The 57,671-nt window shown below is 71.9% G+C and carries 44 protein-coding genes and 6 pseudogenes (1 of these 50 running past the window's edge); 18 read left to right on the top strand and 32 right to left on the bottom strand.

What is annotated here, in order from left to right; genetic code table 11:
• The 8 genes from ACWDD7_RS18420 to ACWDD7_RS18385 form a co-directional block, all read right to left on the bottom strand.
• A protein-coding gene (locus ACWDD7_RS18420) for a sulfite exporter TauE/SafE family protein (protein ID WP_450458073.1) crosses the window boundary here: on the bottom strand, positions 1-171 show its start. The gene continues 780 nt to the left of window position 1, outside the view; 171 of the gene's 951 nt are visible here — the first part of the coding sequence; the start codon lies at positions 169-171; the stop codon falls past the left edge of the window.
• Entirely contained in the window at positions 168-1,595 is a 1,428-nt protein-coding gene (locus tag ACWDD7_RS18415) for an MBL fold metallo-hydrolase (RefSeq protein ID WP_450458072.1), read from the bottom strand. Before ACWDD7_RS18415 ends, ACWDD7_RS18420 begins: the two co-directional genes overlap by 4 nt.
• 207 nt (positions 1,596-1,802) lie before the next feature.
• Positions 1,803-3,005 (bottom strand): FAD-dependent oxidoreductase, encoded by a 1,203-nt coding sequence (locus tag ACWDD7_RS18410; protein ID WP_450458071.1) that lies wholly within the window; start codon positions 3,003-3,005, stop codon positions 1,803-1,805.
• A 598-nt stretch (positions 3,006-3,603) separates the two neighbouring features.
• Entirely contained in the window at positions 3,604-5,247 is a 1,644-nt protein-coding gene (locus ACWDD7_RS18405; protein WP_450458070.1) for a hypothetical protein, read from the bottom strand.
• 70 nt (positions 5,248-5,317) lie between these two features.
• Positions 5,318-6,478, bottom strand: coding sequence for a hypothetical protein (locus tag ACWDD7_RS18400; RefSeq protein WP_450458069.1), 1,161 nt, complete (start codon positions 6,476-6,478; stop codon positions 5,318-5,320).
• An 842-nt stretch (positions 6,479-7,320) separates the two neighbouring features.
• On the bottom strand, positions 7,321-10,326 hold the full coding sequence (locus ACWDD7_RS18395) for an ATP-binding protein (RefSeq protein ID WP_450458068.1): 3,006 nt from the start codon (positions 10,324-10,326) through the stop codon (positions 7,321-7,323).
• The gene (locus ACWDD7_RS18390) at positions 10,323-12,251 is read right to left on the bottom strand and encodes a hypothetical protein (RefSeq protein ID WP_450458067.1); all 1,929 of its coding nucleotides are present in this window, start codon (positions 12,249-12,251) and stop codon (positions 10,323-10,325) included. The genes ACWDD7_RS18395 and ACWDD7_RS18390 overlap by 4 nt, the downstream gene beginning before the upstream one ends.
• 498 nt (positions 12,252-12,749) lie before the next feature.
• Complete coding sequence (locus tag ACWDD7_RS18385) at positions 12,750-13,715, bottom strand: LysR family transcriptional regulator (protein ID WP_450458066.1); 966 nt, start codon at positions 13,713-13,715, stop codon at positions 12,750-12,752.
• A gap of 227 nt (positions 13,716-13,942) precedes the next feature.
• On the opposite strand from ACWDD7_RS18385, the gene ACWDD7_RS18380 reads away from it, so the two are divergent.
• The 3 genes from ACWDD7_RS18380 to ACWDD7_RS18370 all read left to right on the top strand — a co-directional run bounded on the left by ACWDD7_RS18380 (position 13,943) and on the right by ACWDD7_RS18370 (position 16,734).
• Positions 13,943-14,638 (top strand): type 1 glutamine amidotransferase domain-containing protein, encoded by a 696-nt coding sequence (locus ACWDD7_RS18380; RefSeq protein ID WP_450458065.1) that lies wholly within the window; start codon positions 13,943-13,945, stop codon positions 14,636-14,638.
• Positions 14,639-14,644: 6 nt separating this feature from the next.
• A complete protein-coding gene (locus ACWDD7_RS18375; protein WP_450458064.1) occupies positions 14,645-15,253 on the top strand; it encodes a TetR/AcrR family transcriptional regulator in 609 nt (202 codons plus the stop codon).
• A 116-nt stretch (positions 15,254-15,369) separates the two neighbouring features.
• Positions 15,370-16,734: an aldehyde dehydrogenase family protein gene (locus tag ACWDD7_RS18370; RefSeq protein ID WP_450458062.1), complete on the top strand. Its 1,365-nt coding sequence runs from the start codon at positions 15,370-15,372 to the stop codon at positions 16,732-16,734.
• 186 nt (positions 16,735-16,920) lie between these two features.
• Here ACWDD7_RS18370 and ACWDD7_RS18365 read toward each other — a convergent pair.
• A pseudogene (locus ACWDD7_RS18365) lies at positions 16,921-17,184 on the bottom strand (carotenoid oxygenase family protein); the annotation flags it as partial.
• A gap of 197 nt (positions 17,185-17,381) precedes the next feature.
• Between ACWDD7_RS18365 and murJ the strand changes: the two are divergent.
• The gene (gene murJ / locus ACWDD7_RS18360) at positions 17,382-19,061 is read left to right on the top strand and encodes a murein biosynthesis integral membrane protein MurJ (RefSeq protein ID WP_450458061.1); all 1,680 of its coding nucleotides are present in this window, start codon (positions 17,382-17,384) and stop codon (positions 19,059-19,061) included.
• 221 nt (positions 19,062-19,282) lie between these two features.
• Here the strand turns inward: murJ and ACWDD7_RS18355 are convergent, their stop codons facing one another.
• Together ACWDD7_RS18355 and ACWDD7_RS18350 are read right to left on the bottom strand one after the other, a co-directional pair.
• On the bottom strand, positions 19,283-20,755 hold the full coding sequence (locus ACWDD7_RS18355) for an APC family permease (RefSeq protein ID WP_450458060.1): 1,473 nt from the start codon (positions 20,753-20,755) through the stop codon (positions 19,283-19,285).
• 76 nt (positions 20,756-20,831) lie between these two features.
• Positions 20,832-21,566, bottom strand: a complete 735-nt coding sequence (locus tag ACWDD7_RS18350) for a FadR/GntR family transcriptional regulator (protein ID WP_351880101.1) — start codon at positions 21,564-21,566, stop codon at positions 20,832-20,834.
• Positions 21,567-22,287: 721 nt separating this feature from the next.
• On the opposite strand from ACWDD7_RS18350, the gene ACWDD7_RS18345 reads away from it, so the two are divergent.
• Complete coding sequence (locus ACWDD7_RS18345) at positions 22,288-23,736, top strand: amino acid permease (protein WP_450458059.1); 1,449 nt, start codon at positions 22,288-22,290, stop codon at positions 23,734-23,736.
• Positions 23,737-24,286: 550 nt separating this feature from the next.
• Here ACWDD7_RS18345 and ACWDD7_RS18340 read toward each other — a convergent pair.
• Positions 24,287-24,514 (bottom strand): hypothetical protein, encoded by a 228-nt coding sequence (locus ACWDD7_RS18340; protein WP_450458057.1) that lies wholly within the window; start codon positions 24,512-24,514, stop codon positions 24,287-24,289.
• Between the two features lie 313 nt (positions 24,515-24,827).
• On the bottom strand, positions 24,828-25,820 hold the full coding sequence (locus ACWDD7_RS18335; protein WP_450458056.1) for a LysR family transcriptional regulator: 993 nt from the start codon (positions 25,818-25,820) through the stop codon (positions 24,828-24,830).
• Between the two features lie 313 nt (positions 25,821-26,133).
• On the opposite strand from ACWDD7_RS18335, the gene ACWDD7_RS18330 reads away from it, so the two are divergent.
• From ACWDD7_RS18330 to ACWDD7_RS18305, 6 genes and pseudogenes are all read left to right on the top strand, one after another.
• Positions 26,134-26,655 carry an ATP-binding protein gene (locus ACWDD7_RS18330; protein ID WP_450458055.1) on the top strand — a complete coding sequence of 174 codons (522 nt, stop codon included), beginning with the start codon at positions 26,134-26,136 and terminating at the stop codon, positions 26,653-26,655.
• Positions 26,656-26,698: 43 nt separating this feature from the next.
• Entirely contained in the window at positions 26,699-28,162 is a 1,464-nt protein-coding gene (locus tag ACWDD7_RS18325) for an aminopeptidase P family protein (RefSeq protein WP_450458054.1), read from the top strand.
• Positions 28,163-28,286: 124 nt separating this feature from the next.
• Entirely contained in the window at positions 28,287-29,732 is a 1,446-nt protein-coding gene (locus ACWDD7_RS18320) for an aminopeptidase P family protein (RefSeq protein WP_351877101.1), read from the top strand.
• Between the two features lie 109 nt (positions 29,733-29,841).
• Positions 29,842-30,549: a GntR family transcriptional regulator gene (locus ACWDD7_RS18315; protein ID WP_450458053.1), complete on the top strand. Its 708-nt coding sequence runs from the start codon at positions 29,842-29,844 to the stop codon at positions 30,547-30,549.
• A 204-nt stretch (positions 30,550-30,753) separates the two neighbouring features.
• A pseudogene (locus ACWDD7_RS18310) lies at positions 30,754-31,315 on the top strand (AAA family ATPase).
• Positions 31,316-31,795: 480 nt separating this feature from the next.
• Complete coding sequence (locus ACWDD7_RS18305; RefSeq protein ID WP_450458051.1) at positions 31,796-34,390, top strand: collagenase; 2,595 nt, start codon at positions 31,796-31,798, stop codon at positions 34,388-34,390.
• Positions 34,391-34,924: 534 nt separating this feature from the next.
• Here ACWDD7_RS18305 and ACWDD7_RS18300 read toward each other — a convergent pair.
• The 7 genes and pseudogenes from ACWDD7_RS18300 to ACWDD7_RS18270 all read right to left on the bottom strand — a co-directional run.
• Positions 34,925-35,833 (bottom strand): annotated as a pseudogene (locus ACWDD7_RS18300) (ornithine cyclodeaminase family protein); the annotation flags it as partial.
• Between the two features lie 5 nt (positions 35,834-35,838).
• Positions 35,839-36,882, bottom strand: coding sequence for a proline racemase family protein (locus tag ACWDD7_RS18295; RefSeq protein ID WP_450458050.1), 1,044 nt, complete (start codon positions 36,880-36,882; stop codon positions 35,839-35,841).
• Positions 36,883-37,102: 220 nt separating this feature from the next.
• A complete protein-coding gene (locus ACWDD7_RS18290; protein WP_450458049.1) occupies positions 37,103-38,104 on the bottom strand; it encodes a proline racemase family protein in 1,002 nt (333 codons plus the stop codon).
• 2 nt (positions 38,105-38,106) lie between these two features.
• The gene (locus ACWDD7_RS18285) at positions 38,107-39,003 is read right to left on the bottom strand and encodes a dihydrodipicolinate synthase family protein (RefSeq protein ID WP_450458048.1); all 897 of its coding nucleotides are present in this window, start codon (positions 39,001-39,003) and stop codon (positions 38,107-38,109) included.
• Positions 39,004-39,058: 55 nt separating this feature from the next.
• Entirely contained in the window at positions 39,059-40,477 is a 1,419-nt protein-coding gene (locus ACWDD7_RS18280) for an FAD/NAD(P)-dependent oxidoreductase (RefSeq protein WP_450458047.1), read from the bottom strand.
• On the bottom strand, positions 40,470-40,724 hold the full coding sequence (locus ACWDD7_RS18275) for a (2Fe-2S)-binding protein (protein ID WP_450458046.1): 255 nt from the start codon (positions 40,722-40,724) through the stop codon (positions 40,470-40,472). Before ACWDD7_RS18275 ends, ACWDD7_RS18280 begins: the two co-directional genes overlap by 8 nt.
• Positions 40,721-41,887 (bottom strand): NAD(P)/FAD-dependent oxidoreductase, encoded by a 1,167-nt coding sequence (locus tag ACWDD7_RS18270; RefSeq protein ID WP_450458045.1) that lies wholly within the window; start codon positions 41,885-41,887, stop codon positions 40,721-40,723. The genes ACWDD7_RS18275 and ACWDD7_RS18270 overlap by 4 nt, the downstream gene beginning before the upstream one ends.
• An 18-nt stretch (positions 41,888-41,905) precedes the next feature.
• Here ACWDD7_RS18270 and ACWDD7_RS18265 point away from each other — a divergent pair.
• A pseudogene (locus ACWDD7_RS18265) lies at positions 41,906-42,142 on the top strand (aldehyde dehydrogenase (NADP(+))); the annotation flags it as partial.
• 112 nt (positions 42,143-42,254) lie between these two features.
• Positions 42,255-42,833 (top strand): hypothetical protein, encoded by a 579-nt coding sequence (locus tag ACWDD7_RS18260; protein ID WP_450458044.1) that lies wholly within the window; start codon positions 42,255-42,257, stop codon positions 42,831-42,833.
• A 590-nt stretch (positions 42,834-43,423) separates the two neighbouring features.
• Here ACWDD7_RS18260 and ACWDD7_RS18255 read toward each other — a convergent pair.
• The 3 genes from ACWDD7_RS18255 to ACWDD7_RS18245 form a co-directional block, all read right to left on the bottom strand.
• Positions 43,424-44,320 carry an ATP-grasp domain-containing protein gene (locus tag ACWDD7_RS18255; RefSeq protein WP_450458043.1) on the bottom strand — a complete coding sequence of 299 codons (897 nt, stop codon included), beginning with the start codon at positions 44,318-44,320 and terminating at the stop codon, positions 43,424-43,426.
• Positions 44,317-45,204: an ATP-grasp domain-containing protein gene (locus ACWDD7_RS18250; protein WP_450458042.1), complete on the bottom strand. Its 888-nt coding sequence runs from the start codon at positions 45,202-45,204 to the stop codon at positions 44,317-44,319. The genes ACWDD7_RS18255 and ACWDD7_RS18250 overlap by 4 nt, the downstream gene beginning before the upstream one ends.
• A gap of 758 nt (positions 45,205-45,962) precedes the next feature.
• Positions 45,963-46,373 carry a RidA family protein gene (locus tag ACWDD7_RS18245; protein ID WP_450458041.1) on the bottom strand — a complete coding sequence of 137 codons (411 nt, stop codon included), beginning with the start codon at positions 46,371-46,373 and terminating at the stop codon, positions 45,963-45,965.
• A 77-nt stretch (positions 46,374-46,450) separates the two neighbouring features.
• On the opposite strand from ACWDD7_RS18245, the gene ACWDD7_RS18240 reads away from it, so the two are divergent.
• On the top strand, positions 46,451-46,822 hold the full coding sequence (locus tag ACWDD7_RS18240) for a winged helix-turn-helix transcriptional regulator (protein WP_450458040.1): 372 nt from the start codon (positions 46,451-46,453) through the stop codon (positions 46,820-46,822).
• A 322-nt stretch (positions 46,823-47,144) separates the two neighbouring features.
• On the opposite strand, the gene ACWDD7_RS18235 is transcribed toward ACWDD7_RS18240, so the two are convergent.
• From ACWDD7_RS18235 to ACWDD7_RS18225, 3 genes and pseudogenes are all read right to left on the bottom strand, one after another.
• Positions 47,145-47,684, bottom strand: a complete 540-nt coding sequence (locus ACWDD7_RS18235; RefSeq protein WP_450458039.1) for a GNAT family N-acetyltransferase — start codon at positions 47,682-47,684, stop codon at positions 47,145-47,147.
• A 223-nt stretch (positions 47,685-47,907) separates the two neighbouring features.
• Positions 47,908-48,006: pseudogene (locus ACWDD7_RS18230) on the bottom strand.
• Positions 48,007-48,361: 355 nt separating this feature from the next.
• Complete coding sequence (locus ACWDD7_RS18225) at positions 48,362-48,931, bottom strand: TetR-like C-terminal domain-containing protein (RefSeq protein ID WP_450458038.1); 570 nt, start codon at positions 48,929-48,931, stop codon at positions 48,362-48,364.
• Positions 48,932-48,970: 39 nt separating this feature from the next.
• On the opposite strand from ACWDD7_RS18225, the gene ACWDD7_RS18220 reads away from it, so the two are divergent.
• Positions 48,971-49,357: a nuclear transport factor 2 family protein gene (locus ACWDD7_RS18220; protein ID WP_450458037.1), complete on the top strand. Its 387-nt coding sequence runs from the start codon at positions 48,971-48,973 to the stop codon at positions 49,355-49,357.
• Positions 49,358-49,412: 55 nt separating this feature from the next.
• Here the strand turns inward: ACWDD7_RS18220 and ACWDD7_RS18215 are convergent.
• From ACWDD7_RS18215 to ACWDD7_RS18190, 6 genes and pseudogenes are all read right to left on the bottom strand, one after another.
• Positions 49,413-49,637: pseudogene (locus ACWDD7_RS18215) on the bottom strand (FAD-dependent monooxygenase); the annotation flags it as partial.
• A gap of 65 nt (positions 49,638-49,702) precedes the next feature.
• A complete protein-coding gene (locus tag ACWDD7_RS18210) occupies positions 49,703-49,990 on the bottom strand; it encodes a hypothetical protein (protein ID WP_351879650.1) in 288 nt (95 codons plus the stop codon).
• A 305-nt stretch (positions 49,991-50,295) separates the two neighbouring features.
• Positions 50,296-50,823: an RICIN domain-containing protein gene (locus ACWDD7_RS18205; RefSeq protein ID WP_450458036.1), complete on the bottom strand. Its 528-nt coding sequence runs from the start codon at positions 50,821-50,823 to the stop codon at positions 50,296-50,298.
• Between the two features lie 52 nt (positions 50,824-50,875).
• The gene (locus ACWDD7_RS18200) at positions 50,876-51,289 is read right to left on the bottom strand and encodes a hypothetical protein (RefSeq protein ID WP_450458035.1); all 414 of its coding nucleotides are present in this window, start codon (positions 51,287-51,289) and stop codon (positions 50,876-50,878) included.
• Positions 51,290-51,370: 81 nt separating this feature from the next.
• Positions 51,371-51,799 carry a hypothetical protein gene (locus tag ACWDD7_RS18195; RefSeq protein WP_450458034.1) on the bottom strand — a complete coding sequence of 143 codons (429 nt, stop codon included), beginning with the start codon at positions 51,797-51,799 and terminating at the stop codon, positions 51,371-51,373.
• Positions 51,800-51,879: 80 nt separating this feature from the next.
• Positions 51,880-52,281 carry a peptidase M23 gene (locus tag ACWDD7_RS18190; RefSeq protein ID WP_450458033.1) on the bottom strand — a complete coding sequence of 134 codons (402 nt, stop codon included), beginning with the start codon at positions 52,279-52,281 and terminating at the stop codon, positions 51,880-51,882.
• A gap of 382 nt (positions 52,282-52,663) precedes the next feature.
• Between ACWDD7_RS18190 and ACWDD7_RS18185 the strand changes: the two genes are divergently transcribed.
• The 3 genes from ACWDD7_RS18185 to ACWDD7_RS18175 all read left to right on the top strand — a co-directional run bounded on the left by ACWDD7_RS18185 (position 52,664) and on the right by ACWDD7_RS18175 (position 57,546).
• The gene (locus ACWDD7_RS18185) at positions 52,664-55,963 is read left to right on the top strand and encodes an AfsR/SARP family transcriptional regulator (protein ID WP_450458032.1); all 3,300 of its coding nucleotides are present in this window, start codon (positions 52,664-52,666) and stop codon (positions 55,961-55,963) included.
• A 132-nt stretch (positions 55,964-56,095) separates the two neighbouring features.
• Positions 56,096-56,803, top strand: a complete 708-nt coding sequence (locus ACWDD7_RS18180; protein WP_450458031.1) for a M15 family metallopeptidase — start codon at positions 56,096-56,098, stop codon at positions 56,801-56,803.
• Positions 56,804-57,063: 260 nt separating this feature from the next.
• Entirely contained in the window at positions 57,064-57,546 is a 483-nt protein-coding gene (locus ACWDD7_RS18175; RefSeq protein ID WP_450458158.1) for an RNA polymerase sigma factor, read from the top strand.
• Positions 57,547-57,671 lie beyond the last annotated feature (125 nt).

The raw sequence follows: 57,671 nt of genomic DNA, 5'->3' as shown, positions 1-57,671 counted from the left end.
GACGGAGGTGATGGTGACGACGACCAGACTCATGGTCCCGGCGTCGGCGGGTGCGACGCCCAGGAGGTAGACCAGGGCCGGGACCGCGAGCACACCCCCGCCACCGCCGAGCGCACCGAGCGCCAGGCCGACCACGGCTCCGCAGAGCAGGGCGAGGATCAGCACGCTCACGCCGAGACGCCGCCCGGCATGGTGTCGGCGGGGTGCGCGACCGCACCTCGCCATGCGGAGAAGCCACCACGCAGGTCGGTGGTCTCGAAGCCGCGGGCCCGCAGGACGGACGCGGCCACCGACGAGCGGTTGCCGCTCGCGCAGAACACGGTCAGCGGCCGGTCGGTCGGCAGCTCGCCGAGGCGGCCGACCAGTTCGGGCAGCGGGATGAGGAGGGCGCCGGGGATGGTGCCGTTCTCACGGACCTCCCCCGGGCCGCGCACGTCCACCAGCGCGAAGCCGTCCGCGTCCGCGGCGAGCCGGGCGTCGAGATCGGCGGCCTCCACGCGCACGCCGACGGTCAGGTATTCCGCGCCGACGGCCTCGACCGGAGTCGCCAGGGCTCCGAGGACACGGTCGAAGCCGATGCGGGCGAGGCGGTTGCGGGCCTCGCGCGCGGTGTCCACATCACCGCACAGGATGATGCCGTCCCGGGCGTCGAGCACCTCGCCGGCGAGTTCGGCGAAACGTCCGCCGAGGGGGACGTTGACGGCGCCGGGCAGGTGGGCGGAGGCGAACGACTCCGGGTCCCGCGTGTCCAGGACGACGGCGCCGCCCGCCCGTGCGTCGAGGAAGGCGTCGGGGGCGAGGGAGGGAACGGGAGTGTCCTCGTCCAGGACCGGACGGGCCTCGCGGTTGCGCACGGACGTGAACGCGAAGTAGGCGGGCGCGGCGGGCTGGCCTTCGGTCACGACGGAGACGAACTCGTCCTCGGTCATGTCGGCCAGGGCGTAGTTGCCTCGGCGCTGGTTCCCGATGGTGCAGCTCAGCTCGGTCGAGAGGTTCTTGCCGCAGGCCGAGCCGGCCCCGTGCGCCGGGTAGACGCGTGTGTCGTCGGGGAGGGTGAGCAGGCGCTCGCGGGTGGAGTGGTACAGGGCGCGGGCCATCTCCTCGGCGGACCGGCCGCGGGAGCTGAGCAGGTCGGGACGGCCGACGTCGCCGATGAACAGCGTGTCGCCGGTGAGGACGCCGTAGGGGACGGCGTCGCCGGCGTGCTCGCGTACGACGACGCAGATCGACTCGGGGGTGTGGCCGGGGGTGTGCAGGATCTCCAGGTCGACCTCGCCGAGGCTGAGGTGCTCGCCGTCCTCCAGGGGGTCGGTGTCGAAGTCGAGGGAGCCGACGGACCCGTAGGAGATGCGGGCGCCGGTGCGCTCGGCCAGCTCCAGGTGACCGGAGAGGAAGTCGGCGTGGATGTGGGTCTCGATGACCCTCTCGATGGTCAGGCCGTGATGTTCGGCGGTGGAGATGTAGTCGTTGACGTCACGCTGGGGGTCGACCACGACGGCTCGGCCGGTGGTGCGGTCGCCGACGAGGTACGAGGCGTGGGAGAGGCACTCAAGGTAGAACTGCACGAAGACCAGCGGCTTGGTGTCGTTCGTCATGACAGGCTCCTGATGGATGAGCGGTTGACGGTGCGCCGGGGCGTCGGGCCGGGGCGCGGGTGGCGGGCCGGTGGGGCCGCGCGGATGCGACGCGGCGACGGCGAGGTGGCCAGGGGTGGCGATGTACGCCGGGGCCCGGAGGGCGGGTGCGCCGCGCCGGGCCCCCGGCCGGTGCGGGGGCAGAACCGTTCCGGCCCTCGGGGTGGGTCAGGCGAGCCCGCGAAGCATGAGGTTCCAGTAGAGGAACGGCAGGCCGCGCCGCTTGAGGTACCACATGTCGGTGCGCTCGCGGATGGTGTCGATCACCGGGATCGACGGGGTGGGCCGACCGCTGTAGTCGAACTCGGCGAGCAGCATCTTGTTGCGGGCCGTGGTCAGCGGGCACGAGGAGTAGCCGTGGTACGCGGCCGTGGGTTCCCGGCCGTTCATGGTGGCGAGGAGGTTCTCGACGACCACGGGCGCCTGCTTGCGCACGGCGGCGCCGGTCTTGGAGTTCGGGGACGAACCGGCGTCTCCGAGGGCCCAGATGTTGGGGTATCTGACATGCCGCATGGTGTGCTTGTCGATCTCGACGTAGCCGGCCGGGTCGTCGGCTCCGGCGAGCGGGCTGCGCTTGATCCAGTCCGGGGCGCTCTGCGGCGGTACGAGGTGGGCCATGTCGTACGGCAGGGTCTTCTTGGCGCCGGTGCCCAGGTCGGTGACGACCACCTCGCGGGCCTCGGGGCGCACCTCGGTGACCTCGCTGCTGTAGTGGACGTTGATGCCGTACCGGCGGACCACCTCGTCGAGCACGCGCGCGAACTCCGGAACGCCGAAGATGGCGGCACCGGGTATCACGAGGTGGACGTCGATCTTCCCGAGGAGGCCCTGCTCACGCCAGTAGTCGGAGGCGAGGTAGGCGATCTTCTGGGGGGCGCCGCCGCACTTGATGGCGCCGGTCGGCATGCTGAACACCGCGCTGCCCGAGCGCAACCCGCTGATGAAGCGCCAGGTCGCGGGAGCGGTCTGCGGCAGGTAGTTGCTCGACAGACCGTCCTTGCCCAGCCCGGCCTCCAGGCCCGGCACGCGGTCCCAGTCCAGCTGGATGCCGGGGCAGACCACCAGGTGGTCGTAGGAGACGGCGCCGCCGTCGTCCAGCGTCACCTCCTGGGCCTCGGGGTCGATGGCGACCGCGGCGTGTCGTATCCACCGCACGCCCTTGGGCATGACGGTCTTCTGCGGCCGGATGCTCTCCTGCAGCGGCGCTCGCCCGCCGCCTACCAGCGTCCACAGCGGTTGGTAGTAGTGGTCGAGACTCGGATCGAGAATCGCGACGTCCTTCTCACCGGCTCGGCGGAGCCGAGCCGCGACCGAGATACCCGCGGTCCCACCGCCGATGATCACAGTCCGGTGGTGCTGATTGGTCACCAAGGGAACCCCTCCGCTCAAATGTACGTACATTTAAGCTAGGCGGCGTCGTCCCGATGCGCAAGTCACCTGCGGAAATCTCACATCAGTTGTACGTACATTTCTTCCTGCCCTGCGGCTGAGCACCTGTCCCGCCTCGCCCACGACCGGAGCGGAAGCGTGCCCGCGGAGGCGCGGTGCGGCCTGTGGGGCACGCACGGTCGGCGATCGCCGCGAAGGGAGGGCACGGGTGCGCTTCCTGTCCCGTCGGCGGGGACAGAGGCCGGGCGGCGATGACGTGCCACAGTCGCTCGCGGCTCGGGCCGGCCTCCGGCATCACGACCTCGTCCGCCGTGGGCGCGACCGACGGTGCGGTGGGGTTTCAGGCCGTTCGGTACGTCCCGGAGGGCGTGCGGCTTCGTCGCGGCGGCGCGGAGGGACGGGGCCGGCGTCCTCCTTCTCCCGCGCGGCGGTCGACGGCCCCCGCATCCACGCCTTGCCGTCCCGCTCGCCGCCACCCTGACCGGCGGCCACCGCCTGATCGCCCGCCGCGGCACCGAACACTGCGCCGGCCTGAACAAAGCCGAATGTCCGGCAGAGCCCTACGAGAGTCTCCCGCCGCTCACGCCTGCCCCTTCGACCCCGTCTCCTTTCCTGCCTCCGTTTCCCCGACGCGGTGGATGAATATCGGTGTGTTCATTTCGATGTTTTCGTTGTCCGGATCCTTGGCACGCTTCAACAGTTCCTCGGCCCTGTGGTTTCCTTGCCCGATCACGCCCGGATTCCCGACATAGGTCGATATGTACTGTCCATCGCGAGGGGCAAAGACAGAATTGATCAGATCGTCGTCCGACCGGCGCTTCGCGTTGACGTCCTTGTACCCGATGGTGCCGTTTCCTCGCCCGAGTTCCTCCAGGTCGGCGACCACCGCGTTTTCCGGCGGGCGCGCACCGTTCAGACTCCGGTGCAGGGCGCGGTTGCTCTTCCAGGGCTCCATGGGCCGTCCTGTCAACCGGCGCCCGAGATAAGTGTCGTTCGCCCAGTTCCTTCCGGCTCCGACCGCCTGGCGTATTCTTTCCTGAACAGTCAGAGGTGGCCGCTGCCCCGAATCTCCCTGAGAGATACCGTCTTGGGGTTCCTGAAGCCGGGCGTCATCGCCGACCCGTCCCGTTGCGGCGTTCTCACTTTTTTCTTCCAGCCGGGAGTCCCCCGTGGCGCCCGTCGCCGCGCCGGACTCCGCGCCGTCGGCGACTTGACCGGAGTTCCCGGCCTCCGACGACTCGCCGACTTCTCCACCGAGTCGGGCTTCCGCCGGTCGATCCGATTCCTCGGCAGGCTCTGCCTCGTCGGCGGGCCCTGCGTCGGGCTCGTCCGACACGGGAACGGTGTCGGCGCCGCGGGCCTCGTCGGTTTCACCCGCCTCCGCACGGTCCGGGTCCGGGAGCATATCCGTACTCGCTTCCGGGGCGGCAGGCCGCTGTGTGTCGGCCTGTTCGAGGGGCGTCGGCTCTTCCTCGGGGCCAACCGGCCGTTCGGGACTCGCCGTTCCGGCGGACGGCTCATCCGCGCCGCCCTGCACCTCGTCCGCTGCCTCTATCCGCTCGGGGCGTTCGGCCGCCTCCCGAGCCGGGAACGGGCCGCCCACCGGGTCGGCGGGGGTAGTCCCGGGCTCGGGACTCGACTCCGACTCCAGACTCGGCACCGGGTCGCTCGACTCCGACTCCAGACTCGGCACCGGGTCGCTCGACTCCGACTCCAGACTCGGCTCCGGGTCACCTGACTCCGACTTCAGGAGCGGGTCCAAGTGGTCCGCCGGCGCTGGGGAGTTCTCGGCAGCCGTCGTTTCCGACGCGGCCTGGTTGTCAGGAAGCCCTGGTTCTTCCCGCTGCTCCTCGGCCACCACCGGGTCCGGCTTGTCGGGCGGTTCCGCGGCGGCCACCGGTCGTAGCGGCTCGCTGTCGTCCGGAGGCTGCCGACCAGCCGACGCCGGTTCGGCCGCGGACCGTTCCGCACTCGCCTCGCGCACGTCGACGTCGCCGTCCGTCAGTTCGTCCGCACCAGTGGCCGGTACGTCTGTCGTGCGCTCGGGCTCCGGGACGTCGCCGTCATCCGCGTCGTCCGTTCCCGCCTGTCCAACGTCCTGCGTACCGGCGCCCGCGTCGTCCTCCTCCGGCACGTCCCCGTCGCCGACCGCCCCCGAGTCGAACGAAGGAGGCGGCGGCGGCGTAGGCGGCGGCACGTCGGAGACGTCGCTGATTTCACTCATGAACGTTCCCTCTCGCGTCGGCGCATGCCGCCACCTCGGGCAACCGCGGCCCTTCCGAAAGCCCCCGCGTTCACCCCAGCCCCATGTCCTTCCCGAGACCCGGTCCCCGTCGCTGTTCCAGGTTCCGTTGCAGGGCCTGCACGACCTCCGGCGTCACGTCGGGCACGCCGCGTACCCGGTTCACAGCGGCCCGATTCACGTCGCGAACGTTCGAAAGACCCTGCGCGGCGATCTCCGCAGCGCGCGCCACCTCCGGATCCCCCGCACGCGGTTCCCGCGGTGCGTCGCGCTCCTGATCCGTTCCCGACCGGCCTCCCCGTTCCCGGCCGGTTCCCTCCCGGTCCCGGCCCTCCCGCGCGGCCTCGTCCGCCTGTTGGGTTTCCATGGCTCGGGCCGCGGCGGCCCCGCGCATGCGCTCGACATCCGGTTCGAGTTCAAGCCCGCCGATCTCGACTTCCCTCCTCTCGACGTCGGTCCGATCCTCGTCATCCCCGTCCCTGTCGTCGCGGGGCGGTGCACCGGGGTCGGCAGGGGTGCCGCCGACGTCGGGCCCGCCGGATCCGGCGGACTCGGGACGGAAGAACCGGCGCCACGGGTGGCCGCCCGACGCACCTCCGTCGTCGGAGTCGTCCGGATCACCGGGGTCGTCCGGATGGTTCGCTTCACCCGGGTCGTCAGGGGCGCCGGGACCGCTCGGACCGTCCGGAGGCCCCTCGGCGTTCCCACCGCCCGCCGCCGCTTCCGTCGGCGGACGACCAGGGTTGAGCCACGGATTGGGGCGCTCCTGCGCGACCACCCCCGCCTGCTCGTACTCCTCCGTGCGTGCCGCCGGAGGGTCCCCGTCCTCCCACTCGCCGTCCGGCGTGGCGCCCTTCGCGGGCGGCACGGCGTCCGCTCGCGTGTCCGGCCGCCCATCACCGGGGGCCCCTGCGCGGACGGCATCGGCCTGGGCCTCGAAGGCCAGTCGTCCGGCAGCCTCGTCGAAGGCGTTCGTGGCCTGCCCCACAAGATCCGCGGCGGCCCCGGCCACGGCTGAAACGACCCTGACCCCGGCCTCGGCCGCCGACCCCATGGCCTCGCCGGCCTCGTCGACCGGACTCGCAGACGTGCGGCCGTCCGAGGCGTCGGTCCCGGACGGTTCCTGGCGGTCCGGATCCGGGCCCCGGTCCGTGGTTTGCCCCGGCTCCTCCGTTGCCGTGTCCCGCTGCCGCGGGTCGTCCTGGTCGGGCACGTCCGACGGTTCAGGCCGGGCGGGCCCGACGGACGGGTGATCCGGACTGTCACCCTCCTCGTCCGTGGTCCCGGCCTGGTCGGGCGACCCGGAGCGGGCATCCGCCGAGTCGCCCGGTCGAGTGCTGTCGGGCGCGTCCTCCACTGCCTGGCTGCCGGCTTCGGGCCCCCGTCCCGCTTCCTCTTCGGTCTCGGACTCGGCCTTGGGCTGTGGCTCCGGGGCGGCTTCGGCCTGCGGGTCGGGTTCGTGCCCCGTGTCCAGCTTCGCCTCCCGCTCGGGCTCAGGTCCAGATTCCCCCTCCGGCTCGGGCTCAGGTCCAGATTCCCCCTCCGGCTCGGGCTCAGGTCCAGATTCCCCCTCCGGCTCCGCCTCCCGCTCGGGCTCAGGTCCAGGTTCCCCCTCCGGCTCCGCCTCCCGCTCGGGCTCAGGTTCGGGCTCCGGCTCCGGTTCCGGTTTTTGCTCAGATTCGGGGGCCGTGTCAGATTCGGGCTCGGTCTCCGGGTCCGGTGCCTGCTCAGGCTCCGGGCCCGGCTCGGGGCGGTCCGGGCCCGGCGGGGTCTCCTCCGGCGGCCCCGTGGGATCAGGCTCGTCCCCCGGGGGGTCGCCGTCCTGCGGGGTTTCCCGGGCGGGCGGCAGCGGCTCGTCGGACTCGGGGCCGAGCCCCGGGGCGTCGCCGTCCCGGGCGTCGTCCGCCCCCTCCTGGCCGGCCTCCTGCGGCGCCCCGGTGTTCTCGTCGGGCCCGTCCGGTGCGTCTCCGTCCCCGGGTGCCCGCGCGTCCGTCGGAGGTGGGGGCGGCGGAGGGGGTGGTGGGGCGTCGGGGACCACGCCGCCGAGTTCGCTCATCAGCGGGCCCTCGCTTCCCCGGCGCATGTCCGCGCCACTCGTGCCGCCGTCTCCGCCACCACCGCGCGCAGACGCGGTCCCTCCCCGCAGGCCAGGGCGAAGGCCCGTCGCACGTGTTCCTCCGTCGTGCCGCCCGTCACCGCCGTGACCGCGTCACGCAACCCGCTGCGCTCCACGTCGCCGATCCGGGCGTGGACCTTCTCCGGACCGTAACCCGGCAGGGCGCGGACCTGGAGGCGGTGGTCGGCGCCGGAGGTTCCGGTCAGGACGAGGCCGCGGGACGCCCATTCCGCCTCGTGTTCCGGATAGCTGTGAGGCCCGTCCGGGGCGGCCTTCCGGGCCCGTTGGATGGCTTCCAGCACGTCCCTGAAGCGGTAGTTGGCGTACGTGTGGCGGCGCCGGTCCGCGGCGGGCGGCGGCTCCGTGCCCAGGAGTTCGGCGGACAGTAGGGCGTGCAGGCGCTCCGCGAAGTCCGCAGGGTCGACCTCGTCGCGCATCAGGGCGGCCCGCGCGGAGACGGCGCGCTCCGCCGCGTACACGAGGGTGCACTCCAGATCACGTGCTTCGAGCGCCGTCAGTGCCGCCCGGACGCTCGCGGCCGGACCGGGCGCGGCCATGCCCATCGCCTGGGCGCAGGCGGCCGCTTCCACCCAGATCAGGTGGAGCGGCTCCATGGAGCGGTGGTGGGAGTCGTTCATGGTGCGCAGAGTGCAGGGTTTGCTGCGGCAGGAGGCCCCGCAGAGGCGGCTGCGGCTGCCGAGCAACGGCGGTTCTCCGGACGCCCCCTCCGTGCTCTCGTCGTGTTCGCCGTGCGGGATCGCCGTCAGGACGGGCCGGTCCATGCCGTCGGAGGCCACGGCCGCGTGCCCCGGCGGCAGCGCGACGACGTTCTCGCTCTGCTCCTGCTGGAGGTTCATCGTGGCGCCCACGGACCGGCGGTCGTCCTCCGCCGGAAGCCTGTGCATCATCTTCAGCGCGCTGTTCTTGACGACGTCCGGGAGGATCTTGCTGGGGATCTGTTCGACGATGACGACGCCTTCGCCGTACGCCCGGATCTCCGCGAGGAGCGACGCGAACAGTTCGACGGCGGCGGCAGCCGGGCCGTCCTCGACGTTCTTGAGCAGCCGGTGCGCCTCCTCCACGACGAGCACGTGGCGCAGCGGGACCCCTCCCCCACCGTGGTGGACCCGCAGGTGTTCGACGAGGCGGATGAGCACGGCCCCGATGAGGAAGGCCTTGTCCTGGTCGTTCGTGATCGTTTCGAGTTCGAGGACCACGTTCCCGGAGAGCAGGCCGACGATGTCCAGCGGGTGGCCACCCTCGAAGAACCGGCCCGGTGTGCCTTCCCGCAGCGAGCCCATGCGGACGTCGACGAAGCCCCGTACGTCGGCGGTGACCTCCTTGCCGTACCCGATCATCTCGACGACCTGGCGGGCGGTCGCCTGGAGTTCGCCGAGGGTGGGGTAGGCGGCGGTCCGGGGCACGTCGGGCTCGTCCAGTACGTATTTCGGCTTGTGGGCGGGGCGCGGCTCGCCGGTCACGAGGTCCCAACCGGCGTCCGTATAGCACTGGGAGAGTGCCCTGGCCAGGACCTGCGGGAAGGGCTCGTGTCCCTCGAAGGCCGCCAGGAAGAGGGCCCGTACGAGGTCCACATGGCTCTGCAACGGGAAACCGGGCTCCGGCTCCAGCGGGTTGAGGGAGGCGGGCGGGACGTCCACGTCTCCCGGCCGGATCACGGTGACCCGTCGGGCACCCTCCGGTCCGCCCGCCGCGCCGAGCCGCCCGGCCATGCGGGCATACTCGGCCTTGGCCGGTTCGAGGACCAGCCAGGGGACGGGCCGCTCGTGCGTGGACAGGGCGCTGAGCAGGCTCCGTACGGTCTGGGACTTGCCCGAACCGGTGGCTCCGCAGACGAAGGCGTGCCGGTTGAGGGTCGAGCGTGACACGTGGAGCCGGCCCGCGGCCGACAGCGACACGTCCAGGATGTCACCGATCAGGAAGCCGTCGGTGGCCGTGGCCTGCGCCGTGTCGTCGGAGGTGACGTCGAAACGGTTCGGCGCCACCGTGCGGATGCCCGGGAGTTCCCGCCCCGGCGGCCGGGCGAGCGCCGCCACGAGTTCCGCGGGGGCGATGAAGGGGGTTGCTCCCGGCGGTCCGGATCCGGCGGCGGCCGGGGTGACCGCGGTCAGCGCCTCGACGAGCGGCACGGTGCGCCGGGTCGGCACGAGGACGTACGGCAGATCGTCCAGGTCCCCCGAACCGCACAGCAGTGCCGCCGAGGCGAGCGCCGACTCGGGCCGCTCGGCGCCGACCAGCAGGCGTACGCTCCACACCCCGGTGGCGAGCGCCCTCGTCAGCTCCCGGTAGCGGGCCTCGGCCCGTTCGGCGGCCACCCGGTCGGCCGCGGAGTTCTCCCGCTGGCGCAGCCGGGGCAGTTGTACGGACAGCGTGGACCGCTCCTGTTCCAGCCGCTCGTGCGGGAGGGGTTCGGCCAGGAGCAGCCACGCGAAGGCGTCCGGGAGGTGGGCGACGGCGTCATCGAACGATCCGCGGCGTTCCGTGGGCAGGGCGCGCTCGTCGTCGCCCATGCGCAGGGCGTCGTGGGCGCCGAGGCAGGGCAGCCAGTACGGCATACGCTCCAGCAGCGCGGCGGCCTCGCCGGGCGGGAGGTCCCGGGCCGTCGCGCCGGGCGGGTAGCGCAGCGGGCGCTCGGCCACGCCGTGGCGCTGCTCCCCGGCGGGCGGGAAGAACGGGGTCCCGCCCACGAGGAAGTGCATCGGCCGGTGCGGGCCGGGGCGTACCCACGCGGCGGCGAGGCCCGTCGGCCGGCCTGCGCCGTGGTGGCCGAGCACGGCATGGGCCGCCGTCACCGCCGCGGTCAGCTGGGCGGCCGTGCGGTCCTCGGTGCGGGGGTCCTCCGGACGGCGGGGCACGGTGAGCAGCCGGTGGAAGCGGTACGCCGCGAGTTCCGCGGGCCCGGCCTGGGAACCGGCGGCCGGTGTCACGGCAGGCTCGGGCGCGGTCGCGCGGACAGCCGCGGCAGGAAGTTGATCCCCGGGTTGCAGTCCCCGAAGACCACGCGGCGGCCGCCCGGACCCGCCTCGACGAGGACCAGTCCGGTCACGGGCAGGGCCTGCAACTGGGTGGGCTCGACCGTGAACTCGTAGACACGGCTGAGGTTCTCGCCGGTCGTCGTCGACCGGGCGGTCGAGGTGTTGGTGGAGTCCTGCCAGCTGCGCGAGAGCGAGGTGGAGAAGGAGCTGGAAGTCCCCCAGCTGCTGCCCGACCCGATACCGCCGCCCCGGTTGGAGCCCGAGGTGTCGGACACGCCTCGCTGGTAGCCGTAGCTGGTGCCGCGCCCCTCGGTAAGGGTTTCTCCGACCTGCCGGGTCAGCTGGTTCACCAGGAACTTGTGTTCCTGCCCGATGAACTGCGCGGCGGCCTTGGCCTCCTCGCCGTTGCCCAGGCGCATGAACACCGTCGCGCTGTCGGACCCGCCGGCGACCTGGACCGCGGCCTCCCGCAGGTGTTCCAGGAGGAAGACGAGCCGCACTCCCGCGGTCCGTGCCTGGCGTGCCATCGTTTCGAGGGCCTCGCGGCCCAGGTGGTCGGCGCCCGCCACGACGAGCGTGCCCGAGCCGGGGGTGACCGCGCGCTTGCGCAGTGTGTGGAGCAGCCGGAAGAAGACGAAGCGGTCGGTAAGGTCCTTGCGCCGCTGGACGGGGTCCTCGGTCGTGACGACAGTGAGGCAGCCGGGCTTCCACCAGGCCGACGCGGAGGTGTCGGGCGCGTCGGCCGCCTCCGCCTTCGTCAGCAGTTCCGTCTGAGCCCGTACGTAGCGGAGCTCGTTCTGTACGCGCTCGCCCTGACCGATGAGGTCGATGGCCTGGGTGATGGACTCGATCTCGGAGCGGCTCAGCGCGCCCGGTGCCTGCGGGTCGACGTCGTACACGCGGAGCAGGACGCGGAGTCCGGCGGCGAGGCGGGAGAAGGTCACCGGTCCTTCGAGGAGGTCGGTGACGGTCTGGATCACGTCCACGTCGATGGTGTGGAGGTCGATGTCCGCGCCGGGCGGGCGCATCGTCCCCAGGGCTTCGGCCAGTGTCTCCGCCAGTTCCTCCGAGGTGAACTCCGCGCGCAGGTCCATGCCGAGAAGGGCACCGGGCATGGGTACGTGGCCGACGGTGACGCCGCGCTGGGCGGCGAGCCCGGCCAGCTCCAGGGCCACGGCCTGCTGGGTGAGGTCGAGGACGACGAGCGACCGACCGCCGGAGAGGAGTGGTCCGCCCAGTGTGGCGAGGAGGCTGGCCCAGCCGTTTCCCGTGCCGCCGAAGACGTCGATCCGGCTGGGCCCGGAGGTGAGGGAGATCGGGTACCAGGTGTCCAGTGTCTCGTTGTGGCGCAGGTGCTCGGCGCGGTGGGCGGCGAGCCGGTCCTGCCAGGACTTCCGGCGGGCCTCGTAGTCGCGCTTGGCGCGTTCCCGTTCCGCCTTGAGGCGGCGTTCGGCGGCCCGCAGCCTGGCGTTGGGCGAGGTCGCGGCGCTCGCGGCGAGGACGAGGACCACGACGACGATCGCTGCGGCGGCGCCCGCGGCCACGAACGCCACGCCGGCCGCGATCAGGGTCAGGCAGCCGAAGCCGGAGGTCTTGCGGCCGCTCATGGCCCGCTCCTGCATGGAACGCACCTCGGCGTCGGAGGGCTCTCTGTACACGGGCGGGTTTTGCGCGTCGCGGTGGACGGGCGGCTCCGGCGGCTGGACGAACTCCCAGCCCCAGCGCTCCTCCCCGCTGAAGACGCGCAGTGCCAGTTCCCCCGCGGCCTTGTCCCCCGGGTCCCCCGGCCCTCCCGAGCCCTGCGGGTCCGCCTGGCCGCTCCGGCCGTCCCGGTCGTCCCGGCCCGCGCGTTCGGTCCCGTCTTCGGCAGCACTCATGACGCCCCCCGTCCCGTGTCGGAGCATTGTCCCCGTACAGGTGGCGGCTGTCTCCTCCAGCCGCCGAGAGGAGCCACCTTGGCCTGAACCTCACCACAAATGACCAAAGTTGATACATCACCATATGATCAAAAAGGTCGGTCCTCCGAAGACCGTGCCCGCCCGCTGACCCGCGGGCCGCCTGGCGATCACGCCTTCCTGCGAGTCGGCCGAGTTCCCGTCGACAGGGGCAGTCGATCGCCATGGCGGACAAGGCCGTTCGCGTCCGACGGGACGTGCGTCCCGGACCGGCTTGCCCCGGTCCACGGGACTCGGAGCCTGGCGCGGCGGCTTATGGCGGGCTGTGCCTCCGCCTCCCTGCCTCGGAATCTCGAAGTCGGCCGCCCACCGCCGGTTCCGGGTCTGGTCCAGGGCTCACGGGTCAGAGGGCCGTACGGCTTCCCGCGGCCGACGCCAAGCCACGGGGTGCGCCGCGCATCGCGGTGCGCCGCTGCCCGGTCACCACGTGCGTGCCTCCCGCAGCAGATGGTCGCGGACCAGCGCCACATGCGGGTTGTCCGCGGTACCGGGGCGCTCCACCAGGTAGGCCGTGTTGATCGGTGGGTCCTCGGGGGTGAGCAGCGGGACCAGCGCCCCCGAGGCCAGCTCCGCCCGGCAGAGATAACCGGGCAGCACGGTGACGCCCGCGCCCGCGCTCACCGCGGAGAGGACCCCGCGCAGATCCGGCATGGTGAGCGCGGCCTGCGTGGTCAGTCGCCGCCCGAAGACATGCCGCCAGTAGCGGCGGGCGATGGGCAGGTCCTCCGCGTACGTCACCAGCGGCACCCCGCACAGGGCCGCCGGGCCCTCGGCGGCAACCCGGTCCGGGCCGATCTGCTCGGCCCACTCCGGTGACGCGACGAGGACGAACTCCTCGTCCGCCAACGGCACGGCGGTCAGGGCACGCCCACGCGGCCGACGGGCGGAGATCACCAGATCGTGGCGGCCCGCGCGCAGTCCCTCCAGCAGATCCTCGGAGAGCCCGGTGGTGACCCGCAGCCGTACGCCGTCCGCGACAAGCGGGGCCAGGACGCGCAGGGCGCAGGAGCCGAGGAAGTCGGCCGGCCCGGCCAGATGCACCGGCGGAGCCGGTACGCCTTCCCGCAGCGGTGTGCGCTCGGCGACGGCCGCCAGGGCGTCGATGGGGCCCGCCACCTGCTCGGCCAACTCGTCGGCGTAGGGGGTGGCCGTCACCCCGCGTGGCTCACGCTCGAAGAGCTGCCGGCCGAGGTGGTGCTCCAGCGAGCGGATCTGGGTGGTCACGGTGGGCTGGGAGAGGCCGAGCAGCGGTGCGGCGGCCGTGTAGGAACCGGTCCGGTGCACGGCCAGGAAGGTGCGCAAGAGGGAGAGGTTCAGGGGCGCTGGGGCGGGTTGCCGAGACTCCGCCCGCGGCCCCGGCAGGCCGTCGGATTCCCTATCTGCCATCGGATTCCCTATCGCTCATGTTGCCGATCCTATTGGTAATGGTGAGCGGGGGCGGCCTACGGTCGAAGACGTCGTCGCTCTGACGTTCTCGGTCCGGAACGTCAGAACGTCAGAACGTCAGAGCTCCGACGCCCGGAGCCGGGGACTGCCCGGCCATCCGGGACCGGGAGCCCCGGCGTCCCCGGGCGCCGGAGCACCGGACCGTCTACCCGAAAGAGAGCACCACCATGGCGAAGATCCTGTTCGTGATGACCGGCGTCGACCACTGGACCCTGGCCGACGGCACCCGGCACCCGACCGGCTTCTGGGCCGAGGAGGCCGTGGCCCCTTACGAGGTGTTCACCGCGGCCGGGCACGAGATCACCGTCGCCACCCCGGGCGGCGTCGTACCCGTCGTCGACCGGGCGAGCCTCGCGCCCGAGACGAATGGCGGCCAGGAGGGCGCCGAGAGGGTCGCGAAGGCGCTGGAATCGCTCAGCGAGCTGCGGCGGCCCGTGAAGCTGGAGGAGGTGGACCCGGACGGCTACGACGCGGTCTTCTACCCGGGCGGCCACGGCCCGATGGAGGATCTGGCCGTCAACGCCGACTCCGCCGCCGTGCTGAGCCGCACCCTGGAGTCCGGCCGGCCGCTGGGCGTGGTCTGCCACGCGCCGGCCGCGCTGCTGGCCACCGCCGGCGAGGACGGTACCTCGCCGTTCGCGGGCTACCGGCTGACCGGCTTCAGCAACGAGGAGGAGCGGCAGGCGGGCTTCGCCGAGAAGGCCAAGTGGCTGCTCCAGGACCGGCTGACCGAGCTGGGCGTCGACTACGTGGAGGCGGAGCCCTGGACCCCGAACGTCGTGGTCGACCGCAACCTCTACACCGGCCAGAACCCGGCCTCCTCCGGCCCGCTCGCGGCGGAGCTGGCCAAGGCCCTGGGCTGAACAGGCATGGCCCCTGACCGGCTCACGGAGGTACTGGACGCCACGTACGACTGCCTCACCCGGTACGGCGTGCGGCGCACCACGGTGGACGACATCGCCGGCGCCATGAGCGTGTCCCGGTCAGCGGTCTACCAGTACGTCCGGGGCAAGGACGACGCGTTCCGCCGGCTCGCCGAGCGCCTGCACGACCGGGCGCTGGAGCGGGCCCGGCGGGCCGCGGCCGCCGACGCCCCGCCCGCGACCCGGGTACGCGGCGTGCTGGAGGCCAAGCTCGCCCTGGTGCTGGAGCTGGCCGGGGACTCGCCGCACACCGCCGAACTCCTCGACGAGAAGGCCCGGTTGTTCGGCGACATCTGCCACCGCTTCACCGCCGATCTGCGCGCGCTGCTGATCGGCGTCTTCACCGAGTCGGGGCTCCGGGACCCGGGAACCGCGGCGGCGGGCGCCGTCGGCGAGGATGCCTCTGCCGTCGATGCCGCCGAAGCGGCCGACATCGGCATCGCCCTCGTACTCGGCCTGGAGTCCGTACCCGGCGGCGAACACCTCCTCCCCCCGGCGGTGGACGCGCTGGTCGCCGGTCTGCTCGGCGGAGCCGCCGAGCAGACCGACCGCTGATCCGCGTCCGTAGACCACCTCGCGGCCGTACGGCGCACCGGCTCGAAGCCGCAACCCGGGCGTCCCCTCGTCGCACACCTCCTCTCACCCCACTTCTCAGAAGAACAGGACCGACCGTGACCACCACCGCTACCGCCGCGACCGCCGCCCCCCGGAGCACCGGCTTCACCGCGGAACACGCCGCCGCCCTCGTCGGCCGTCTGCGCGCCACCTTCCGCACCGGGCGCACCAAGCCCCTCGCCTGGCGCAGGGAGCAGCTCTCCCGGCTGCGCGCGCTGCTGACCGAGAACGGCGAGGACATCGCCGCCGCCCTCCACGCCGATCTGCGCAAGAGCCGCGCCGAGGCCGACGCCATGGAGATCGGCAGCACCGTCGCCGAGATCGACCACTGCCTGGAACACCTGGCGGACTGGCTGCGCCCGCGGCCCGCGGCCGTCCCCGCGGGCCGCTTCCCCGAGGGCACCACGGCCCATACCCAGTACGAGCCGTTGGGCGTCGCCCTGGTGATCTCCGCCTGGAACTACCCCGTCAACCTGCTGCTGGTGCCCGTCGTCGGCGCGCTGGCCGCGGGCAACGCGGTGGTCGCCAAACCGAGCGAGCTGTCCCCCGCCACCTCGGCGCTGATGGCACGGCTGCTGCCGCGGTACCTGGACGACGACGCCGTGGCCGTCGTGGAGGGCGGCGTCCCGGAGACCACCGCCCTGCTGGCCCAGAGCTTCGACCACGTCTTCTACACCGGCAACGGCACGGTCGGCCGCATCGTGATGAAGGCAGCCGCCGAGCACCTCACGCCGGTCACCCTCGAACTGGGCGGCAAGTCCCCGGTGTTCGTCGACCGGGACGCCGATGTGGCGGTGACCGCCGCCCGGCTGGCGCAGACCAAGTTCGCCAACGCCGGGCAGACCTGCGTCGCCCCCGACTACGTCCTCACCGACCCGGACACCGCCCGCGCCCTGGAGGCGGCCCTCCCCGCCGCGATCGGGCGGCTCTTCGGCGACGACCCACAGTCGTCGGAGCTGTACGGGCGCATCGTCAACGAGCGCCACTTCGACCGCCTGGCAGCGCTCCTGGACTCGGGGCGCACGGTCGTCGGCGGCACGCACGACCGCGCCGACCGGTACATCGCGCCCACCGTGCTCGCCGACGTGGAGCCGAGCGCGCCGGTGATGCGGGAGGAGATCTTCGGCCCCGTCCTGCCCATCCTGACCGTGGACGGCCTGGACGAGGCCATAGCCTTCATCAACGAGCGCGACAAGCCCCTCGCCCTGTACGCGTTCACGGAGAACGGCACCACGCGCGAGCGGCTGGCCGCCGAGACGTCCTCCGGGGCGCTCAACTTCGGCCTGCCCATCTCCCATCTCGCCGTCCCCGAGTTGCCGTTCGGCGGCGTCGGCCCGAGCGGCATGGGCAACTACCACGGCCGCCACTCCATCGCCACCTTCAGCCACCACAGGGCCGTCCTGGACGTGCCGCTCGTCTGACACCGGGAGTCGCGCCCCCCGTAGTGGCGGGCTCCCGGGCCAGACCTCACGGGAAAGATCCCGTCGACCACGGTGCCCGAGCCGTCCCGGAGGGACTCCTTCTCCGGGACGAGCCCATGTCAGACCGGCAAGCTGATCGTCGCGCTGCGGCGCGAGGGCACGGACCCGGTCCGGGCTCCCGGGCGGTCAGGCGTCCGCGATCCAGCTCCCGTGGAACCCCAGCGGTACCCGGCCCGGCAGGTGAACGCGGGCCGGCGGGTGGCCGCCGAAGTCCTGGGCCGAGAGGATCACCAGGTCGGTCGCGCCGCGGTCGGGGTCGTTCACGTACGACAGAACGTAACCGTCGTCCTCGTCCCGTGCCCCGCGCCGCGGGACGAACACCGGCTCGCCGACCGCCGCGCCCTCGGGAAAGCGGTGGAGCCGCCCGCTGTCCCGCAGCATGTCGTGCTCCCTCCTCCTCGGTCGCCGGTGAGGCAGTGGGCCCAGGCCCCGGACCGGGGGTGGTGCCAAGCACCTGGAAGAGCGCTGGAACGGTGCGTCCGCCGCCTGCCGGTCTCTCCTCCGGTGACCACGACGTCGTTGGGCCGACTTCCCTGACGCTTACGGGCCCTGCGAACCGGCGGGGTCTCGGACCGTAGATTGTGCCCATGATCGAGGAGACGTCGCCCGAGAAGTTAGAGCGCGCGAGCGTGAGGCACAGGAAGCACGCCGCCCCCAGGAGGGCCGAGGCCGGTGGTGTGCTGAGGTCGTCCGCGCTGATGGCCGCGGGAACGGTGGTCTCGCGCGCCACCGGACTGGTCCGGCAGGTGTTGCAGGCCGCGGCATTGGGCACCGGGCTGCTGGCCACCACCTACAACCAGGCCAACACGGTGCCGACCAGCTTGTACTTCCTGCTGATCGGCGGCGCGCTGAACTCCGTCCTGGTTCCCCAACTGGTCCGTGCCCGGGCGGAGGATCCCGATGGCGGGGCCGCGTTCGAACAGCGCCTGGTCACCCTCGTACTGTGTGTCCTGGGCGTCGGCAGCGCGCTGGCCACCTGGGCCGCTCCCGAGATCATCAGCGTCTACCAGCACGACACGCCCGCCACCCACGACGCGTTCGAGCTGACCGTGGTCTTCGCCCGCTTTCTGCTCCCGCAGATCTTCTTCTACGGCGTGTTCAGCATCTTCGGGCAGGTCCTCAACGCGCGGGACCGGTTCGGGGCGATGATGTGGACCCCGGTCCTGAACAACATCGTGCTGATCACGATGTTCGGCCTGTACCTCGGCATGATGACTGTCCCGGAGAAGGTCTCGGACATCACCGGGGCCCAGGTCAGGCTGCTCGGAATCGGAACCACCCTCGCCCTGGCCCTCCAGGCACTCGCCCTGCTTCCGTACGCCCACGCCGCCGGCTTCCGGCTGCGACCGCGTTTCGACTGGCGGGGCGCCGGCCTGCGCGAGAGCGTGAGCGCAGCGCGCTGGACCTTGCTGTTCGTCCTCGCCAACCTGGTGGCGAGCACCGTGGTCACCCGCTTGGCCTCCGCCGCGGACGCCGACCTGCCCAACGGCGGGGTCGGCTACACCGCCTACAGCTACGCCCAGCAGATATGGACGCTTCCCCAGTCGATCGTCACGGTCTCCCTCGTCACCGCGCTCCTCCCGCGCATGAGCCGGGCAGTGACCGAGCACCGTCTCGACGACCTGCGCACCGATCTTTCCCGCGCGCTCCGCGTCAGCGGCGTCGTCATCGTCCCGGCGGCGTTCTTCTTCGTCGCCTTCGGCCCGCGGATCGCGCAGCTGCTGTTCGCCCACGGAGCCACCGACGCCGCGGGAACCGTCCCGCTGGGCCACATGCTTCAGGCCTTCGGCCTGGGGCTGATCCCGTTCTCCGCGCAGTACCTCCTGCTGCGAGGCTTCTACGCCTTCGCGGACACCCGCACACCGTTCCGCATGGCGCTGTGGATCAGCGGCATCGACATCGCTCTGGCCGTGGCCTGCCATCTGCTGCTGTCCCCCCGGTGGGCGGTCACCGGGATGGCCGCCGCCTATGCCCTGTCCTACGCCATCGGACTGCTGCTCACGGCACTGCGGCTCAGGCGGCGCACCGAAGGACTCCTCGACGGCAGGCGAATCTGCCGCACCTACGCCAAGTTGACTGCGGCCGCCACCGGCGCCGGGGCCGCCGGCTGGCTCATCGCCCGTTCCTGCGGTCACGGCCTGGCGTCCGCCTCCTGGACGCCGGCCGTCTCACTGACCGCAGGCGGTATCGCGATGGCGCTGCTGTACCTCCTCCTCGCTCGGCTTCTGCGAATCGGTGAACTACGCAGCCTGCCGGGGCTGGGCTGACCCGGCCCCTCAATACCCTGCCCGGACCCGATGACGGGTGATCACCGGATCCCAGCCGGCGCCCCTGGTCCGCACGGGCGCCAGGTTCGAGAACGGCATCCTGGACGGGCTGGACGACGAGGGTGATGAGCAGCCGCTGGATTTCGCCGCAGCTGTGGTAGGCGCGCTCGCCGGTGGCGCGGCTGCGGAGCCGGCAACCCCCTCCCGCCGGGGGGGAGGACTCAATCCGCGTCGGCGACGACGGAGCCGACGCGTTCGGCCAGGCTCGGGTCGCGGCGGACCAGCAGCGTGGCGTAGCCGATGGCGCCGAGCAGGGCGGCCAGCGCCGCGATGGGGAACCAGCTGTACGGCGCGGGTTGTCCGGGCTTGGCGAGGTAGTAGAGCGGAACCAGGATGGCCAGGGCCCCGATCCCGGGCAGCACCAGGTGCCGGACCGTCCGGAACTCCTGCGGGCGGTACCTGCGGTAGTACAGCGGCAGGGCGATGTTGGACGCGAGGTAGACCATCAGGATCAGGATGGAGCCCAGGCTGGAGGACTCGGTGAAGAAGACCACGGGGTTCATCGGGCCGCCCTCGGCACTGAGCAGATGGCCCAGGCCCCAGCCTCCGATGATGAGCAGCGAGGTGGCCGCGAAGGTGACGATCGCGTTGGTCGGGGTACGCCGCGTGGGGTGCACGTAGCCGAAGAAGGACGGGAGCAGCCCCTCGCGTCCGGCGTTGAACACCAGGCGCGCCTGGGAGTTGATGCCGGCGATCAGTGCGCCGAGGGTGGAGGTCAGGCCCCCGATGTAGGCGACGAAGGCCAGCGCTCCGAGCGTGTCGTGGGCGACGTCGATGAAGGGGATACGAGCGTGGCCGAGTCTGGCCAGGTCGTAGTCGAAGCCGGTCACCGTGGCGTAGGAGAAGAGGATGTAGCTCACGGTCATGATCGCGATGGAGAAGAACACGGCGCGGCCGACGTTGCGCCGCGGGTTCTCCGTCTCCTCGGCCAGCGCCGCCGAGTTCTCCCAGCCGATGAACAGGTACACCGCCAGCGGGAAGCCCGCGGCGAGACCGCTGAGACCGTGGCTGATGTGGCCGGGCAGGAACGGGTCGGCGGAGAGGTTGCCGCGGTGTTCGACGATCGCCGCGACCGAGACGACGACCAGCACCAGCATCTCCACGACGAAGAAGTAGCCGGCCCACTTCGTGGAGACCACCACCCCGCGCAGCATCAGCACCACCGACAGCCCCGTCAGCAGCAGCGTCCAGATGATCCACGGCAGGTCGATGCCGGTGTAGTGGTGCAGGGTGATCTGCACGAACCCACCCGAGATCGCGATGACGGAGGCCATCGCGATGATGTAGCCCAGCCCGGCCAGCAGGGCCGTGGTCACCGCGCTGACCGGCCCGAAGGACTTGCCGACGAAGGTGATGAAGCTGCCCGCGGAGGGGTGCGCCCGGGAGAACTCGGCGAGCGTGTTGCCCAGCAGCGCGACCGCGATGCCCGCGGCGACGATGGTCAGCGGGGAGGCGACACCCGCGGTGGTGGCGAGGAACGCGAAGCCGAAGAAGAAGCTCATGGCCGGGCCGACGTTGGCCATCGTGGCGGCGGCGATGTCCGCCATGCCGAGAACGCCGCCGCGCAGGCGCTGGGGCGTGCCACCGACGGGGCCCGACGTCGGCGGCGGCCCGACGGCTCCGGGGTCAGTCATGGCGGCAGCTCCTTCTCCAGTGTGGCGGCGCAAGGGATGCGCGGGGTCGTCGGCATTCGGGCCGACGCGAGGGGCGTCAGCTCGGGCGGGCATGCTGATGTGCTTTCACCGCCCGCACGGCCGGGTCCATCGCGCCGCGGCCGAGCTCGGTGAGCAGGTCGGCGTGGCAGCGGTTCCGGGCCCGTACCACCGCGGGTTCCGGAGCGGGCAGCACCAGGCACAGCCGCCCCAGCAGGTCGGCGGCGAACTCGCGGATACCGGCGCCGCCGAGCACCTCCGCGAGGTCGAGGTGGAAGCGCGTCTCCAGTTCGAGGAGGCGTGCCGGGTCCTCGGCCAGGGCCATCTCGTCGACCAGCGCCTGCAACCCGTCGAGTCGACCTGCCTGGACCTCGCCCGCGCCGCGCGCCACGAGACCGCATTCGAGCAGCAGATGGAAGGCGTCCAGTGACGCCGCCTCGTCGGGGTCGTGCATCAGGGCGACGACCGTGTCCCAGCCCGGCGCGACGAAGGTGCCGCCCGCCCGCCCTCGCCGGCGGTCGAGCAGACCGTCCTGGCACATCCCCTCCAGCGCGCGGCGCACGGTGATCTCACCGATCCCCAACTCCTCGGCGAGGACGCCGGCATCCGGCAACCGGTCCCCCGGTGACACGGACTTCAGGCGCACCCGCAGCGCAATCCGTGAGCGGACGAGTTCCGATCCGGTCTGGCCCCTGCCGGGCAGGGCACGGGTGTCCCGTACCCCGGCGACCGGCGCCGGGCTGGCCGGGCCCGGCTGGTTGTAGGGTCCGAACTTGCCCGCTGCATTCACCACGACGCCACCCTAACGGCCCGCTGAGCGGGGTCAGGGCCCGCGGCGCCGTCCGGCCAGGGCCCCGGGATTCAGGGGTCGCTCTCACTCCGGCGGGCGGCCCGGACCGGTTTTCCGACGCCCACCCCGTCTCGGACGAGCAGGTAGGCGGCGACCCGGGAGGCCCGCGCGAGGCGCAGCGGCAGGGATGGCCGAGGCCGGATCAGCGGTGGTTCTCGCGACCACACCGCGGTGTTGTGCATAGGAGGCTCCCACGGGGGCCGGAACACGGGAGACGACGCGGCAACCACGACGGACGAGGTGGTTCCGCGTCGCTGAAAAATTAGGGCATGGTGAACACTTAAGACAAGCCCCCGGAAGTCCTCGGCGCCCGGCCGCCCCTCACGGCCGGCCTGGAGGGTGCGTGAGGGGGCGCCGTGGGGGCCGGTGCCGATGGCGTGCGCCCACGAGGAGAGGCCCGGCCGACGCCTCTTGTTTTTTCTGATCGTCGTGAACTATTTTCCTCACGGCCACCCGTGCCTGCCCTGGCGGACACGGGCCACGAGGTCGCGGCCCACTATGCCCTCACGGCAACCGCGACCGCGACCTGCGACGCGTCCGACTCCCACACCCGTCCCCTTCTCCCCCTTCTCCCTCCCCCTTCGGCGGAACCAGCGCGGTCACCCCCGCCCCGGTCCGCTGACGCATGCCCTCGTCCGCACCCCCTCCATGGATGGATGCCGAGATGACCACACGTCCCCCTCTCTCCGACACAGACCCGGTGACCACCACCGAGAGCACCGCCGCGGGTCCCGGACTGCGCGCCGGGCTGAAGAACCGCCACCTGTCGATGATCGCGATCGGCGGTGTCATCGGCGCCGGCCTGTTCGTCGGTTCCGGCTCCGGTATCGCCGCCGCGGGCCCCGGCATCCTGATCTCCTACGCGCTCGTCGGCGTCCTCGTCGTCCTCGTCATGCGGATGCTCGGCGAAATGGCCGCCGCCAACCCCACGTCGGGCTCGTTCTCCGCCTACGCGGACCGCGCGCTGGGCCGTTGGGCCGGATTCACCATCGGCTGGCTGTACTGGTTCTTCTGGGTCGTGGTGCTCGCGGTCGAGGCGACCGCCGGCGCCAAGATCCTGGCAGGCTGGGTCCCGGCGGTCCCGCAATGGGGCTGGGCCCTGATCGTCATGGTCGTCCTCACCGTCAGCAACCTGGCCTCGGTCGGCTCCTACGGCGAGTTCGAGTTCTGGTTCGCGGGCATCAAGGTCGTCGCCATCGCCGCGTTCATCGTGCTGGGCTCCCTCGCGCTCTTCGGCCTGCTGCCCGGCTCGGACCACCCGGCGACCGGCTTCTCCAATCTGACCGCGCACGGCGGGTTTTTGCCGCACGGGCCGGGAGCGATCCTCACCGGTGTCCTGATGGTGGTCTTCTCCTTCATGGGCAGCGAGATCGTCACGCTGGCGGCCGGTGAGTCCGAGGACCCGCGGGGCGCGGTCACCCGGGCCACCAACAGCGTGATCTGGCGGATCGCGGTGTTCTACCTGGGCTCGATCCTGATCGTGGTGTCGCTGCTGCGCTGGGACGACCCGGCGATCCTCAAGGACGGCTCGTACGTCGCCGCACTGAGCTCCATCGGCATCCCGCACGCCGCGCAGATCATGAACGCCATCGTGCTGACCTCCGTGCTGTCCTGCCTCAACTCCGGTCTGTACACCGCGTCCCGGATGGCGTTCTCCCTCGGCGGGCGCAACGACGCCCCGGCCGCCTTCGGCCGCACCACGCAACGCGGCGTGCCGCGCACGGCCATCCTGGCCTCGGTGGTCTTCGGCTTCGTCGCGGTCGCCTTCAACTACCTGTGGCCGGACACGGTCTTCCAGTTCCTGCTCAACTCCTCCGGCGCGATCGCGCTGTTCGTCTGGCTGGTGATCTGCTTCTCCCAGCTGCGGATGCGCAGGATCCTCCAGCGGGAGGCACCGGAGAAGCTGATCGTCAAGATGTGGCTCTTCCCCTACCTGACCTGGGCCACCATCGCCCTGATCACGTTCGTCCTGGGCTACATGCTGACGGACACGGCCAACGGCGGCGGCCGCGACCAGGTGGTCCTGTCCACCCTGGTGGCCGCGGGCGTGGTGGTCATCGCGCTGATCCGCCAACGGCTGGGCCGCGGGCGCGAGGCCGTCACACCGTCGTAGGAGCCGGGGCCTGTCGGCCGACGGCGGTGGTACCGGGAGGCCGAGGTCAGCCCCGGCAGCCCCGCCGTCGGCCGACGACGGCAACCCCGCCTTCGGCCGTCGGCGGTGGCGCGGCGAACCGGCTGGACTCGGCCGCAGAGACCGCCAGGGCCTCGACCGGTTCCTCCCGCCCGATCACCGCCGGTCCGGCTCCGTCTCCGCGGCCTCCGAGGCGGACAACAAGACGTCGAGCGTTCCCGTCTGAATACCCAGGACGAGTCCCCAGGCCCTCACCTCGTTCCGAACACCACCGTCAGCTGCGCCGAGGCCGCCGACACAGGTCGAGGGCCCGCGCTCTGGCGAGGCCGGCACCAGTTGCCACGCGCCACGGAGGGCCGCTGGGCGTGGGGCACACCCACCAGGTCAGCCGGCGAGGGCGCCCGCCTGCAAAGCGCGGACAAGTACGACTCCGTACTGCCGGACCGACCCAGCGCACGGCGGGTCCACCGTGGCGAAAGCGCGCGAGCGCCGGGCGCCGGAAAGACCCGGCGCCCGGCGTGGCAGCCGGCCGTCACTTCTTGTGGCAGCCCCACTTGCCGTTGGCTTTGGTGAAGTGCTCACCCTTGGGACACTTCTTGTGGCTCGGCGTCGGACGAGGAGTGGATGCATGCTGGGCGGCGGTCGCGTGGGTGTTCGCGGGCACCGCCAGGGCTGTCCCGGTGGAGGCCATCGCTGCTCCTCCGGCGAGTGTGCCCGCGGCGACGCTGGCGACCAGAACCCGTACGATCTTGCTGCGCATGATCGGCACCTTTCTGCGGTCGGCGTCAATACCTCCGTCAATTCTTGGGGGCGGTTCGCGCGAGGCGCATCTCGATCACCGGCACGCTGGACCGGTTCGGCTTTCCTGCGGCACGGCCACCGAGGACACCGAGGCACCGGCACTACGCGACCGCGACCGACACCAACTCCCGGCAGCGGCTGTCGCGTCCGCAGCCGGGTCCGGCATGCCCAGGCGTAATGACCCGCCGTACTCGGACGCTCGGAGTCGATCGAACGGGGAATCCTCGCCGGGTTCGAGATCGACGTGCCCGAGATCCACGCCCGCCTCCCGATCAGCGCGTTCTCGGGAGGGACGCGCTCAGCCCGTCCGGCAAGCGCGCGGTCGTGTAGGCGCGTGCGACCCATTTCTGCAGGTGCGGTGCGCGGGCCAGCAGGTTTCGGTAGACGCGGACGGCGTGGTGATGCACAGCCTCTGCCACCGGTGCCGCCACGGCCTCCGCGCGCCAGACCAGCAGATGCCGCTGCCACAGTGGGTCCCCGGCCAGCGGCCTGACCAGAACTCCGTCGGCCGGGCGCAAGGTGGGCTGAACGGTGGTCACGCCAAGGCCCTTGGCGATCATCGACTGCAACTGGTCGGGCACGTGGAACTCGTGTGTGCTCGCGGGTTCGAAACCCGCGGCCCGGCAGGCGTCGTAGAAGGCGGCGGGCCAGCCCACGCCGTCATCGGAGGCGATGAACCAGGTGTCCTCGGACAACTCCTCCAGCGGTACCTCCACTCGGTGCGCCAGCGGGTGGCCGGCCGGCATCGCGACGAAGATCGGGACGGTGGTGATGGCGCGGTGCGCCAGAGCCGGGGAGTGCCGCACCGGCAGCCCGGGATAGTCGACGCCCAAGGCGGCGTCGAGTTCACCGGCCTCCAGGAGCCTGATGAGCTCACCGGTGGCGTACACGCTGCAGACGGAGACCGTGAGGTCCGGGCAGAGATCGCGGAGGGTGTTCAGCAGGGCCGGCACCACGGGGGTGTTGGTGACGCCCAGCCGGAGCGTGCCGGCTGTCACGGCCGGACCACCCGTACGGCGCCGGCCCAGAGCATCGGCCCGGAGCAGTACTTCGCGGGCCTGGCTCACGACCTCCGCACCATAAGCCGTCAGTTCCACACCCGTGCTGCCGCGCACGAACAGCCCTTCACCGAGCAGTCGCTCGATGCGCCGTAGTTGGGAACTCAGCGCGGGCTGGGTGAATCCGAGCGCGGCAGCCGCCCGCCCGACGCTCCCGGAGTCCGCGATCGCGCAGAGCACACGCAGATGGCGCAGCTCCAGTTCCATCGGTTCACCTCGCTGTGTGGCGGAAACAGGGACCCAGTATGCGGGTGAGCCTGTGTGTACGGCGGCTCGGTGGTGTCCCGCACCGGAAGACTTATGCCTGGTCCGCTCGTTCTCTTATGCCTCGGCCCGTTGTCCCCGCGGAGCCCGCCGTGGAAGTCTCCAACCGGCGCCTCTGCTCCGGCAAGGTGGAGGATGCCCGCCCACGACGCCTTTCGCGCCGGCTCACCGCATCGCACGTCACCGAAGACCCGTGTTCCCGCGGCTGTACCAGTCGGTCACGAACGGAGCGGCCTCGACTCCGAGGAGAGACACCATGCCTCGCACCGTAATCCGCCTCATTCTTCGGACAACGGCGGCCGCGGTCCACCACGCCCGCCATCGCATCGTGGCGGAAGCGAGGTCGTGGGGTGCCCTTTGCGACGAGGAGGTGGCCTTTCGGCTGGAAGTGGTGGTGGCGGAACTGCTCACCGACGGCCTGCTGCATGCGAGCGGTCCGCTAACCGTCGAGGTGGCCCTGGCTCAGGGCCTTTTCGTGGTCGAAGTCCGCCACGGCGGTTCCGCGGCGCCTCGGCCCGGTCAGGCGGGGTCGGGCGACGTGCTCGGCCGCGGCCTCGCCCTGGTCCAGGCTCTGTCCTTGTTCCGGGACACCGAGCGCACAGCCGCGGGAACGCGCTGCTGGGCCGTCCTTCCCGCTGTGACAGCAGCCGTAGCCGTTTCGCCCGGTGCGGGAGAGCCTTCCCGTCCTCACGGCGGCAGCGCCCCGCCGGAAGCCGAGCGTTGGTCGGTGACCCCCGCGGGGAGAAGCCTGCTTTCGAGTCTTTTCCCGGCGACATGATTCCGCGGTGTCCGGCCGACACGATACGCAGCCAGGGATTTCCATGCCCGAATCGATGAAGGAGGTGACGGTGACGACGGAGACGGACGAGAACAAGCACCGCAAGAATGGTTTGTATCGCCGAGTGAGCACCGAACTCGCCGAGAACATGAGGCGGGGATGGGCCGACACCCAGCGCCGAGATGTCGAACCGATCGCGCAAGCGGTGCACACCGCCCGCCGCAGAAAGGCGCTGTCCGCCCGCTTCCCCGGCGAGACGCTGGTGGTCCCGGCCGGCCGGCCGAAGGTGCGCGCGAACGACACGGCCTACCCCTTCAGGCCGTCCTCGGACTACGTCTACCTGAGCGGCGACCAGTCGCCGGATGCCGTGCTGGTGATGGAACCCGACCGGTCCGGCGGACACCGGGCGATCGCCTACCTGCTCCCGCGTTCCGACCGCGACAACGGCGAGTTCTGGCTCGACTACCACGGTGAGCTCTGGGACGGGCGCCGCGACAGTCTCGCCGAGAACGAGCGGCGGCTCGGCCTGCCGTGCCACGACGTCCGCACACTGGCCGGCCGGCTCGGCGCGGCCACCGGCCCCGTCCGCCTGCTGCGAGGTCACGACGCGGGCGTCGAGGACGCCCTCGCGGGCAAGGTGACAGCCGGAGACGATGCCGAGTTCCGGGCGTTCCTTTCCGAGATGCGCCTCGTCAAGGACGATTTCGAGATCGCCGATCTGCGTTCCGCCTGCGAGGCCACCGCCCTGGGGTTCGAGGACGTCGTCCGCGTGCTCGGCACCACCACACCGACTTCGGAACGGCTCATCGAGGGCACGTTCCGGACGCGCGCACGCGTCGAGGGCAATGACGTCGGCTATGCGTCGGTCTGCGCGGCCGGATCTCACGCCACGACTCTGCACTGGGTGCGCAACGACGGCGCGGCTTCTCCCGGGGATCTCCTGCTGCTCGACGCCGGGGTGGAGACCCGCGGTCTCTACACCGCCGACGTCACCCGCACCCTGCCCGTCAACGGCCGTTTCACCCCGGTACAACGCGAGGTCTACCAGGCTGTGTACGCGGCGCAGGAGGCCGGCATCGCCGCGGTCAAGCCCGGTGCCGCCTACCGGGACTTCCACGAGGCCGCCCAGCGGGTGCTGGCCGAACACCTGGGCGCCTGGGGCCTGTTCGGGGAACGGTCGGCGCAAGAGGCGTACGAACTCGGGCTCCAGCGCCGCTGGACCCTGGCAGGCACCGGTCACATGCTCGGCCTGGACGTCCACGACTGCGCCAAGGCCCGGACGGAGACGTACGTGGACGGCACGCTGGAACCGGGCATGGTGCTCACGGTCGAGCCGGGCCTCTACTTCCAGTCGGACGACCTGACCGTTCCCGAGCGGTATCGCGGCATCGGCGTACGGATCGAGGACGACATCCTGGTGACCGAGGAGGGCAACGAGAACCTCTCGGCCGGCCTGCCGCGCCAGGCGGAGGAGGTGGAGGCCTGGATGGCCCGGCTGCGCAGCTGAGACCTCCGGCCGCACCCACCCCACCGGGGCGCGGCCGGTCACGGGCGGCCGCCTACCGAGGTGCGGTCGAGGGGTGTCGCAGTGCGTGTCACTGGGCACCGGATCACGACACAAGAGGGAATCCATGGAAGACCAGAGCAACGTGCCCGGCACGGGCAGCGACAGTCGTGAGGGACCGGCAGCGGTGACCGGCCCCTTCCGAGCAGGATGGGCGGAAACGGATCTGCGGCTGCCGGCCGTGGCGGGAGCGGCGTGGGCGGCGAAACGGCGCTCGGCGGTGTCGGAGCGGTTCCCCGGCGAACGGGTCGTCGTCCCGTCGGGCGGACTGAAGGTCAGGAGCAACGACTTCGACTACACGTTCCGGCCTCACTCGGCATTCGTCCATCTCACCGCCGAGCAGGGTACGTCGGCGGTCCCCGACAGCGTCCTGGTCTTCGAACCGACGGGGAGCGGCCACGCGGTGACCATGTTCACCCGGCCACGGTCACCGCGCGGTGACGGACCGAACGGCGCGGAGTTCTACGGCGACCGCCGGCACGGCGAGTTCTGGGTCGGCCGGCGCCGCACCCTGTCGGAGACCTCCGACGCGCTCGGCATCGAGGTCGCCGCCCGCGACGATCTGGAGCAGGCCCTCGGCAGGAACGTCCCGACCCGTGTGCTGCGCGGTGCGGACGCGCACGTCGACGCGCTGGTGGCGCCGGTTCCCCGGGCCGACGCCGAACTGGTCTCCTTCCTCTCGGAGCTCCGGCTGGTCAAGGACGACTGGGAGGTGGCCGAGCTGGGAGCGGCCGTCGACTGCACGGTCACCGGCTTCCACGATGTCGTCGGTGAACTGCGCCATGCCACGCGTCTCGCACGGGGAGAACGCTGGATCGAGGGCACGTTCAACCGGCGCGCCCGGCTCGGGGGCCACGGCCTGGGCTTCGAGACCATCGCGGCGGCCGGCGCGCACGCCTGCGTCCTGCACTGGATGCGCAACGACGGCCCCGTGCGGGACGGGGACCTGCTCCTGCTGGACGCGGGCGTCGAGGCGGACTCCTTCTACACCGGGGACGTCACCCGGACGCTGCCGGTCAGCGGACACTTCACCGACGTCCAGCGCCGCGTCTACGACCTGGTGTTCGCGGCCCAGTCGGCGGGTATCGCCGCGCTGCGACCCGGCGCACGGTACGGCGACTTCCACGACGCCGCCATGCAAGTCATCGCCGAGGGACTCGACGCATGGGGCCTCGGACCGCACGGCAGGACGGCCGCCACCTCCCCGTCCGAGCTGTACCGCCGGTACACCCTGTGCGGCTCGGGCCACATGCTGGGGCTGGACTGCCACGACTGTGCCGGTGCCCGTGGCGAGACGTATGCGGACGGTGTGCTCGAAGCCGGTCACGTCCTCACCGTCGAACCCGGGCTGTACTTCCAGCCCGACGACCTCACCGTCCCCGAGTCCTTGCGCGGCATCGGCGTGCGCATCGAGGACGACTTCGTCATCACGGACGACGGGGCCGTGTGCCTGTCGTCCGGCCTGCCGCGCAGCGCGGACGATGTGGAGACCTGGATGGCGTCCCTGCGCTGACCGGCGGGCCAGGCGCTCCTTCCGCGGCCACCCGGCCTCCGTCCGATCCCAAAACAACGTGACATTGTATATTGGGAGGTCCTTGGGCTGGACACGCAGAGGAGCGCGGATGCCTCATCTCGAATCACGGACGATCGCCGTCCAGAGTCATCTGCGCGATCAGGTCGCCGACGCGCTCCGGGCAGCCCTGATAGCCGGCGAACTCCGTCCGGGTGTGATCTACTCCGCCCCCACCCTGGCGGCGGATCTGGGGGTTTCCGCCACCCCGGTGCGCGAAGCCATGCTGGACCTGGCCAGGGAGGGCCTGGTCGAAGCGGTGCGCAACAAGGGTTTCCGTATCACGGAGATGACCGAGCGGGATCTCGACGAGTTCACCGAGATCCGGACCCTGATCGAGGTCCCCACCGTCGGCCGGGTCGCCGCGACGGCGAGCGCCGAGCAGTTGGAGAGTCTGCGTCCGCTGGCGCAGCAGATCGTCACGGCGGCCCAGGAGCACGACGTGCTCAAGTACCTGGAATCCGATCACCGGTTTCACCTCGCGCTGCTGGCCCTGGCCGGCAACCACCACCTCGTACAGGTGGTGGCCGACCTGCGCAAGCGGTCACGTCTGTTCGGACTGGGCAGCCTGAACGAGACCGGACGCCTGGCCGCCTCCGCCCAGGAGCACATCGAGCTCCTCGACCTGCTGGTGGCCGGCCGGGGCCAGGACGCGGAGAACTGCATGCGCCGGCATCTGGCGCATGTCCGCACCCTGTGGGCAGATGGCCGAGCAGAAGCCGAACGGCGTGAACCGGCTCTTCGGCTCGGTGGCCGCTAGGTTCTGTCCGGCGGGTCACGTGACCGCCTCGCGTCGGCGTCGCGACGTGCGCCGCATCCGCCGAGTCCGGAGCCCGTGGCCGGCGTCGCACCGGACGGTGGCCGCCGACCACGGTCGGGGCGGGCAACCTGGTGTACCCATGTCTCAAGGTGGTCATCCACCTGCCTGACCTGACACGATCCGGGCGCGACCACGTTGTTCCTGATGGTCGGCCTGCCCGGGGCCGGCAAGACCACTCGTGCCCGACAGCTCGCCGAGAAGCACGGCGCGCTGCGCCCGACGCCCGACGCCCGACGCCCGACGACCGACGCCCGACGCCCGACGCCCGACGCCCGACGCCCGACGACTGGATGATCCCCCTGTCGGGCTGTCGGATCCGGACGGGAAGCGCGATGTGCTGGAAGGGCGGATGCTCTGGCTCGCCCTGGAGGCGGTGAAGCTCGGCACCGACGTAGTGGTGGACTACGGCTGTTGGTCCCGGGATGAGCGGTCCGCGATCCGCTGGCTGGTGGAGGCCGAGAACGCGTGCTTCCGCATGATCTACCTGCCGGTGGACGATGCGACGCAACGCGCCCGGATCGCCCGCCGCTGGGCGACCGCCCCCGAGCGGACGTCGCCGATGTCCGAGGCCGACATCCTTTACGGGCGGGCGCACTTCGAGGAGCCCGACAAGGCGGAACTCGACAGCCTCACGATCGACGGCCCGCCTCACGGGTGGCCGACCTGGCGGGAATGGGCCGCCGACCGGTGGCCGTCTTTCGTGTGACCGTTCTCCCCCACGACGACGCCGTGCCGCGTTCCCGCCCCGGCCCATGAAGATCCGCCGCGTTCTCTTCCAGGCGGGCGAGGCTGCGGCGGGCCGGAACCTCCTGTGGTGCGCGGGCTGAGCGCCGTCGACATCGGGGACGGTCGGCAGTCTCGCCGCGGCCCGGCCGGAGACGCGTGTCCGCTGCCGTCCGGGGTACGGACTCCCTGGCTTCTTCCCCTGCCCCCCACCAGGCCCTCTTTCTTGACTCAGCGTCAAAGTGCGTCTGCCGTACGCCAATTGGCAACTCCCAATTTCATCGGACGCCTTCCATGAAACATGTCACCTGTGCAATGGTACATGTCACAGGTCGTGGGCATGCCAATACAGGCACCGGCCGTGTCCCCGTCGCATCGACGGCTCGGCCTCCCTTCCCTCCACGCCCTCTCCCTTTCCCTGTCGGCCACGCCCCGCGTGGCCCGATCCCTCATGGGAGGCGTAGTGAGAAAGTCACTGGTCCGGCGAAGTCTGGGCGCGGCACTGCCGCTGGCCCTGACCTTCGCCATGGGCATCGGCCTGCTGGCGCAGCCGGCCGGCGCGACCGAGAACCCGAAGTCCGCCACACACATCGCGGCGGGAGGCGGGAAGCACGCGGGGCCCCCGCCTGTCGCGCAGTACGCCACCGCCGAGACCGAACATGTCGGAAAGGGGCGCCTGAAGGCGTCCCAGCTCCCGCCGCTGGCGGCGAGCAAGGACGCGCTCAGGGAGCCTTACGGCAAGGCGGCGAAACCGCCGCTGCGGCCCTCCAAGTCGGCAGAGACGACGGGCAAGGGCACGGCCGGGAAGAAGAGCGCCACCGCGGCCGCCGCGTGCAACGTCTCCGACTTCACCAGCCGCACCGGCAACGCGCTGGTGCGGCAGATCGAGGCGTCCACGACCGACTGCGTCAACACCCTGTTCAACCTGACCGGAAGCGACGCCTACAACGCCTTCCGCGAAGCCCAGATGACCACCGTCGCCTACGCTCTGCGCGACGGCTCGGCGTCCTACCCCGGCGACTCCAGCACCGGCATGCCGCAGCTCGTTCTCTACCTGCGCGCCGGCTACTACGTCCACTACTACAACGCCACGACGGTCGGCACCTACGGCAGCACCCTGCAGACCGCCATCCGCTCGGGCCTGGACGCCTTCTTCGCCAGCCCGCACTCCCGCGACGTCACCGACGCCAACGGCGAGACCCTCGCCGAAGCAGTCACCCTCATCGACAGCGCCGAGGAGAACGCCCGCTACATATATGTCCTCAAGCAGCTGCTGGCGGACTACGACGCCTCGTGGAACGCGTCGTGGTGGATGCTCAACGCGGTCAACAACGTCTACACCGTGACCTTCCGCGGGCACCAGGTGCCCGCGTTCGTGACGGCCGTCCAGTCGGACCCCAGCCTGATCGACTCCCTGTACGACTTCGCCTCCGGCCACCTGTCACTGCTCGGAACCGACCAGTCCTATCTCACGTCCAACGCGGGACGGGAACTCGGCAGGTTCCTCCAGCACTCCGCTCTGCAGTCCAAGGTCCGTCCACTGGCCGCCGGCCTGCTGAACTCAAGTTCGATCAAGGGCACCACCGCTCCCCTGTGGGTCGGCGTGGCCGAGATGACCGACTACTACGACCAGGCCGACTGCTCCTACTACGGCACCTGCAACCTGCAGTCGCAGCTGGCGAGTTCGGTGCTGACGGTGACCTACCCGTGCAGCTCCGGCATCACCATCAAAGCGCAGCAGATGACGTCGGGCGAACTGTCGTCCACCTGCTCCAGCCTGCGCAACCAGGACGCGTACTTCCACAGCGTCGTCAAGGACAACGGTCCCGTCGCCAACGACGACAACAGCACGATCGAAGTCGTGGTCTTCGACTCCAGCACCGACTACCAGACCTACGCCGGCGCCATGTACGGGATCGACACCAACAACGGCGGCATGTACCTTGAGGGCGACCCGGCGGCGGCCGGCAACCAGCCGCGCTTCATCGCCTACGAGGCCGAGTGGCTGCGCCCGGACTTCCAGATCTGGAACCTCAACCACGAGTACACGCACTACCTCGACGGCCGGTTCGACATGTACGGCGACTTCAACGCCGGCATCACCACACCGACCGTCTGGTGGATCGAGGGCTTCGCGGAGTACGTCTCCTACTCCTACCGCGGTGTCACCTACAACGAGGCCATGACCGAGGCCGGTTACGGTACCTACAGCCTCAGTACGCTGTTCGACACCACATACAGCAACGACACCACGCGGATCTACCGCTGGGGCTACCTGGCCTCCCGGTACATGCTCGAAAACCACCCCTCGGACATGGCCACCGTGCTCGGCTACTACCGCACCGGTGACTGGAACGCCGCCCGCAGCTACCTGACCGGCACCATCGGTACCCGCTACGACAGCGACTTCCGCACCTGGCTGGCCGGCTGCGCGGCGGGCAGCTGCGGCGGCGGTGGCGGTGGGACCAACAAGGCTCCGAACGCGGCGTTCGGCTTCTCCGTGAGCAACCTGACCGCCACCTTCACCGACCAGTCCACCGACTCCGACGGCACCATCGCGAAGCGGTCCTGGAACTTCGGTGACGGCACCACCTCCACCGCCACCAACCCGAGCAAGACCTTCGGCACGGCCGGCACCTACAGCGTCACGCTCACCGTCACCGACGACAAGAACGCGACCAGCAGCGTCACCAAGAGCGTCACCGTGGGTTCCGGCGGGGGCGGCATGACCGAGTGCACCGACCCGGACACCCGGGTCCTGGGCCAGAACTGCCGGCGCAGCAACCGGTCCGCCGCCACCGGCGACAACGACTACCTCTACGTCTACCTGCCGGCCGGCGTGTCCCAGCTGAGGATCACCACGTCCGGCGGCACCGGTGACGCCGACCTCTACTACAGCGGCAGCGGCTGGGCCACCAGCACCAGCTACACGAACCGTTCGACCGGTGCGGGCAACAGCCACACCCTGACCATCACCAACCCTCCGGCCGGCTACAACTACATCACCCTCTACGGGGCGCAGAGCTTCTCCGGCGTCACCGTCTCCACCCAGTACTGAGCCGCCCCCGCGGTACCGCTCCTCTCACGGCCGGCGCGGCTCCCCCGCCCGGCCGTGAGTCCCGGGCGGCGACGGCACAGGGGACCGCCGCCGCCCGGACTCCGGCCATCGCGAACGAACGACTCCGCCTCACCGAAGGAGGTGACCAGGTGAAGGCCTCACCGCCACGACCACGGCTTCTCCGGCCGGTCCTCGCTTCTCCCACGGTCGCCTGTGCCCTCGCGTCGCCCGCCGCGGACAGCGGCGACCGCACCACGCCGCGGCTTCCGTCTCGCGGACGTCCCCATCGCACCGCGCAGGTCTCCGGCCTCCCGCTTCGGCGAAGCATGGATCGACCAGCAGTACGGCGGGGCTCACCGGCGCCGTCACGCGCCTGCGGCGTCGACGTCCGTGAGGATTCGCGAGCCGATCAGCCGGGCGCTGTCGGACCGCGGGGTCACGCCGCTCTCCGGCTGAACGTCGCGTCCGGGGAGAACGGCGGGGCGCGGCCCCCGGGGAGTGGACACTGCCGGCAGTCACAGTCGTCCGCCCCCCCTGCCGGTACACCGCGACGGCCACCACCAGGTCCTCCCATGCCATGCCGCTCGTCTTGACGACCATCGGCCGGTCCGGGCGGACGACCGCTCCCGGGCGGAGCAGGTCGGCCATGGCCACCAGGGAGCCCGGGTCGAGCCTGCCCTCCCGCACCGCGAGGACGACGTCACCGGCCTCGCGGAGCGCGACGTCGCGGCTCTCCACGACGACCGTCGCGCGTCCCATGAGCACACCGTCGAGTTCCCGCGCCGACGGCTCGTGGGAACCGACGGCCAGCACGACCGCCGAGTCGCGCACGAGGTTCCCGTCGACGACCGGTTCACGGGCCGAGGTCGCCGCGACGACGACGTCCGCGCCGCGGACGCGACCGGCGATCGCCGCGTCGTCCGCCGCCAGGTGACGGTCGGCCCATGCCGGGGCCGCACCGCCGGAGCGTGTGACGGCCGTGACATCGGCGACCGGGACGTGGGCCCGGAGGGTGCGTACGTGCCCCTCGCCCTGCGGGCCCGTGCCGAAGACCACCAGGCGCAGCCCGCCGGCACCGGAGGCCGCGAGCGCGCGCAGCCGGTCCAGGCATGCGGCGACCGCGACCGCGGGCGTGCGCAGGGTTGTCAGCGCGACCCCGTCGAGGATCGCGACGGGGGTCAACGTCCCGCTGTCGTGCAGGATGTACGTCGCGTTGATCCGCCGCAGTCCGCGCGCCGCGTTGCCGGGAGCGACGGTCGCCACCTTCACCCCGAACCAGCCTCCGGCCTCCGACGGCATGAGCAGGCCCTGTCCGCCGGCCAGCGGGATGACGGAGCGTGGCACGTCGCCGTCCGGATCGAGGCCCCCGGCCAGGGCGTCACGAATCGCGGCGACAGCGGCGACGGGACCGAGTGAGAAGACGTCCTCGGCGTCGAGAACCACCCCGCTCACCGCAGCACGAACCCGGGAAGGAGAACGTCGCGGGGATCGACGGTGAACCGGCATGTCCCCACCTCGTGGGCCGTGCCCGTCACCGCCGTGATCACCGCCGGCTCGCCGTGCGCCGTGGTCCGCTCCGTGATCCGCGCGCGGAAGAGGGAGCCCACGACGGACTCGTGCCGCAGTTCGTCACCGGGGCTCAGTTCCCCGGCGTCGGCCAGCAGCGCGACCCTGGCGGACGTGCCCGAACCGCACGGGGACCGGTCGACCTCGCCGTCGGCGAACACCGTGATGTTGCGCTGGTGCAGTCGCCGGGTGCCGTCGGCCCGCAGCCGTGGCAAGCGGACTTCCTCGGTGAAGACCGTCCCGTAGATTCCGGAGAGCCGGGAATCCCGGGGGTGCTCGGCGGCACCGGCCGCGTTGAGGGCGTCGCGGATCTCCCGGCCCACCGCGATGAACTCCGTGACGTCCTCGGGCCGGACCCGCAGGCCGGCCGCCGCTGCCGGCAGCACGGCATACATCGCACCGCCGAAGGCGATGTCGGCGGTGACCCCGCCCCGCGAGGTCGCGACCTCGACGCCGCGGGCGTGGACGTGGCTCGCGACGTTCGTGAACGTCACGTCCTCGACGCGGCCCCCGCTGGTGCGGACGCTCGCCGTGACACGCCCTGAGGGGACGTCGACGACGACGTCGGTCACCCCGTCGGCGGGGGCCGGGACCCGGCCCGAGGCGACCGCCCAGGCCCCGAGGGCGATCGTGCCGTGCCCGCACGCCGTCGAGAACCCGTCCTTGTGCCAGAACAGGACCCCCAGATGGGCGCCTGCGTCGTCCGGTGGGACCAGGAAGCCGCCGTACATGTCCGCGTGGCCGCGGGGCTCGCCGCACAGCAGCGCCCGCACCCACTGCGCTTCGTCGCTCTTGGTCGCAACGACCCGGCGCTCGGCGACGGTGAGCCCGTCGCCGGTCACCGCTGCCGGGCTGTGAGGCACGATCCGGAACGGCTCACCGCCGGTGTGCCAGTCGATCGTCTCGACCGGTTCCGTCCATGTCATCCGTCACACTCCCAGATATGCCTCGACGACCTGCGGGTCGGCGCGCAGGCCGGCGGCCGACCCGGACAGGGTCACACGGCCCGAGTGCCCGCCCGGTTGATCGAGTCGCCGCGGCGTGCCGTCGGCGGTCGGCGTCGCGGACGGGAGGCTTGCCCGCACCCGTGGTGGATGTGTGGCATTCCCGCCGACTCGTATGCCGCGCGGCGGTACACGAGGCAGCTCAGAGGGTGAATCCGGCGGGGTAGGGGTCCGACGGATCGAGCAGGTACTGGGCGGTCCCGGTGATCCAGGCACGGCCGGTCACGGACGGCCGGATGGCCGGCCGGTCCCCGACCGTCGTCTCGTTCAGGACGCGCCCGACGAAGCGGGAGCCGATGAACGACTCGTTGACGAACTCCTGGCCGACCGCCAGCTGCCCGCGCGCGTGCAGCTGCGCCATCCGGGCACTGGTGCCCGTGCCGCAGGGCGACCGGTCGAACCATCCGGGATGGATCGCCATGGCGTGCCGGGAGTGCCGCGCGGTCGACCCGGGGGCCTCCAGACAGACGTGGTGGCACACGTCGATCTCCGGGTTCTCCGGGTGGGCCACCGGGTTCTGCTCGTTGATCGCGGCCATGACGGCCAGTCCGGCGTCGAGCAGCCGCTGCTTCTCCGCCCGGTCGAAGGGGATCCCGAGGTCCTCGGTCCGCACAAAGGCGTAGAAGTTGCCGCCGTAGGCGATGTCGTAGCGCACCGCCCCATAGCCCGGGACATCGACGACCTGGTCGAGGGCATGGCAGTACGACGCGACGTTCTCCAGGGTCACCGCCTCGGCGCGGCCCTCGCGAACCCGTACCCGGGCCGTGACCAGTCCCGCCGGTGTGTCGAGCCGCACCAGGGTCTCCGGCTCGACGACCTCGACCATTCCGGTCTCGACCAGGACCGTCGCGACGCCGATGGTCCCGTGCCCGCACATCGGCAGACAGCCGGAGACCTCGATGAAGAGCACGCCGAAGTCGGCGTCCGGCCGCGTCGGCGGCTGCAGGACGGCCCCGGACATCGACGCGTGCCCGCGCGGCTCGCACATGAGCAGGGTGCGCACGTGGTCGCGTTCCGCGAGGAAGCGCTGCCGCCTCTCGAACATCGTCGCCCCGGGCAGGACGCCCACACCGCCCGTGATCACGCGGGTCGGCATCCCCTCGGTGTGCGAGTCGACGGCGTGGTAACAGACCTTCGAGCGCATGGTCACCTCGCCCCGGCGTCGATGAGCACCTGGGTGGCGGCGCGCACCGCGGCCTCCGTCTCCGGGCGAAGCGGCTGCCGCGGCGGGCGGCAGACGCCACCGCGGCGGCCGATCATCTCCTGGCCGAGCTTGATGGCCTGGACGAACTCCGTCTTGCTGTCCCACCGCAGAACCGGGTGCAGTTGACGGTAGAGCGGCAGCGCCGTCTCAAGGTCGCCGGCGACCGACGCGTTGTACAGCGCGAGGCAGGACTCGGGGAACACCTGCGGATAACCGGCGACCCATCCCTTGGCGCCGGCGAGGCCGACTTCGAGAAGGGTGTCGTCGGTACCGATCATCAGGTCGAGTCCGGGCGCGAGTTCGGAGATCTCGTAGCAGCGTCGTACGTCGCCGGAGAACTCCTTGACACCGACGATGAGCCCCTCGGCATACAGCTTGGCCAGCAGTTCCGGGCGCAGGTCGACCTTGGTGTCGATGGGGTTGTTGTACGCGGTGACGGGCAGGCCGGCCGATGCCACCAGCTCGAAGTGCTCAAGGATCGCACGGTCGTCGGCGCGGTAGGAGTTGGGCGGCAGGCACATGACCGCCTGGCAGCCCGCGTCCTTGGCGAACCGGGCGTGCCGCCGGGCCTCCACACCGCCGTAGGCGCCGACGCCCGGCATCACGGTGAACCCCTCGGGGGCGCTGGCGACGGCCGTCTCGACGACGCGGTCGCGCTCCTCGTCCGTCAGCGTCTGGTATTCGCCCAGCGACCCGTTCGGCGCGACGCCGTGCAGCCCCCGCTCGGCGAGCCAGGCGACGCTCTCTCCATAGGCGCCGAAGTCGACCGTGAGGTCGTCGTCGAACGGCAGGCTGGTCGCGACGATGACGCCGTGCCAGGGCTTGCGGGTCTCGGTCATCAGTACTCCTTGTCGGTTGTCACTGGTTCTCACCGATGTCCGTCCGTCTCGGCGGTCATTCATCGAGCTCGGCGAGCGCACCGAGGGTGACGGGCGTCGCGACGAGGCGCTCCGCTGGCACGTAGGGCCGCTTCTGTGCGGCGAGGCAGTGCACGGCCGGTCCGCACATCCGCCCCTGGCACCAGCCCATGCCGGCTCGGGTCAGCTGCTTGACCTGCCGGTGGTCAGGTGCGCCGCCGTCGGCGCGGGCTGCCCGGACCGCGCCCGCGGTCACCTCCTCGCAGCGGCACACGACGGTTTCGTCGGTCAGCCACGAGGACCAGGCCGCGGGGATCGGGTGGGCAAGGCTCATCGCCCGTGCGAAGGCTCGTTGCCTTGCCACCGTGGCGCGCGCCTTGGCCAGGCGCTTGGTGCCCAGCACGGGCGCGGCGCCCGAGTCGGCGAGGACCGACGCCGCGGCGAGGCGGCCCTCGGCCACCGCGAGGGGTGCCCCGCCCACACCGCACGCCTCGCCCGCGGCGTAGAGACCGGGCACGGTGGTGCGCTGCCCGTCGTCGACGGCGACGACCGCGTTGCCGTCCGCCGAGTCCGTCATTTCACAGCCGAAGGGGACGAGCAGGTCGAGTTGCGGTGCGAAACCCCAGCCGACGCCGACGGCATCGACCTCGACCCGTCGTTCCGTGCCCGGACGCGGGCTGCCGTCGGAGGCCAGCGAGGCGATCCGGACCGAGGTCACGCGCTCGCCTCCTTCGGCGCCGGTGATCGCGGTGCGCGGGCGGACCGGGACGCGGTGGCGAGCGAGCACGGCGGCGTACCCGGCTCCCTCGGCCCACTTGCCCGGGTTGCGCAGCAGCGCACCCGGGTGCCGCAGCCACGCCCGCGGGTCGGCGGCCTCGCACACCGTGACCACCTCGACCCCGCGCGCCGCGAGGCCGGCTGCCACCGGCAGCAGGAAGGGGCCGGTACCGCCGAGCGCCACACGGTTCCCGGCCGCTACCCCGCCGCCCTTGAGCAGTGCCTGGAGGCCGCCGATGGTGAGCACGCCCGGCAGGTCCCATCCGGGGAACGGCAGTTGCCGGTCATAGGCCCCGGTCGCCACGAGGAGCCTCGGCGCGCGCAGGACCACGGCCCTCTCCCGTGGTGCTTCCTGCCGGTCGACCACGTGGACCGCGAACTCGTCGTCGTCGCGGACGGCCGACCACACGTGGTGCGCCAGGCGCAGGTCGAGCCGCCCCGCCACCCGACCCGCCGACAGCGCCTGGCACAGGGCGCGGTACTCGCGCAGTCCGTGGTGCAGATCCCCGGTCGGGATCGCCGCTCGCGCGCGCTCGGGCGGGTGCCGCCAGAACTGGCCGCCGACGGAGGGGCCGGAGTCCACGAGCACGACGCGCAGCCCGCCGGCCACCGCCGTGACCGCCGCGGCCATGCCGGCCGGCCCCGCGCCCACGACAATGAGGTCCACCGGCTCACTCATCGTCGTACTCCCCGGTCGTGACGGTCATCCCTTCGGCCGCCTGCACCAGGCAGGCGCGCTGACCGCCGACCCCGTCGATCCGCACGAGGCAGTCGAAGCAGACGCCGATGCCGCAGAAGACGCCGCGCGGGCGGTGCTGGACGCGGGTGGTGCGCCAGGCGACCCGGCCCGCGGCCACGAGGGCTGCGGCGAGGGTCTGTCCCTCGACGAACGGCAGGGGCTCGCCGTCGATGACGATCTCGCTCACTGTGTTGCACCTCCGGGGGTGAGGAAGCGGTCGGGCAGCAGGCCGGTGTGCGCGGCCGGGTCGGCGCCGCGCCAGGGACGGCCGAGCAGATGGGCCGTCACGAGCGCGCCGGTCGCGGGCGCGAGACCGATACCCGCCCCCTCGTGACCGCACGCGTGGACGATCCCCGGCACCCGCGGGTCGGGGCCGATGACCGGCAGATGGTCCGGACAGTAGGGCCGGAAGCCGCAGTAGGCGCGGATCAGGTGGACTCCGCTCAGGAAGGGGAAGAGCCGGCACGCCTGCGCCGCGAGCCGGGCGACCACCGCGGTGTTCATCGTCGTGTCGAAGCCGACGCGTTCCCGGCTGGCACCGATGAGGATCGTGCCGCCGGGCGTGCCCTCCACGACGCACGAGGTCTCCAGTCCGGCGTCGGACGAGGCGACGTTGGCCACGTAGTCGGCCGAGTAGACCTTGTGCCGGACCATGGGCGGCAGTGGCTCGGTCACGAGGACGAAGCCACGGCGTGGCAGCACCTCGACGGGCGCGCCGAGCCGGCGGCCGACCTCACCGCCCCAGGTCCCGGCGGCGTTGACGACGGCGTCGGCGGACAGGACGTCGCCGGTCGCCGTCCGGACGCCGGTGATCCTGCCGTCCCCGCCGGTCACCGCGCCGACGACCGCACCCGTGCGGAAGCGCGCGCCGTGCCGCACGGCGGCCCGCAGCAGCGCGGCCGCCGCCAGGACCGGCTGCACCTGGGCGTCCTGCGGGTAGCGGACGCCGCCGGGAACCCCGGGTGCCAGGTGGGGTTCGAGGTCCCGCACGTGGTCGACCGGCTCGATGCGGACGCCGGCCGCTTCCTGCCGCGCGGCGAACTCCCGGAGCGCCGCGAGGCCTTCGGTGGTGCTCGCGACGACCAGGCCGCCCTTGGGTTCGAGCTCGAACGACTCCGGCCCGAGCTCCTCGCCCGCCTCGTCCCACAGCTCCCGGCTCAGCCGCGCCAGGTCGAGTTCGGGGCCGGGTGCCTTGTCGGAGAGAAGCACGTTGCCCTCACCGCGACTTGTCGTCCCGGAACCGACGGGTCCGCGGTCGACGACCGTGACGTCCATGCCGGCCGAGGCGGCGTGGAAGGCGCACGCGGCGCCGACGACGCCCGCGCCCACGACGACGACCTTCGGGGTCATCGGCCCCTCCTCTGTGCAATGTCACATGCCATTGCTCAGGCTATACACCTGATCGGACCGAAGACAACGCCGACGGAGCATCTGGCGCGGGCGGCGGAACCGGCCGCCGCGGCCGCGCGTGACCACCGGGCCCTGCCCGCACACCGGCGGGCCGCTTTCCTCGACGCGTGCGCGGAGGAGATCGAGGCACTCGGCGCCGAACTCCTGCGGCTCGCCGCGAGCGAGTCCGGGCTGCCGCTCGACCGCCTGACCGGCGAACGCGCGCGCACCTGCGGGCAGTTGCGCATGTTCGCGGCTCTCGTCCGCAGCGGGCACGCGCTCGGTGTCCGCGTCGATCCCGCGATGCCCGAGCGCCGGCCGCTTCCGCATGACGGGACAGACCCTGCTCACCCCGGGCATCGCGGCGGCCTGCGTCAAGGGATCGGCGCGGTGGGCGGACACCGCAGGCGTCTCTGTGATGGCACAGGGAGTGCCCGGCGAGGGCCCCAACGCGCCGAGCCCCGTGGTCCTGGAGTGCGACGCGGCGGCCCACCTGGCCCACGAGGACCTTTCCGGCGAGGTCTTCGGTGCCGCAGGGCTCGTCGTACGGTGGTCCGGGACCGACGGGCTCCTCGCTCTGCTCAAGCGCGTCGAGGGGCAGTCGACGGCCACCCTGCACGGGACCGACGTCGATCTGGCGACGGCGGAGCGGATACTGCCGGTCCTGGAGCAGCGGGCCGGGCGCATCCTGTGGGGCGGCCGGCCGGCCGGGGTCCAGGTCTGTCACGCCATGGTGCACGGCGGCCCCTGGCCCGCCACTTCCTCGCCCGGCACGACCGGTGTCGGGACCCTGGCGGTCGAACACCGGCTCCGGCCCGGGTGCTACCAGTCGTTCCCCGACGCCCTCCTGCCCGCGGAACTGCGGCAGACAACCCCGTGGGGGTCACCCGACTCATGGACGGCGTGAAGGTGGATACGTCCGGATGGTGCGTCCTCGGCATCGATGGGCGCGGAAGGACGTCCGCCGATGACACACCGATCCCACGGGAAGGTGGAAACCGGTCTCGGCGGGCGGGATCGACACGGTACGCCGAATCCGGCGAGCGGTCCGGAGAAGCGGACGGCAGGCGACTGCCGCACCGCGCTCCAGGTCGACCCGACCACCCTGACCCGAACGGGCGGCTCGCGCGTGTGCGGCCGCCGCGCCCGAGCCGGGAGCCGGGCGACGAACCTCTCCGGTTCGACGGGCGCGTCCGGGCGCCACCGCTCGGGCCCTGTCCGCCCGGCGGCGGTCGTTCGCCGCGGATCAGTCCCCATGGCGGAGCCGGTCGTCAGCGTGTCCGTCCCGGCCGTCCAGCTCCGGGTCGCCCGCCCGGTCCCGGTGACTACGACGACGGCAGGGGCGTCGACTTCGAGTCCTTGCCGCGCGCCGGGTCGGGCACCGAGCCGACGCGAGTGATCACCGCGCGCCCGGCGGGAACGGCGGCCGATCGTGAGGGGGAGAGCGCCGCGGCCGGAGCGCTCGCGTGGTGTCACGGCGGGTGCACGCCGGAGCGGTCAGTCCTCGGCGGCCGACCCGGACGACGAGGTCCGCCCTACGAGGCGGTCCCGACCGCTCCCACCCGCATCCCCGGCGCCACGGCATGAAAGCCGGTCCGCACCGGCCCCGTCGGCCCGGGACAGGGCCAGCGCCGCGAGAGCCTCGGGAGCGCCCGACTGTCCCCGGACGCCCGGGAAGGCGTTGATGTCCACGATCAGTGGGGCGCCGTGGCCGCTGTCGATGATGTCCACGCCGTAGACGTCGAGGGAGAACACCTCGCCGACGCGGCGCACCAGGGCCGGCCATCCGCGCGGCAGATCGTCGAGGCGCAGCGCTCGTGTGGGACCGCGTCCCTCGGGGGAAAGCTCCGAACGGCGCAGGCCGGCGAAGAGCCGGTCGCCGATCGCCCAGAGCTTGTAGTCCCAGCCGTCGTTGGGGGCGAGATCCTGGACCACGACCGGCTCGTCCGGATGGGCGGCGGCCAGGTCCCGCAGCTGCGCGGGGCTGTCGACGCGGGCCACCACATCGTGCCGCCGGCTGTGGCGGCTCTTGACCACCGCGGGTCCGGACAGGGCCGGCCCGGACGCCAGCCGGGCAAGAGTGGAGAAGGTGCGCGTGGCCGCGAAGGGGAGGCCGGAACTCAGCGCCAGTGCCGCCATGGAGGTGCGGTCCTGGCACAGTTCGGTCGCGGCGGCCGAGTTGATCACACGGGCACGATGTCGCTCCATGGTCCGGGCGAGTGCGAGAGCACGTGGAGTACGTGCCTTCAGGAGGTAGACGTCGGCGAGCGGTCCGGGAACGGGCAGCGGCGTGCGCGGATCCAGCACATCCACGTGGTGGTCGGGCGCGAGCAGGGCTGTGGTGAGGCTCAGCAGCGGGTGGCTGGGATCAGACGTGATCAGGCCGATTCTCATGCCGTCTTGCCCGCCGTGAGGGGAACCGGAGCGGCGCCGAGCGACGGCTGCGCGGCCGCAGTCGCCCCGGACGTCGCACCGGACGCCAGGGAGAGAACGGCTCTTGCCAGGCGCGCCGGCGCGTCGGGGACCTGGCGGAAGCTGGGGAAGTCGTTCACGTCGACGACCACAGGTCCGTTCGGGCCCAGGACCACGTCCACACCGTACAGATCGAGGCCGTAGACCACGCCGACCTGAGCAGCGATCGCGGCGATCTCGGCCGACAACGGCACCCGGCGCTCCCGTACGGCGTGGTCGGGGTGGAGCGGGGATCGGCGCTCGGTGGCGTACAGCTCGTCGCCGACGCAGTAGACCTTGATGTCGATGCCCGAATTGGGAACGTACGGCTGGGCGATGAGCATGCCCTCCCCCGCCAGTTCGGGGAGCATCTCGGCGAGCCGGCCCGCGGAGGACACCAGGTGCACGGCCCGGCCGGAGCTGCCGTCAGCGGGTTTGACCACGATCGGATACTCCGACTCGGGTATCTCCAGCAGCAGTTCGGGCAGCGCTGCCGCGTAGGTCACAGGCAGGGGCAGCCCGTGGCTGAGGCCGACCGCGGCGGCCAGCGCCTTGTCCCTCACTCCGCGTATCGCCCGTGCGCTGTTGATCGTCGTCAGGCCGGCCGAGGCCGCCGCTTCGAGAAGGGTGAGGCCCGGACCGCCGGAGACCGTCTTGAGCACCCACGCGTCATGACTGCTCGTCTGTACGGCCTCGGTCAGGCGCAACAGGGAACCGCCGGGGCGCAACACGTCCACCTGGTGTCCCCAGGCGGCGAGTTGGCGGATCACCTCGACGGGCATGCCGTCGTGACGGTACTGCTCCTCCACCAGAAAGCAGAACTTCATCGTTTCTCCCCATCATCGCCGTGCGCCCGGCATACCGCTTGTCGTCCGGCGTTCCGTAAGGTCTTCCAGCGTTACAGAATGTCATTACCGCGCGGCCAGGCAGTCCTCTGCTCCCATGGGACCTGGGTCGCGCACGGTGAGACTTGCCAGGACCGGAACGGGCAGCGCGCCGACTCCGGGACTCATCCGCCGTCGCATCGCCCTGTCGAGCAGGCGGGTTCGACGCGGGTGCAGCCGCTGCGCGCCGCGAGGGAGCTGTACCACTTCTGGAACCTGACGCGGCGTCAACACTTGTGGCGGCCACCCCTGGTGGAGCGGTGGTCCGTCGAGTCGACAGAGAACAACCTCAACGGGCAGCCCCTGGAACAGGAAATACCCCGAAACGGAGCAAAGATGACAGCTGGTCAGATGGGACTTGAGGCATGAGCGGCGGGGAGATGCCCGGTGTCGACCTGGCCCGAGCAGCGACCGGAGGTGGCATCACCGAAGGACGGCGGTGGTCGCCGACGAAGCGGCAACAGCCGCGGATCGTCACGACGGGCGTCTCGTCGCGCGGGCGGTGATGCGGCGATGCCCCCGGGGCTCGCCGGGGCGCGTTGCGGCCGTCGGCTGCGACGCCGACGCGGGTCGGCTCACCCTGTGCCCGGAATCGCGGGACCGAGCACCCCGGCCGGCACCACTCGCCGACCGGGGTGCTCCGTCTCGGCTCACACGGTGGCGATCACATGGAGACGAGGCTGGAAGACATTCCCCAGGAGTCAGCCGAGAAGCGCGGTCGCTTCGACTTCCACGAGCACATCCGGCTCGAAGAGGTAGTCGACACCGATCAGGGAGGCCGGCGGCATGGGGAGCCGGAGCCCGATCTCGTCGGCGACGGCCTCCACACCGGCCATGAAGTCGCCGATCTTCTCCGGGCTCCACCGGGTCACGTAGAACGTCAGACGCAGCACGTCTGCGAACGACGCGCCCGCACCCGCCAGTCCCAGGGAGGTGTTGCGCAGTGCCTGGGCGACCTGCCCGGCCAGGTCGCCGGGTGCGACCGGAGTCCCATCGGCCCGGCGTGCGACCTGCCCACTGACGTGGACGTGTGTCGTGCCGGTCCCGACGGCCACGTGGTGATACGGAGCCGGCTGCAGCATGCCTTCCGGCGTGAAGTGCTGGACGGTCATCGGTGTTCTCCCTCTGTTCTAGGTATCCGTAAGCTACTTAGTGGAAGAAGGACACTTCAACGAGACCAGGTTTCTCCATGGACACCGACGACGAGTTCCTCATCGGCCCTCCTCATCGCGAACTGCTCGACCAGGTCCTCGACAAGTGGTCGCTCAGCGTTCTCAGCGAACTGTGCGAACGCCCGTGCCGCTTCAACGAGTTGCGCCGAGCCATCCCGCAGGTCACGCAGAAGTCGCTGACCGCGACACTCCGGCGACTCGAACGGAACGGCGTGATCGAGCGCGAGGTCGTCTCCACCCGCCCAGTGGCGATCACGTATCGGATCACCCCACTGGGCAAGACCCTGCGGCATCCCGTCGACGTGTTGCTGGAGTGGGTCTCAAAGAACATGGCCGCTGTCACACGCGCCCGTGAAGCCTTCGACATGCGGGAGGAAGCGGACTGCTGAGGCTCCCCCGCCCCGGCGGGAAGGTGCCGCGTGGGTGAGGAAGACACCGGTCCCGCCGTTCGCAGCGCGGCCCGTGGTGCCGGGGTGCTGCCGCTGTGGCCCGGCAGAGCGTGCGTCCTCCTCCGGCAGGCGCCTGTCGCCCGCGACGAGTACGGCTCGGGAATCGCCGAAAGATCTCCACGACGTAGCCGCATACGTCCTTCATGACCTCGTCGGCGTCCCCATCGATCCGGTCGGCAACCGGTGGATGCGGTCCGGGCCCGCGGGTCGGACGGCCCGAGGGAGTCTCACTCTCGGGCCGCCCGACCCGGCGACCCCGGGCTCAAGCGGACGGCGTGGCCGGGGGCCGCAGGCCGAGCCACTGCTCGGCGTCCCATGCCCGGAACCGCTCCATCTCGGCGAACCCCAGCTTGGCCGCGAGGCGCATCGAGCCGGCGTTGGCGGTCTGGGTGGTGAGCACCACCGGCTCGCCGGGAAGAACGTCGTCGAACCAGTCGAGTGCCGCCGCGCACGCCTCGGCGGCGTACCCGAATCCCCACGCCCGTGGGAGGAACAGGTAGCCGAGATCTGCCTTCCCCGCGGCAGCCGGGCGACGGTGCTCCGTCGCTCTCCTGAGCAGGATCTGGCCGATCATCGACCCGCCGAGTTCGACGACGAAGCTCCCGGGCCACCGCTCGGGCACCTCGGGCAACTCGCGGTCGAGGTCGTCACGGGGGCGGGGGCCGCCGAGGTAGACGTGCACCTCCGGCGAGGCCAGCAGCTCGATGAACGCCGCACGGTCCCGGGCCTCGGGCGCGCGAAGCACGAGTCTCTCTGTCCTGATCGGGTCGGGCGGCCACGGTAGGGGCCCCAGGTCTGCCATGCGCGCAGGCTAGCAGCCCAAGAGGCGCTGGAAACGGGCTTCTTCGCGACCGCCAACCGTCGGCGCGGCGCGGCGCGCCCGGCGGTGGCAGGGCCGCCCACCAGCGTCGACCAGCCCGTCCTCACCACCGGCACCGATCCGCAAGGGCGCACCTTGCCGGACCACTGGGCCTACGCCCGCCCCTGCCGCTCCGGCACCCGACGACGCGCGGCGGCGTCGGCGTTGGCGGAGAGGGCAGGATTCGAACCTGCGTGGGCCCCTGAGGGGCCCGACCGTGAGGCGAGCTCGCTGGTCCCCGATCAACCACTCCGGGCACCTCTCCCAGCGTCCGGCGTTCGGTCTCCCGTGCCGGTCACAGGAACAACCGTGCCAGGAACCGCTGACCGGACCCTGACATGCCGCTGACCGGACCGGGCCGGGCCCGCCGGGCCTGGCTCCGTCCGGGCGTGCGTGGCCCTGCGCATGCCTGCCCGGAAGGAGGAAGCGGGGGCGAATCCCATACCGGTGACGCAGCGATGACGGCTGCTCACCAGGGGGCTGTCCGGCGGTGCGGGCGCCGAACGGGGCGGTCGTGATCTCCTGGGCGATCCGGGTTGCCCGACTCGCCTCCGCGGGCGACATGAAGGTGATCGGAGCGGCCTTGGCACGGCACCGCGACGCGCTGCGCGAACTGGACGTCACCCCGCTCGACCACCGCGCCGGGAACGTGACGGCCCGCGCGCGAGCGCCGGCTCCTGACAGTGGCCCGTACTGAGGTTCCGGCCCGGGTCCGGCGTCGCAGGGGCGACATACCCGGAGTCGCACAACTCGGCGACGAGGCCGCGTGCGTAGTCCTCGTTCGTTTCCGGGATCGAGAACACCACCCGGAAATAGAGGGGCGCGACCACGTGATCCAGCACCCGCTCCAGTGGGGGTGCCCCCTCGCCCCGCCGGGCCGCGGCCTCCAGGGCGGCGTGGAATCGGGTGCTGACCCGCTCCAGGCACTCGCGCAGCCCGGCCCGTCGTTCATCCACGTCCGGTGCCACTTCGGCACGGAAGAATGCCACGCCTCCCGGCCGGGACAGGTCGGTGAGCGTCCACACCGCGGCCCGTTCGAGGTCCTTGCGCAGATCACCGAGCAGCTCCGGCGTCCCCTCCGCCTGGCGCTGGGCGGCCACGTCCGCCAGGAGGGCGGAGACAGTCCCCCAACGGCGGTAGAGGGGACTGGGGTTGAAGCCGGCGCGGCGCGCCACCGCGGGGATGGTCACCTTCTCCGATCCGACTTCCTGGTCCCGAGGAGACACCCGATGACCCAGTACGAGGTCCAGCACCAGCTCGGCAGGACGTTCCACGCCTGTCTCACCGCCCGTGACTGGGAGGGCATCCGGGCCCTGCTCACCGATGACGCCACCTGGACGCTCCCCGGTGACAACACCGTCTCCGGTACGGCGGAAGGCGCGGAGGCGGTCGTGGAGCGGGCGAAGAAGATCGCCTCCTACGGTCTCCGCTTCGAGCTGCTGCACATCCTGGTCAGTGCCGAGAACATGGCCCTGTCCCTGCACAACACCGCCCGCCGGGGCGAGGTCCGGCTGGACGAACACCTCTCCACCGTCTGCCGCCTTCACGACGGCAAGATCGCGAGCATCGAGACCTACCTGTCCGACGTCCCGGGCATGAACGCGTTCTTCGTCTGAGCCGCGCCGAGCCGAGCGTTCGGCGCCTCTCCCCCGTGGCAGCCGCGAACTCCTGGGCGAGGGCTTCGACGGGGTCCGGGCTCACAAGGCGTTCCAGACCGGCCGTCGTTATCGTCGCCCACCCGCCGGCCCGTGCCCGCATCTGCTCCTCGAAGGCGCGGACGACCTCGTCCAGATCTCCAGGTTCTGCGGCGATGGACTCGGTGGGTTCGGCGCCTTCCAGCATCGCGAGGTTCGCGCCCACCCCCAGTGGCGGCATCAGATGGGCGGCGTCGTCCAGCCGTACTCGCCGAGCGGCAGGTACCGCTCGATGAACTTCCCTTCCGCGTCAGTCAGTTGTGACGATCAGCCGAGACCGCGATGGGCGGCCCACAAGGCCCCGGCACGGCCGGCGGCGTCGGAGACCAGGGCCGCCAGTTCGGGTTCATCGGGCACAGGGAACGAGACGTACGCGCCGCGACCACCGCCGACTGGTCTGCCGTAGGCCTTCACGGCGAGGTGGCCGTCCGGGAGAAGCCGGACGTTGAGTGTGGTCAGCGTGAACGCTTCGCCGCGTCGGGTGTCCGTCCAGCGGAGCGACTGCGGGATCACGACATTGATCGCCAGAGCGCTTACTTCCAGATCGCTGCTCATGGACGGATGATCTCACGCGAGTCGCCGCAGGCGGCCGCCACCGGCTCCTACGGCAGGCAGTCTCATCGTGGAGGGCACCTGATCCCCACACATGACCTCGCGATGGCAGAGCGGCCGAGAACCAGGGTGGCTGAGAATGCACCTGCTGACCTCCCGGTCGTCCTCGGCACCGGACACCGCCTGTTCGTGGAGGGCACGGTCCCCACCATGTCCGGCACGGCATCGGACGAACTCCCCGGAAGGGGCCTGAAGGCGTCTGCCCGGACCGTCCCCGCCCGGGCAGACGCGGAACCATCGGCGCCGCGTCAGCGCCAGGTCTGGTTGCGGTTCTGGGTGCACTTCAGCATGCGCAGGCCGTACTCGCTGTCGTCCAGGCACAGGCCGGTGGCCTGGTTCTCGAAGCTCACCCGGTCACCGCGGGGGTAGACCCACCAGCTCTGCTCCTTGGACGAATCGCAGTCAGTGGTGTACGGGTGGGCGCCTTCGGGGACACCGCCGTACCAGCACCGGCCGGTTGCGATGTTGCGGAACTGGCGCGTGCCGTCCCCCTGCCAGATGTGCACGTTCCAGTTCTGGAAGTCGAGGCCGTTGCAGTCGAATCCGCGGAATCCGTAGGCGAAGCTGTCGTCGAGGCAGCCACCGGTCGCCATGTTGCCGAAGTGCTCGACCGCGTCGGCCGCACCGGTGGCGACCGTGGTGACCCGGGTCCCTTCGGGCTGGCGCGCCGCGGCGCCGGCGGCGCCGGCCAGAGCCGTGCTCAGGGAGGCGACGGCCGCGAGGACGACCGCCGTCCTGCGCCAGGTGCGTCGCCCGGACGGGGAGTGGATGGACATGAAGGCTCTCTCTCTGTGTGTGTGACGACTCGTGGTCAACGTGCTGACCGGCTTACACGTATTCGCAGTAGACGGGGCTGTCGTCCGTCTCCACCGGCACGCCGGGCACGGGGCCGTCGTTGGAGCCGCCACTGACGTACACGGCGCTCACCCAGCCGAGGTGGTGCTGCGGCGTGATGATCTCGACCCAGTAGTGGTTGTAGTAGGGGCCGTCGGACACGTAGCCGCCCCACCGCTGGCAGAACGCCTGCACGGTGGCGTTGGTGACCTGTTCGGTGGTGGCCAGGTCGCACGACGTGCTCGCGCAGTCGCGCACCCGCACCTGGCTCGCCCAGATGTGGACCGGCGACAGCGACGGATCGGCCTGGGCGGGGGCCGCCGCGAGGCCGAGCAGGCCGGTGAGGCCGAGCAGGGCGGCGAGCGCGGCGCGATGGGAGAACAGGCGAGTCATGATCTTCGAGAACACGGGTGGTGCCCCTCTCGTTGTGGACGTCGTGGATTCGGTGGTCAGGGACGCCGCTTTCGCGGTGCCGTCGGTGCCGCGTCGTCAGCGGCAGTCGCTGTCCTCCGGCAGCGCGGGGACCGGCTCGTCGTTGTTGCCGCCGCTGACGTACACGGCGCTCACCCAGCCGACCGTGCCGTGCGGCGTGATGACTTCGACCCAGTAGTGGTTGTAGTAGGGGCCGTCGGACACGTAGCCGCCCCACCGCTGGCAGATCGCCTGCACGGTGACGTCGGTCAGCTGCTCGGTGGTGGCCAGTCCGCACGACGTGCCGTCGCACGTGCGCACCCGCACCTGGTCGGCCCAGACATGGACCGGCCAGGTGCCCTGCTGAGCCTGGGCGGGGGCCGCCGCGAGGCCGAGCAGGGCGGTGAGGCCGAGCAGGGCGGTGAGGCCGAGCAGGGCGGTGAGGCCGAGCAGGGCGGTGAGCAGGGCCCGTGGGGAGAACAGGCGAGTCGTGATCTTCGAGAACACAGGTGGTGCCCCTCTCGTTCTGGAGTCGTGGAGTCGGCGGTCCGTGACGCCGTTCTCGCGGTGCCGTCGGCGACCGCTTGTCAGTGGCAGAAGTCGTCCTCCGGCAGTCCCGGGATCGGCTCGTCGTTGTTGCCGCCGCGCACGTACACCGCGCTGACCCAGCCGATCGGGCCGCCCGCGTCGACCTGCACCCACCAGTCGTTGCGGTAGGGGCCGTCGGCCACCTCGCTCCCGGTGCGCTGGCAGAACGCCGTGACCCACCGTTTGCCGATCTGCGCCCCGGAGATCGGCGGGCATGCGGCGGACACCTCCGGGCAGACCCGGACGTTCACGCCGGTCGCCCACACGTACACACTGGTGTCGTCCGCGGCGGCCCCGGCCGGCGCCGAGCACAGCAGGGGCAAGGACGCTGCGGCGGCGACGGCCCCGGCCGGCAGGGCGCGGCGCAGGGAGCGCGTCGTCGTGGAGCGGCTGGTCGTCATCGTTCTTCCTCCGGGGGTCTTCGGAACCGCTCCGCAACGGGCGGTCGGCGAAGCCTGCGGACGCGGCGTGCGCCCTTGTCGGTGTGGTGACGTGCCGGAGGGCGCACTCGTATGACCGCCGAACCCGGTCATACGGGGAATGCCTCCGTCCCGTCCCACAGATGTCCGCCCCCGGCCGAGGCGGCGGACCCGGCCCATCACCGACCGCATCGGGAGGAACACCGCATCGGCCACTGCCCGCCCGGCGGCTGCCTCCAGCGTCGGCGCGATACCACCGGACCGCTCGGAACCGGACAGCGGCCCGGCTTTCGGCATGTCCTCGCGTGGCGCGCGCCTATCGTTGTCATCCGTTGCAGCGGTGGTGGGTCGGGGGCGGGGAACGATGTTCGAAGTGCGCCTGCTGGGGCCGGTCGAGGTATGGGAGAACGGCACCCGGTGCGTGCGGCTCGGCGGCTCCAAGCCCGTCGCGGTGCTCTCCGCGCTCGTCATCCACCTCGGCGAAGTACTCTCCACCCCGCGGCTCGTGGACCTCGTATGGGAGGAGCGGGCGCCCGCCACCGCGGGCGCGCTGGTGGCCTCCCATGTGGCCGCGGTGCGCCGCGCGCTGTCCCCGGTCGGCGCGGCCCCGGCGATCCGCACCCGGGCCCCCGGTTACGTGGCCGATTTCGCCCCGGAACAGATCGACGCCCGCCGCTTCGAGAACCTGGTGTCCGCCGGACGGCGGGCAGCCGCCGCAGGCCGCGGCGCGGAGGCACTCGATCTGCTCGCCGGTTCCCTGGAGCTGTGGCGGGGGCAGGACGCCCTCGAAGGCGTCGGACAGTCCTTCGCCCGGATCGAGGCGGCCCGCCTGACGGAGCTGCGGCTCGTGGCGCAGGAGGACCTCTACGAACTGCGCCTGCGGCTGGGGCAGGCCAGTGAGGTCGTCGCTCCCCTCCTTGCCCATGTCGCCGCCCATCCGCTGCGCGAGCGACCGCGAGCCCAGTTGATGACCGCCCTGTTCCGTACCGGCCGGGCGCCGGACGCGCTGCGCGTCTTCCGGGAGGGCCGTGACATCCTGCGTACCGACCTGGGCCTGGAACCGGGCTCCGAACTGCGCGCCCTGCATCTGGCGGTCCTGCGGAACGACCCCCTGCTCGCGGGTGTCCGGCGGCCGGAAGCGGTCGGAGCCGAGGACCCGGCCGCCGGTCCGCCCCAGCCGGCACAGGGCGGCGCCACGGTACCCGGCACCCGCGATCCGGCGACCCCGCCCGGACCGCGGACCCGGGTCGGACCCACCACGTCGGACGAGGCCGAACACGCGCCTTCCTCCCCGGTACCCGAGCACGACCCCTCACCCTCCCGGCCCCGGCGAGCGCCCGCCCCGCCGCCCGCCCGCTCACCGTCCCATCTGCCGCCGGACGTGGCCGACTTCGTGGGCCGGGCCCGGCAGGTCACCTGGGCCACCACCCTGCTCGACCGGGCCCGCGATCCCGTCAGGACCGCGCCTCCCGTCGGAGTGATCTCCGGAAGACCCGGCACGGGCAAGACGGCGCTCGCCGTCCATGCGGCGCACCGCGCCGCGCACCTCTTCCCGGACGGCCGGCTCTTCCTCGACCTGCGCGGCTCGGACACCGCCCCGCTCGCGACCGCCGACGCCCTCGCCCGGCTGCTGCGGGCGCTGGGCGTCGATCACGAGACCGCGTCCGGGACCGACGACCTGATCGGGCTGTACCGGACCCAGGTCGCGGGCCGACGCGTCCTGCTGGTACTCGACAACGCCCCGAGCGAGGCCCACGTCCGGCCGCTGTTGCCGCCCGGCCCCGGCTCGGCCGTGCTGATCACCAGTCGAAGGCGGCTGACGGCGCTGGAGGGCGTGGACCGCCTCGACCTGTCGGTGCCGGACGCCGACGAGGCACTGGAGCTGCTGGCCACGGTGGCCGGTCGGCCCCGGGCGGAGCAGGCGCACGGGGACCTGGCCGAAATCGTCGCCCTGTGCGGTCAACTCCCGCTCGCCCTGCGCATCGCGGGTGCCCGGCTGGCCGCGCGCCCGCACTGGAGTCCCGGCCGTCTCGCCGATCGGCTGCGGGACGAACACCGCCGCCTCAACGAGCTGCGGGTGGGCGACCTGGAGGTGCGCGCCAGTCTCGAACTGGGCTACGGGGAGCTCGACCCGCCCGAACGCCGGGCACTGCGCCGGCTGGCGCTGATGGACCTGCCCGACTTCGCCGCCTGGATCGCCGCACCCCTCCTCGACCTTGGCACGGAGGAGGCGGAGGAGGCCGTCGAGCGGCTCGTCGACTGCCATCTCATCGAGGTGCTCGGAACCGACGGAACCGGCGAGAACCGCTACCGCATCCACGGCCTCGTCCGGGAACACGCCCGTGAGCGCTGCCTGACCGAGGAGAGCCTCGCGGAGCGAACGGCGGCCGTGCAGCGGCTGGTGGCCTGCTGGCTCGCGCTCTCCGACCGCGCCGCCGTGCAGGGCCCCGGAGGGGTCTCCTGGCTGCTCGCCCGGCCGCGTGTGGAGTGCCCGCTCGACCGGGCCACGCAGGACCGGCTGGTGTCCCGGCCGTCCGCCTGGTTCGCCGCCGAGCAGAGCTGCCTGGTCGCGGGCGTCCACCACTGCGCGAGCCAGGGCATGACCCGCTCGGCACGCGACCTGGCCGGCGCCCTGATAGCGAGTTCGGCCGCCCTGTACAACCAGTTCGACGTGTGGGCGCAGACCCACACCGTGGCCCTCGACGCGGTGCGCCGCGAGGGTGACGGCGAGGGCGAGGCATGGCTGCTCATCGGCCTGGGCCAACTGCGCTACGAGCAGGACAGGTTCGAGGACGCGTACGCCTACTTCGCCCGGGCCCGGGGCCTGTTCGACGAACAGCGCGGGAGCGGGACGACCGACGCCACGGGCGCGGGCCCGGGGCCCGACGACCGCACCGCCGGGGCCGGGGAGGACGCCGCGCGAGGGAGCGCGACGGCCCTGGCCGGAATGGGTGGCGTCCGCCGGGAACAGGCCCGGTTCGCCGAGGCGTCGGACATGCTCGGCCTGGCCCTGCGGCGGTTCGAGGAGCTGGGCGACGACGCGGGCCGGGCCCGGGCCCTGTACGGGATCGGTTACGTCCATCGCGAGCAGGGACGCGACGACGAGGCACGGAAGGCGCTGTCCCGGTCGATGGAGCTGTTCCGGCGGGCCGGGGACCGGCAGGGCCAGGCCCTCACCCTGCGGGCGCTCGCCCTGTGCCACCGGGCGCGCGGCGCGCTGACGGACGCGGAGGGCCTGCTGGCCGAGGCGTTGCGGGTCTTCACCGACCTCGGTGACAGCTTCGGGCTGATGTACACCGAGCAGGCGCTGGCCAAGGTGGAGCTGCGGCAGGGGCACCTGGAGCGGGCGAGCGGCCGTCTCGACCGCTGTCTGGGGGTGGCCCGGGAACGCCAGGACGACTTCGGTGAGGCCCTGGTGCTGCGTACACGGGGCGAGTGGCACCTGGCGTCGGGCGCCCCGCTCGACGCCGAGGAGCCCCTGCGGCGCGCGCTGGCGCTCTGGGAAGAGCTGGGCCTGCCACTGTGGCGGGCGCGCACGCTGCGCGACCTGGCCGAGGTGCACGCCTTCCGGGGTGATCACCAGGCCGCCGAGGAGGCCCGCCGGCAGGCCTACGAGACCTTCCGCGCACTGGACAGCCGGGAGGCGCGGGAGGATCGCCCCTGAGCGCGGCTGAGACCGAGAGCCTGTGCCCGATCCCGTGCGGCGAACGCGGCCGGCGCCCCGCACGGCGGCTCCCGTGGGGACCTGCAGAGCATCTGCAGAGTTTTTGCAGAGGCGCCCGGCACGCTCGGGTGCGTGACCGACCTCATCACCCTCTCCGATCCGCGGGTCGCCGCCGTCGTCGTGGACGACTGCGGCGAGCCGCTGGTCGATGTGCGAGACACACCGGAGTTGCGGCTCGACGACCGGCAGGCCGACGGCGCCGGCGCCTACGCCCGGCTCAGGTCCGGCGTGCTGCGACGGCTCCTTGAGGCCCAGCGGACGCTCCCCCAGGGGCTGCGCTTCCTGCTGGTGGAGGGATACCGGCCGCCGGGGCTGCAGAGCAGCTACTTCGAGCGGTACGCGACGGCCTTGCACGCCGCACACCCCGACGCGTCCCCGGCCCGTATCAGGGAGTTGGCGAGCGCCTACATCTCGCCGCCCGAGGTCGCCCCGCACGTCACGGGGAGCGCGGTGGACCTGACCCTGTGCACCGAGGACGGCACGGAACTGCCGCTCGGCACCGAGGTCAACGCCACGCCGGAGGAAAGCGACGGCGCGTGCCGCACGGACGCGCCGCGCATCGGTGCGCGGGCCCGTGCCAACCGGGCCGTGATGCAACGGGCGCTGATGTCCGCGGGATTCGTCAACTACCCCACGGAGTGGTGGCACTGGTCGTACGGGGACCGCTACTGGGCCCTGCTGCGCCGGGAGCCGGCCGCCCGCTACGGTCCCGTCGACCTTCTCCGCAAGAGCGGGGAACGGCATACGGGCCCCGGGTCACACCCCGGCGCGCCGACCTGAGCCGCTCGCCGCGCTTGCGCACGACGCCGCCTTCCGCACGGTCGTCATCCGCACCGTCTCTTCTCGCACGACCGGCCGGCGCACCGGACGCCGACCAGAACCAGCACACACCTGGCGCCGCATGACCGGCGGCACGCCAGGCGAAATGGGGGAAACGCCAGATGAACAGCACCGAGCCCTGCAACACCATCACCCTGACCGCCAAAAGCACCGACATCACCAAAGGCACCGGCACCGACACCGCTCATCCGCTCGACGGCATGAGCCCGGACGAGTTCGACGCGGTCTTCACCGAGACCATGCCCCGGCTGCGCCGGCGGCTGCTGACCCTGACCGGCAATCCGTACGACGCCGACGACCTGCTGCAGGAGACCTATCTACGGCTCGCCCGGCGAGCACGGGGACACACCCTGGCCCGTCAGCAGCACCCGTACGCCTACGCCTGCGCCGCCGCGCTCAACCTGCTGCGGGACTCGTGGCTGCGCCCGTCCCGGCGGGAGATGTGCACCGACCGGCTGCCCGAACCCCGTTGGGACGGCGGTGTGGAACGCTGCGAGGCTCGTTCCGTGGCGATCGCGCTGCTGAGCCTGCTGTCGCCGAAGGAGGCCGCCGCGGTCATCCTCGTGGACCTGGAGGGTCTCAGCCACGACGCGGCAGGAGAGCGGCTCGGCGCTCACCGGGGAACCGTACAGCGCAACCGGATGCGGGGACTGGCCAAGATGCGGGCCGCGCTGGGCGACTGAGCGTGCGGTGACGCGGCGCCCACGCTCCCGCCGGGGCGGAGCGCGGGCGCCTCCGGGCGCAGGTCCGCGTCGATCAGCAGCGGCGGGTCGGCGCTGGGCAGCTGGAGCAGTCTGCGCATCTCGGC

The organism is Streptomyces sp. NPDC001056, from assembly GCF_053598955.1.
Note: the sequence above shows the minus strand (reverse complement) of the source record. Positions and strands in the feature narration are given on the sequence as shown.

Coding starts and splice junctions, on each gene's coding strand:
- ACWDD7_RS18415 (WP_450458072.1), bottom strand. CDS start 1,595: ATGACGAACGACACCAAGCCGCTGGTCTTCGTGCAGTTCTACCTTGAG.
- ACWDD7_RS18405 (WP_450458070.1), bottom strand. CDS start 5,247: ATGAGTGAAATCAGCGACGTCTCCGACGTGCCGCCGCCTACGCCGCCG.
- ACWDD7_RS18390 (WP_450458067.1), bottom strand. CDS start 12,251: ATGAGTGCTGCCGAAGACGGGACCGAACGCGCGGGCCGGGACGACCGG.
- ACWDD7_RS18385 (WP_450458066.1), bottom strand. CDS start 13,715: ATGGCAGATAGGGAATCCGACGGCCTGCCGGGGCCGCGGGCGGAGTCT.
- ACWDD7_RS18380 (WP_450458065.1), top strand. CDS start 13,943: ATGGCGAAGATCCTGTTCGTGATGACCGGCGTCGACCACTGGACCCTG.
- ACWDD7_RS18375 (WP_450458064.1), top strand. CDS start 14,645: ATGGCCCCTGACCGGCTCACGGAGGTACTGGACGCCACGTACGACTGC.
- murJ (WP_450458061.1), top strand. CDS start 17,382: ATGATCGAGGAGACGTCGCCCGAGAAGTTAGAGCGCGCGAGCGTGAGG.
- ACWDD7_RS18355 (WP_450458060.1), bottom strand. CDS start 20,755: ATGACTGACCCCGGAGCCGTCGGGCCGCCGCCGACGTCGGGCCCCGTC.
- ACWDD7_RS18345 (WP_450458059.1), top strand. CDS start 22,288: ATGACCACACGTCCCCCTCTCTCCGACACAGACCCGGTGACCACCACC.
- ACWDD7_RS18340 (WP_450458057.1), bottom strand. CDS start 24,514: ATGCGCAGCAAGATCGTACGGGTTCTGGTCGCCAGCGTCGCCGCGGGC.
- ACWDD7_RS18335 (WP_450458056.1), bottom strand. CDS start 25,820: ATGGAACTGGAGCTGCGCCATCTGCGTGTGCTCTGCGCGATCGCGGAC.
- ACWDD7_RS18330 (WP_450458055.1), top strand. CDS start 26,134: ATGCCTCGCACCGTAATCCGCCTCATTCTTCGGACAACGGCGGCCGCG.
- ACWDD7_RS18325 (WP_450458054.1), top strand. CDS start 26,699: ATGCCCGAATCGATGAAGGAGGTGACGGTGACGACGGAGACGGACGAG.
- ACWDD7_RS18320 (WP_351877101.1), top strand. CDS start 28,287: ATGGAAGACCAGAGCAACGTGCCCGGCACGGGCAGCGACAGTCGTGAG.
- ACWDD7_RS18315 (WP_450458053.1), top strand. CDS start 29,842: ATGCCTCATCTCGAATCACGGACGATCGCCGTCCAGAGTCATCTGCGC.
- ACWDD7_RS18295 (WP_450458050.1), bottom strand. CDS start 36,882: ATGACATGGACGGAACCGGTCGAGACGATCGACTGGCACACCGGCGGT.
- ACWDD7_RS18290 (WP_450458049.1), bottom strand. CDS start 38,104: ATGCGCTCGAAGGTCTGTTACCACGCCGTCGACTCGCACACCGAGGGG.
- ACWDD7_RS18285 (WP_450458048.1), bottom strand. CDS start 39,003: ATGACCGAGACCCGCAAGCCCTGGCACGGCGTCATCGTCGCGACCAGC.
- ACWDD7_RS18280 (WP_450458047.1), bottom strand. CDS start 40,477: ATGAGTGAGCCGGTGGACCTCATTGTCGTGGGCGCGGGGCCGGCCGGC.
- ACWDD7_RS18270 (WP_450458045.1), bottom strand. CDS start 41,887: ATGACCCCGAAGGTCGTCGTCGTGGGCGCGGGCGTCGTCGGCGCCGCG.
- ACWDD7_RS18260 (WP_450458044.1), top strand. CDS start 42,255: ATGACGGGACAGACCCTGCTCACCCCGGGCATCGCGGCGGCCTGCGTC.
- ACWDD7_RS18255 (WP_450458043.1), bottom strand. CDS start 44,320: ATGAGAATCGGCCTGATCACGTCTGATCCCAGCCACCCGCTGCTGAGC.
- ACWDD7_RS18250 (WP_450458042.1), bottom strand. CDS start 45,204: ATGAAGTTCTGCTTTCTGGTGGAGGAGCAGTACCGTCACGACGGCATG.
- ACWDD7_RS18245 (WP_450458041.1), bottom strand. CDS start 46,373: ATGACCGTCCAGCACTTCACGCCGGAAGGCATGCTGCAGCCGGCTCCG.
- ACWDD7_RS18240 (WP_450458040.1), top strand. CDS start 46,451: ATGGACACCGACGACGAGTTCCTCATCGGCCCTCCTCATCGCGAACTG.
- ACWDD7_RS18235 (WP_450458039.1), bottom strand. CDS start 47,684: ATGGCAGACCTGGGGCCCCTACCGTGGCCGCCCGACCCGATCAGGACA.
- ACWDD7_RS18220 (WP_450458037.1), top strand. CDS start 48,971: ATGACCCAGTACGAGGTCCAGCACCAGCTCGGCAGGACGTTCCACGCC.
- ACWDD7_RS18210 (WP_351879650.1), bottom strand. CDS start 49,990: ATGAGCAGCGATCTGGAAGTAAGCGCTCTGGCGATCAATGTCGTGATC.
- ACWDD7_RS18205 (WP_450458036.1), bottom strand. CDS start 50,823: ATGTCCATCCACTCCCCGTCCGGGCGACGCACCTGGCGCAGGACGGCG.
- ACWDD7_RS18190 (WP_450458033.1), bottom strand. CDS start 52,281: ATGACGACCAGCCGCTCCACGACGACGCGCTCCCTGCGCCGCGCCCTG.
- ACWDD7_RS18185 (WP_450458032.1), top strand. CDS start 52,664: ATGTTCGAAGTGCGCCTGCTGGGGCCGGTCGAGGTATGGGAGAACGGC.
- ACWDD7_RS18175 (WP_450458158.1), top strand. CDS start 57,064: ATGAGCCCGGACGAGTTCGACGCGGTCTTCACCGAGACCATGCCCCGG.